48 protein-coding genes are annotated in these 53,406 nt (G+C 67.5%); 18 read left to right on the top strand and 30 right to left on the bottom strand.

Annotated features, from left to right (window positions below; translation table 11 throughout):
- Positions 1 to 36: 36 nt before the first annotated feature.
- Positions 37 to 390 (bottom strand): hypothetical protein, encoded by a 354-nt coding sequence (locus tag TVH25_RS05025; protein WP_169621882.1) that lies wholly within the window; start codon positions 388 to 390, stop codon positions 37 to 39.
- A gap of 22 nt (positions 391 to 412) precedes the next feature.
- On the opposite strand from TVH25_RS05025, the gene TVH25_RS05020 reads away from it, so the two are divergent.
- Positions 413 to 1,378, top strand: a complete 966-nt coding sequence (locus tag TVH25_RS05020) for a quinone oxidoreductase family protein (protein ID WP_422423494.1) — start codon at positions 413 to 415, stop codon at positions 1,376 to 1,378.
- Between the two features lie 73 nt (positions 1,379 to 1,451).
- On the opposite strand, the gene TVH25_RS05015 is transcribed toward TVH25_RS05020, so the two are convergent.
- Positions 1,452 to 2,429, bottom strand: coding sequence for a heme o synthase (locus TVH25_RS05015; RefSeq protein ID WP_169621880.1), 978 nt, complete (start codon positions 2,427 to 2,429; stop codon positions 1,452 to 1,454).
- 212 nt (positions 2,430 to 2,641) lie between these two features.
- Between TVH25_RS05015 and tkt the strand changes: the two genes are divergently transcribed.
- From tkt to pgl, 5 genes are read left to right on the top strand one after another with little or no spacing between them, the layout of a single operon-like run.
- The gene (gene tkt, locus TVH25_RS05010) at positions 2,642 to 4,744 is read left to right on the top strand and encodes a transketolase (protein ID WP_169621879.1); all 2,103 of its coding nucleotides are present in this window, start codon (positions 2,642 to 2,644) and stop codon (positions 4,742 to 4,744) included.
- 4 nt (positions 4,745 to 4,748) lie between these two features.
- Positions 4,749 to 5,894 (top strand): transaldolase, encoded by a 1,146-nt coding sequence (gene tal / locus TVH25_RS05005; RefSeq protein ID WP_169621878.1) that lies wholly within the window; start codon positions 4,749 to 4,751, stop codon positions 5,892 to 5,894.
- 2 nt (positions 5,895 to 5,896) lie between these two features.
- Positions 5,897 to 7,438, top strand: coding sequence for a glucose-6-phosphate dehydrogenase (gene zwf, locus TVH25_RS05000; protein WP_169621877.1), 1,542 nt, complete (start codon positions 5,897 to 5,899; stop codon positions 7,436 to 7,438).
- Positions 7,435 to 8,343 carry a glucose-6-phosphate dehydrogenase assembly protein OpcA gene (gene opcA / locus TVH25_RS04995; RefSeq protein WP_346765167.1) on the top strand — a complete coding sequence of 303 codons (909 nt, stop codon included), beginning with the start codon at positions 7,435 to 7,437 and terminating at the stop codon, positions 8,341 to 8,343. Before zwf ends, opcA begins: the two co-directional genes overlap by 4 nt.
- Positions 8,336 to 9,097 (top strand): 6-phosphogluconolactonase, encoded by a 762-nt coding sequence (gene pgl / locus TVH25_RS04990; RefSeq protein WP_422423492.1) that lies wholly within the window; start codon positions 8,336 to 8,338, stop codon positions 9,095 to 9,097. The genes opcA and pgl overlap by 8 nt, the downstream gene beginning before the upstream one ends.
- 325 nt (positions 9,098 to 9,422) lie before the next feature.
- On the opposite strand, the gene TVH25_RS04985 is transcribed toward pgl, so the two are convergent.
- On the bottom strand, positions 9,423 to 11,198 hold the full coding sequence (locus tag TVH25_RS04985; RefSeq protein ID WP_169621874.1) for a GMC family oxidoreductase N-terminal domain-containing protein: 1,776 nt from the start codon (positions 11,196 to 11,198) through the stop codon (positions 9,423 to 9,425).
- Positions 11,199 to 11,879, bottom strand: a complete 681-nt coding sequence (locus TVH25_RS04980) for a hypothetical protein (protein WP_169621873.1) — start codon at positions 11,877 to 11,879, stop codon at positions 11,199 to 11,201.
- 165 nt (positions 11,880 to 12,044) lie between these two features.
- On the opposite strand from TVH25_RS04980, the gene TVH25_RS04975 reads away from it, so the two are divergent.
- Complete coding sequence (locus TVH25_RS04975) at positions 12,045 to 12,533, top strand: SRPBCC domain-containing protein (RefSeq protein ID WP_296550755.1); 489 nt, start codon at positions 12,045 to 12,047, stop codon at positions 12,531 to 12,533.
- A gap of 19 nt (positions 12,534 to 12,552) precedes the next feature.
- On the opposite strand, the gene TVH25_RS04970 is transcribed toward TVH25_RS04975, so the two are convergent.
- The 20 genes from TVH25_RS04970 to TVH25_RS04875 form a co-directional block, all read right to left on the bottom strand.
- On the bottom strand, positions 12,553 to 13,269 hold the full coding sequence (locus TVH25_RS04970) for an SOS response-associated peptidase (RefSeq protein WP_296550756.1): 717 nt from the start codon (positions 13,267 to 13,269) through the stop codon (positions 12,553 to 12,555).
- A gap of 102 nt (positions 13,270 to 13,371) precedes the next feature.
- Positions 13,372 to 14,616 carry an RNA polymerase sigma factor gene (locus TVH25_RS04965; RefSeq protein WP_422423491.1) on the bottom strand — a complete coding sequence of 415 codons (1,245 nt, stop codon included), beginning with the start codon at positions 14,614 to 14,616 and terminating at the stop codon, positions 13,372 to 13,374.
- Positions 14,617 to 14,618: 2 nt separating this feature from the next.
- The gene (locus TVH25_RS04960; protein ID WP_296550758.1) at positions 14,619 to 14,957 is read right to left on the bottom strand and encodes a YciI family protein; all 339 of its coding nucleotides are present in this window, start codon (positions 14,955 to 14,957) and stop codon (positions 14,619 to 14,621) included.
- Positions 14,958 to 15,060: 103 nt separating this feature from the next.
- Positions 15,061 to 17,817 (bottom strand): phosphoenolpyruvate carboxylase, encoded by a 2,757-nt coding sequence (ppc, locus tag TVH25_RS04955; protein ID WP_296550759.1) that lies wholly within the window; start codon positions 17,815 to 17,817, stop codon positions 15,061 to 15,063.
- Between the two features lie 45 nt (positions 17,818 to 17,862).
- The gene (secG, locus tag TVH25_RS04950; protein ID WP_072698320.1) at positions 17,863 to 18,096 is read right to left on the bottom strand and encodes a preprotein translocase subunit SecG; all 234 of its coding nucleotides are present in this window, start codon (positions 18,094 to 18,096) and stop codon (positions 17,863 to 17,865) included.
- Positions 18,097 to 18,208: 112 nt separating this feature from the next.
- Positions 18,209 to 19,405: a CynX/NimT family MFS transporter gene (locus tag TVH25_RS04945; protein ID WP_169621863.1), complete on the bottom strand. Its 1,197-nt coding sequence runs from the start codon at positions 19,403 to 19,405 to the stop codon at positions 18,209 to 18,211.
- A gap of 130 nt (positions 19,406 to 19,535) precedes the next feature.
- On the bottom strand, positions 19,536 to 20,321 hold the full coding sequence (gene tpiA / locus TVH25_RS04940; RefSeq protein WP_169621862.1) for a triose-phosphate isomerase: 786 nt from the start codon (positions 20,319 to 20,321) through the stop codon (positions 19,536 to 19,538).
- Between the two features lie 5 nt (positions 20,322 to 20,326).
- Entirely contained in the window at positions 20,327 to 21,538 is a 1,212-nt protein-coding gene (locus tag TVH25_RS04935; protein ID WP_169621861.1) for a phosphoglycerate kinase, read from the bottom strand.
- 29 nt (positions 21,539 to 21,567) lie between these two features.
- A complete protein-coding gene (gene gap, locus TVH25_RS04930; RefSeq protein WP_169621860.1) occupies positions 21,568 to 22,584 on the bottom strand; it encodes a type I glyceraldehyde-3-phosphate dehydrogenase in 1,017 nt (338 codons plus the stop codon).
- Positions 22,585 to 22,713: 129 nt separating this feature from the next.
- Complete coding sequence (gene whiA, locus TVH25_RS04925; protein WP_296550762.1) at positions 22,714 to 23,697, bottom strand: DNA-binding protein WhiA; 984 nt, start codon at positions 23,695 to 23,697, stop codon at positions 22,714 to 22,716.
- Positions 23,688 to 24,728, bottom strand: coding sequence for a gluconeogenesis factor YvcK family protein (locus TVH25_RS04920; protein WP_422423490.1), 1,041 nt, complete (start codon positions 24,726 to 24,728; stop codon positions 23,688 to 23,690). The genes whiA and TVH25_RS04920 overlap by 10 nt, the downstream gene beginning before the upstream one ends.
- Complete coding sequence (gene rapZ, locus TVH25_RS04915; RefSeq protein ID WP_296550807.1) at positions 24,725 to 25,585, bottom strand: RNase adapter RapZ; 861 nt, start codon at positions 25,583 to 25,585, stop codon at positions 24,725 to 24,727. The genes TVH25_RS04920 and rapZ overlap by 4 nt, the downstream gene beginning before the upstream one ends.
- A gap of 77 nt (positions 25,586 to 25,662) precedes the next feature.
- Entirely contained in the window at positions 25,663 to 27,801 is a 2,139-nt protein-coding gene (gene uvrC / locus TVH25_RS04910) for an excinuclease ABC subunit UvrC (protein ID WP_169621854.1), read from the bottom strand.
- Positions 27,802 to 27,810: 9 nt separating this feature from the next.
- Entirely contained in the window at positions 27,811 to 28,281 is a 471-nt protein-coding gene (locus TVH25_RS04905; protein WP_422423489.1) for a PH domain-containing protein, read from the bottom strand.
- Positions 28,278 to 28,760, bottom strand: coding sequence for a 6,7-dimethyl-8-ribityllumazine synthase (gene ribH / locus TVH25_RS04900; RefSeq protein WP_169621852.1), 483 nt, complete (start codon positions 28,758 to 28,760; stop codon positions 28,278 to 28,280). Before ribH ends, TVH25_RS04905 begins: the two co-directional genes overlap by 4 nt.
- Positions 28,760 to 30,010 (bottom strand): bifunctional 3,4-dihydroxy-2-butanone-4-phosphate synthase/GTP cyclohydrolase II, encoded by a 1,251-nt coding sequence (locus TVH25_RS04895; protein ID WP_169621851.1) that lies wholly within the window; start codon positions 30,008 to 30,010, stop codon positions 28,760 to 28,762. The genes ribH and TVH25_RS04895 overlap by 1 nt, the downstream gene beginning before the upstream one ends.
- Positions 30,011 to 30,084: 74 nt before the next feature.
- A complete protein-coding gene (locus TVH25_RS04890) occupies positions 30,085 to 30,690 on the bottom strand; it encodes a riboflavin synthase (protein WP_169621850.1) in 606 nt (201 codons plus the stop codon).
- Positions 30,691 to 30,755: 65 nt separating this feature from the next.
- Positions 30,756 to 31,775: a bifunctional diaminohydroxyphosphoribosylaminopyrimidine deaminase/5-amino-6-(5-phosphoribosylamino)uracil reductase RibD gene (gene ribD, locus TVH25_RS04885; protein ID WP_422423488.1), complete on the bottom strand. Its 1,020-nt coding sequence runs from the start codon at positions 31,773 to 31,775 to the stop codon at positions 30,756 to 30,758.
- Positions 31,772 to 32,455 carry a ribulose-phosphate 3-epimerase gene (gene rpe, locus TVH25_RS04880; protein ID WP_169621848.1) on the bottom strand — a complete coding sequence of 228 codons (684 nt, stop codon included), beginning with the start codon at positions 32,453 to 32,455 and terminating at the stop codon, positions 31,772 to 31,774. The genes ribD and rpe overlap by 4 nt, the downstream gene beginning before the upstream one ends.
- A gap of 138 nt (positions 32,456 to 32,593) precedes the next feature.
- Positions 32,594 to 36,010, bottom strand: coding sequence for an FUSC family protein (locus TVH25_RS04875; RefSeq protein ID WP_422423487.1), 3,417 nt, complete (start codon positions 36,008 to 36,010; stop codon positions 32,594 to 32,596).
- Between the two features lie 393 nt (positions 36,011 to 36,403).
- Here TVH25_RS04875 and TVH25_RS04870 point away from each other — a divergent pair, with 393 nt between their 5' ends.
- From TVH25_RS04870 to glpX, 10 genes are all read left to right on the top strand, one after another.
- Positions 36,404 to 38,032 (top strand): ammonium transporter, encoded by a 1,629-nt coding sequence (locus TVH25_RS04870; RefSeq protein ID WP_296550767.1) that lies wholly within the window; start codon positions 36,404 to 36,406, stop codon positions 38,030 to 38,032.
- Between the two features lie 695 nt (positions 38,033 to 38,727).
- Positions 38,728 to 39,033, top strand: coding sequence for an urease subunit gamma (locus TVH25_RS04865; protein WP_169621845.1), 306 nt, complete (start codon positions 38,728 to 38,730; stop codon positions 39,031 to 39,033).
- 1 nt (position 39,034) lies between these two features.
- Positions 39,035 to 39,931 carry a sirohydrochlorin chelatase gene (locus TVH25_RS04860; RefSeq protein WP_422423485.1) on the top strand — a complete coding sequence of 299 codons (897 nt, stop codon included), beginning with the start codon at positions 39,035 to 39,037 and terminating at the stop codon, positions 39,929 to 39,931.
- Positions 39,932 to 39,992: 61 nt separating this feature from the next.
- A complete protein-coding gene (gene ureB / locus TVH25_RS04855) occupies positions 39,993 to 40,418 on the top strand; it encodes an urease subunit beta (RefSeq protein ID WP_296550769.1) in 426 nt (141 codons plus the stop codon).
- Positions 40,418 to 42,142, top strand: a complete 1,725-nt coding sequence (ureC, locus tag TVH25_RS04850) for an urease subunit alpha (protein WP_169621841.1) — start codon at positions 40,418 to 40,420, stop codon at positions 42,140 to 42,142. Before ureB ends, ureC begins: the two co-directional genes overlap by 1 nt.
- A gap of 9 nt (positions 42,143 to 42,151) precedes the next feature.
- Positions 42,152 to 42,844 (top strand): urease accessory protein UreF, encoded by a 693-nt coding sequence (locus tag TVH25_RS04845; protein WP_346765165.1) that lies wholly within the window; start codon positions 42,152 to 42,154, stop codon positions 42,842 to 42,844.
- A 66-nt stretch (positions 42,845 to 42,910) separates the two neighbouring features.
- The gene (ureG, locus tag TVH25_RS04840) at positions 42,911 to 43,543 is read left to right on the top strand and encodes an urease accessory protein UreG (RefSeq protein ID WP_169621839.1); all 633 of its coding nucleotides are present in this window, start codon (positions 42,911 to 42,913) and stop codon (positions 43,541 to 43,543) included.
- A 74-nt stretch (positions 43,544 to 43,617) separates the two neighbouring features.
- Positions 43,618 to 44,604, top strand: a complete 987-nt coding sequence (locus TVH25_RS04835; RefSeq protein ID WP_206037113.1) for an urease accessory protein UreD — start codon at positions 43,618 to 43,620, stop codon at positions 44,602 to 44,604.
- Positions 44,605 to 44,656: 52 nt separating this feature from the next.
- Positions 44,657 to 45,580, top strand: coding sequence for an urea transporter (locus TVH25_RS04830; RefSeq protein ID WP_169652147.1), 924 nt, complete (start codon positions 44,657 to 44,659; stop codon positions 45,578 to 45,580).
- A 44-nt stretch (positions 45,581 to 45,624) separates the two neighbouring features.
- On the top strand, positions 45,625 to 46,635 hold the full coding sequence (gene glpX, locus TVH25_RS04825; RefSeq protein WP_422423484.1) for a class II fructose-bisphosphatase: 1,011 nt from the start codon (positions 45,625 to 45,627) through the stop codon (positions 46,633 to 46,635).
- A 42-nt stretch (positions 46,636 to 46,677) separates the two neighbouring features.
- On the opposite strand, the gene crcB is transcribed toward glpX, so the two are convergent.
- From crcB to fmt, 5 genes are all read right to left on the bottom strand, one after another.
- Complete coding sequence (gene crcB / locus TVH25_RS04820) at positions 46,678 to 47,055, bottom strand: fluoride efflux transporter CrcB (protein WP_169621833.1); 378 nt, start codon at positions 47,053 to 47,055, stop codon at positions 46,678 to 46,680.
- Positions 47,052 to 47,501, bottom strand: a complete 450-nt coding sequence (locus TVH25_RS04815) for a fluoride efflux transporter FluC (protein WP_169652149.1) — start codon at positions 47,499 to 47,501, stop codon at positions 47,052 to 47,054. The genes crcB and TVH25_RS04815 overlap by 4 nt, the downstream gene beginning before the upstream one ends.
- 93 nt (positions 47,502 to 47,594) lie before the next feature.
- Positions 47,595 to 48,524, bottom strand: a complete 930-nt coding sequence (locus TVH25_RS04810; protein ID WP_422423482.1) for a 1-phosphofructokinase family hexose kinase — start codon at positions 48,522 to 48,524, stop codon at positions 47,595 to 47,597.
- A 77-nt stretch (positions 48,525 to 48,601) separates the two neighbouring features.
- A complete protein-coding gene (locus tag TVH25_RS04805) occupies positions 48,602 to 50,047 on the bottom strand; it encodes an RsmB/NOP family class I SAM-dependent RNA methyltransferase (RefSeq protein WP_422423481.1) in 1,446 nt (481 codons plus the stop codon).
- Positions 50,044 to 50,967, bottom strand: a complete 924-nt coding sequence (gene fmt / locus TVH25_RS04800; RefSeq protein WP_422423480.1) for a methionyl-tRNA formyltransferase — start codon at positions 50,965 to 50,967, stop codon at positions 50,044 to 50,046. Before fmt ends, TVH25_RS04805 begins: the two co-directional genes overlap by 4 nt.
- A gap of 167 nt (positions 50,968 to 51,134) precedes the next feature.
- Here fmt and TVH25_RS04795 point away from each other — a divergent pair, with 167 nt between their 5' ends.
- Positions 51,135 to 52,169, top strand: coding sequence for a DUF2804 domain-containing protein (locus TVH25_RS04795; RefSeq protein WP_422423479.1), 1,035 nt, complete (start codon positions 51,135 to 51,137; stop codon positions 52,167 to 52,169).
- A gap of 38 nt (positions 52,170 to 52,207) precedes the next feature.
- Here TVH25_RS04795 and TVH25_RS04790 read toward each other — a convergent pair whose 3' ends face one another.
- Positions 52,208 to 53,194, bottom strand: coding sequence for an esterase/lipase family protein (locus TVH25_RS04790; protein ID WP_169621825.1), 987 nt, complete (start codon positions 53,192 to 53,194; stop codon positions 52,208 to 52,210).
- Positions 53,195 to 53,406: the final 212 nt, after the last annotated feature.

Raw genomic sequence — 53,406 nt, 5'->3', positions numbered from 1 at the left:
GATGTGGACGGCCCCGAGGTCTGTGTCGGGCAGGTGTCAGGAGCGAATCGGGTGCTCGTTGCGTGCCTTCGGGAACCGCGCCTGACGGGCGACCCAGCCGGCCATCTTCTTCCAGTGCCCGGGCTGCGGATTGACGATGCTGGTCAGTTCCCGGTCCCACTCGGAGACGGTGACGTCCGGCAACGCGTCGATGACGGCGTGGGCGGTCGGCAAGTCCTTCGCGACTCGATCACCGAGCGTCCCGTCGGCGGCGACGACGGTGACCCGGACCCCGGACCGGCCGATCGGCTGCAGCACGGCCTTGCCGGAGCCGCCGTGCTCGGCGACGAAGGTGCGAATGGACGAGACGATGGCGGCCGGTGCGGCCGCGACCTCTGTTTCGGCGCTCATGAAAGCAGAATACTGTGACGGAATGCGCGCAATCGAAGTGGCACAGTTCGGAGGTCCCGACGTCCTCGTTCCGGTGGAACGTCCCGACCCGCAGCCCGGCCCCGGCGACCTGCTCGTCCGCACCGACGCCATCGGCGTGAACTACATCGACACCTATTTCCGCACCGGTATGTACCCCACCGACCTGCCGTACGTTCCGGGCTCGGAGGGCACCGGCACGGTCGTCGCAGTCGGCGAGGGCGTCGAGGACGGGCGGATCGGCACGCGGGTGTCGTGGTGCGCGGCCCCCGGCTCGTATGCGGAACTCGTCTGCGTCCCCGAGGCCGTGGCGGTACCGGTCCCGGACGGCGTGCCCACCGAGCAGGCGGCGTCTGCGCTGCTGCAGGGCATGACCGCGCACTACCTGATCGAGTCGGTGTATCCCGCCCGGGCCGGCGACACCGTGCTCGTGCACGCGGGTGCCGGCGGCGTGGGTCTGCTGCTCACCCAGTTGGCCGCAAAGAAGGGCGTACGGGTGATCACCACCGTCTCGTCCGATGCCAAGGAAGCCCTGTCCCGCGACGCCGGTGCGGCCGAAGTCCTGCGCTACGACGACGACATCGCAGCCCGGGTCCGGGAACTCACCGGCGGTGAGGGCGTCGCCGCGGCGTACGACGGGGTCGGTGCGGCAACGTTCGAGGCGTCCCTCGCCTCGGTCCGTATCCGCGGCATGGTCGCGTTGTTCGGTGCGGCGAGCGGCCCGGTTCCGCCGTTCGACCTGCAGCGCCTCAACCCCGCGGGTTCACTGTTCGTCACCCGGCCCACCCTCGCGCACTACACACGCACCCGCGAAGAGCTGCTCTGGCGGGCGGGGGACGTGTTCGCGGCGATCGCCGACGGATCCCTGCACGTCCGTGTCGGTGCGACCTACCCGCTGGCGGACGCCGCCCGGGCCCACACGGATCTCGCTGCCCGCCGGACGACCGGCTCCGTCGTCCTGATTCCCTGAGCAACGACCGCACAACGCAAAGCCCCCGCTCCGGTGTGGAGCGGGGGCTTCGTCGTGATCAGGGGATCCGGGATCAGAAGTAGGAGCCGATCGTCGGCAGGGCCAGCACCGAGTCGACCGCGAGGCCGAGGCATACCAGCGCCAGGTAATTGTTGGACTGCAGGAACAGCTTGAGCGGCTTGACCGACGCGCCGCCCCGCACGCTGCTGTAGAGCTGGTGCGCGACGAACAGGAACCACGCTCCGGCGAGGACGGCGAACACGGCGTAGATGATGCCCGCGGCGGGCACGATCACGAGGGTCGCGATCACGGTCGCCCAGGTGTACAGGAGGATCTGCTTGGTGACGTGCTGCTCTGTCGCGATCACGGGCAGCATCGGCACGCCGGCCGCCTTGTAGTCCTCCTTGTACCGCATCGCCAGCGCCCACGTGTGCGGCGGCGTCCAGAAGAAGATGACGAGGAACAATACGACCGGTTCCCAGCTGAGCGATCCGGTGACGGCGGCCCAGCCGACCATCACGGGCATGCATCCTGCCGCGCCGCCCCAGACGACGTTCTGCCAGGTACGACGCTTGAGCACCATCGTGTAGACGAGGACGTAGAACGCGATGGTCGCGACGACCAGCAGACCCGACAGCAGGTTCGCCCGCCACCACAACCACGCGAAGGAAGCCACACCCAGCAGGACGCCGAAGACGAACGCATTGCGGGTCGGCACGGTCTGACGTGCGAGGGGACGAAGCGCGGTCCGCTTCATCACCTTGTCGATGTCGGCGTCGACCACACAGTTGAGCGAATTGGCGCTCGCCGCACCCATCCAGCCACCGAACAGGGTGCTCAGGATCAGGACGATGTCGACGTGGCCCCGGTCGGCGAACAGCATCGCGGGGATGGTTGCGACCAGCAGCAGCTCGATGACACGCGGCTTCGTGAGCGCGATGTAGGCGAGCACGGTGCCCGAGAGACGTCCCCATGCGGTGTCGGGGCGGGGAGCGCCTGGCGCTTCGGGGGCGCCGAATCCGTGTCCCTTCGGCCGTTGCCCTGCCCGCACACTGTCTCCTTGCACCACGCGAATCCGCACTTTCGCTCGCCCGTTCACGGTCGCCCGGGTCCGGACGCTCCTTCTACTACAAACGATGGTAGACGGCGGACCCGCCCCGACCGAATCGACCCGCTCCGCGGCGCGCACTACTCTTAAGGAGCGCGCGGGCCAACTTCTACCCGCAGGCACCCCGTACACCCCATGTCAGGAGAACTCTGCTCGTGTCGATCACAGACGAGATCCGCACCCTCACTCAGCCGGCGCATCCGGCCGACTGGACCGACCTGGACACCAAGGCGGTCGACACGGCCCGCGTGCTCGCCGCCGATGCGGTGCAGAAGGTCGGCAACGGGCACCCCGGCACCGCGATGAGCCTCGCTCCGCTCGCCTACACCCTCTACCAGCGCGTGATGCGTCACGACCCGACCGATCCGAAGTGGGTCGGTCGCGACCGTTTCGTGCTGTCGTGCGGCCACTCGAGCCTGACCCTGTACATCCAGCTGTACCTGTCGGGATACGGCGTCGAACTCGCCGACCTCGAGGCGCTGCGCACGTGGGGCTCGCTGACCCCGGGACACCCCGAGTACGGGCACACCGCGGGCGTCGAGATGACCACCGGACCGCTCGGCCAGGGCCTCGCGTCCGCCGTCGGTATGGCCATGGCCGCCCGTCGCGAGCGCGGCCTGTTCGATCCGGACACCGCTCCGGGTGAGAGCCCGTTCGATCACTTCGTCTACGTGATCGCTTCCGACGGTGACATCGAAGAGGGCGTCACGTCCGAGGCTTCGTCGCTCGCCGGCGTGCAGGAACTCGGCAATCTGATCGTCTTCTACGACGCCAACAAGATCTCGATCGAGCACGACACCACGATCGCGCTCGGTGAGGACGTGGCGAAGCGGTACGAGGCGTACGGCTGGCACGTGCAGACCGTCGACGGCGGCGAGAACGTCACCGGGATCCTCGAGGCCGTCGAGGCCGCCAAGGCGGTCACCGATCGTCCGTCGCTCATTTCCGTGCGCACGATCATCGGCTATCCGGCTCCGACCAAGATGAACACCGGCGACGTGCACGGCGCTGCGCTCGGCACCGACGAGGTCGCCGCCGTGAAGAAGGTGCTCGGCTTCGATCCCGAGAAGAACTTCGACGTCGATCCGGCTGTGATCGAGCACGCCCGCGGCGTCATCGAGCGCAACGCCAAGGTGCGCGAGGCGTGGCAGGCCGACTTCGACGCGTGGGCCCGGCGCGAGCCGCAGCGCAAGGAACTGTTCGACCGTCTGTTCGCGGGTGAGTTCCCGGAGGGCTGGGTCGACGCCCTGCCGCTCTACGATCCGACCGACAGCGGTCCCGCGACCCGCAAGGCCTCGGGCAATGCGCTCGCGACGCTCGGCCCGATCCTGCCGGAACTGTGGGGCGGTTCCGCCGACCTCGCCGGCAGCAACAACACCACGATCCCCGGTTCCGACTCGTTCGGTCCCGAGTCGATCTCCACCGACGAGTGGACTGCCCAGCCCTACGGCCGGACCCTGCATTTCGGTATCCGCGAGCACGCGATGGGTTCGATCCTCAACGGCATCGCGCTGCACGGCCCGACCCGCGCCTACGGCGGCACCTTCCTCGTCTTCTCCGATTACATGCGGCCCGCGGTCCGTCTCGCCGCGCTCATGCAGACACCGGCGATCTACGTGTGGACCCACGACTCGATCGGACTCGGTGAGGACGGCCCGACGCACCAGCCGATCGAGCACCTCGCCGCGCTGCGCGCGATCCCCAACCTCGCGGTGATCCGTCCGGCCGATGCCAACGAGACGTCCTTCGCATGGAAGTCGGCTCTCGAGAACAAGACGGGCCCGACCGCGCTGGCACTCACCCGCCAGAACGTGCCGGTTCTCGAAGGAACCCGGGAGAAGGCCGCCGAGGGTGTCGCCCGCGGCGCATACGTGCTCGTCGAAGCGTCCACCGGAACCCCCGAGGTCGTGCTGCTCGCAACCGGTTCGGAGGTCGAACTGGCCGTGGCCGCGCGCGAGACCCTCGAGGCCGAGGGTGTGCCCACCCGCGTCGTCTCGGTGCCGGTGCTCGACTGGTTCCTCGAGCAGGATCAGGCATACCGCGACGAGGTGCTCCCGCCGTCGGTGCGTGCCCGTGTCTCCGTCGAGGCCGGTCTCGCGCTCCCGTGGTACCGGCTCATCGGCGACGCCGGCGAGGCCGTGTCGCTCGAGCACTTCGGCGCTTCCGCCGACTACAAGACCCTGTACCGCGAGTTCGGAATCACCGCAGAAGCCGTTGTCGACGCTGCGCACCGCTCGCTGACCACAGTGAAGGGATGATCGGATGACTTCGCAGACCACCGCGCAGAACGAGGTACTCGCCGCCCTCTCCGCCCAGGGCGTTTCGGTGTGGCTGGACGACCTGTCGCGTGAGCGGATCGAGTCCGGCAATCTCGCCGAACTGATCGCCACCCGGAGTGTCGTCGGTGTCACCACCAATCCGTCGATCTTCCAGGCGGCGTTGTCCAAGGGACACGCGTACGACGCGCAGGTTCGTGAGCTGGCAGCGGGCGGTGCGGACGTCGAGGAAACCATCCTCGCCGTCACCACCGACGACGTCCGCTCGGCGTGCGACGTGCTCGCTCCCGTGTACGAGGCGACCGGCGGGCTCGACGGCCGCGTGTCGATCGAGGTCGATCCGCGCCTCGCTCACGCCACCGACGAGACCGTCGCGCAGGCGCTGGAGTTGTGGCGCGTCGTCGATCGCCCCAACCTCTTCATCAAGATCCCCGCGACCATGGCCGGGCTGCCGGCGATCGCACGCGTGATCGGCGAGGGCATCAGTGTGAACGTCACGCTGATCTTCTCCGTCGAGCGATACGAGCGGGTCATCGAGTCGTACCTGGACGGGCTGACCGCGGCCAAGGCCGCCGGCCACGATCTCTCGAAGATCCATTCGGTGGCATCGTTCTTCGTCTCCCGGGTCGACACCGAGATCGATGCGCGTCTCGAGGAGATCGGCACCGACGCGGCCCTGGCGCTGCGCGGCAAGGCGGGCGTCGCGAACGCCCGGCTGGCGTACGGCTCGTACCGCAAGGCCTTCGAGTCCGGTGCACGTTTCGAGCAGCTCGCAGAGGCGGGCGCGCTCCCGCAGCGTGCCCTGTGGGCGTCGACCGGGGTGAAGAACCCGGAGTACTCCGACACGATGTACGTCACCGAGTTGGTTGCTCCGAACACCGTGAACACGATGCCGGAGAAGACCCTCGAAGCGGTCGCCGACCACGGGGAGATCACCGGCGACACGGTCACCGGCAACATCGCCGCAGCGCAGCAGGTGTTCGACGCGCTCGCTTCCGCGGGGATCGACCTTCCGGACGTGTTCCGCAAGCTCGAAGAAGAAGGTCTCGAGAAGTTCGAAGCGTCCTGGAACGAGCTGCTGACGGCCACGTCGGAGCAGCTCACCGCCCACGCACCCGGCGCGGAGGGCTGAACGTGAGCGAATCCGGGACGGCGGAGTGGGTGAACCCGCTGCGGGACAGCAGGGATCGCCGGCTACCCCGTATCGCGGGTCCGTGCGCTCTCGTCATCTTCGGCGTCACGGGCGATCTCGCCCGGCGCAAGCTGATGCCGGCGGTGTACGACCTGGCCAACCGCGGGCTCCTGCCGCCCGGATTCGCTCTTGTCGGATTCGCCCGCCGGGAGTGGGACGACGCCGAGTTCGGTGAAGTGGTGCATGACGCGGTGCGCAACAATTCGCGCACCCCGTTCCGCGAAGAGGTCTGGCAGCGGCTCGCCGAAGGCATCCGCTTCGTCCAGGGCTCGTTCGACGACGACGCGGCGTTCGCCGAGCTCGCCGAGACCCTGCACAAGCTCGATCAGGAGCGGGGTACCGGCGGAAATCACGCCTTCTACCTGTCGGTTCCGCCCGACGCGTTCCCGGTGGTGTGCGGGCAACTGGCACGCTCGGGTCTCGCGGCGGCGCACGACGACTCGTGGAGCCGGGTGGTGATCGAGAAACCGTTCGGCCACAACCTCGAGAGTGCGCGTGAACTCAACGCGGTCGTCGGCGAAGTGTTCTCCGAGGATTCGGTGTTCCGCATCGACCACTATCTCGGCAAGGAGACGGTTCAAAACATCCTGGCGCTGCGGTTCGCGAACCAGTTGTTCGATCCGATCTGGAACGCGCACTACGTCGACCATGTCCAGATCACCATGGCCGAGGACATCGGTCTCGGCGGACGAGCGGGATATTACGACGGGATCGGGGCCGCGCGCGACGTCATCCAGAACCATCTGCTGCAGTTGCTGGCGTTCACGGCGATGGAAGAGCCGATCAGCTTCGCGCCGTCCGAACTGCGCGCCGAGAAGATCAAGGTGCTGTCCGCGACCCGGCTTGCCGAACCCCTCGACGAGACCACCGCACGCGGTCAGTACACCGGTGGCTGGCAGGGCGGCGAACGTGTCGTCGGGCTGCTCGAGGAAAAGGGCTTCGCGGCGGATTCGACGACCGAGACGTATGCGGCGATCACCCTCGAGGTGGACACCCGGCGGTGGGCCGGGGTCCCGTTCTACCTGCGGACCGGAAAACGGCTGGGCCGCCGGGTCACCGAGATCGCCGTCGTGTTCAAGCGTGCGCCCCACCTGCCGTTCGACACGACGATGACCTCCGACCTCGGCCAGAACGCACTCGTGATCCGGGTGCAGCCCGACGAAGGTGTCACGATGCGCTTCGGGTCGAAGGTGCCCGGCTCCGAGATGGAGGTGCGCGACGTGAGCATGGACTTCAGTTACGGTCAGGCGTTCACGGTGTCCTCCCCGGAGGCGTACGAACGACTGTTGCTCGACGTGCTGCTCGGAGAACCGTCCCTGTTCCCCGTGGACGAAGAGGTCGAGTTGTCCTGGAAGATCCTCGATCCGGTTCTCGACCATTGGGCCACGAAGGGCCGGCCCGAACCGTACGAGGCGGGAAGCTGGGGCACGGCGTCGTCCGACGAGATGCTGCGCCGCTCCGGCCGGGAATGGAGACGGCCGTGAGACTGCAATTGCGCAACACCTCCGCGGTGGACGTCAGCAAGAAGCTGGTCGAACTTCGCAGGACCGGCGGAATCGTCACTCAGGGCAGGGTTCTCACACTCGTCGTGTGCGCCGGCGAAGCCCGGGGAATCGAGGCGGCGATTTCTGCCGCCACCGATGCCGCCCGCGAGCATCCCTGCCGCGTCATCGTCGTCGGGCGGGGGCGGGCCGAAGGCCCCTCGCGCCTCGACGCGGAGATCCGCGTCGGTGGTGAGGCCGGCGCGTCCGAGGTGCTGATCCTCGCGCTCCACGGCGAACTCGCCGAGCACCAGGAGTCGGTCGTGGTGCCCTTCCTGCTGCCCGACACGCCTGTCGTGGCGTGGTGGCCCGGCCAGGCGCCGCCGGTTCCCGCACACGACCCCGTGGGCAGGTTGGCGGTGCGCCGGCTCACCGACACCACGAACGCCCTCGATCCGCGCGCCGATCTGTTCTCGCGGTTGTCCGGATACACCCCGGGTGACACCGACCTGGCATGGGCCCGGATCACCTACTGGCGCGCGCTGCTGGTCTCCGCGCTCGAACAACCGCCGTACGAGCAGGTCGTGTCAGCCCATGTCTCGGGCCTGCAGACCGAACCGGCCATCGACCTTCTTGCGGGATGGCTCGCGAGCCGCATCGACTGCCCGGTGCAGCGCGCGACCGGCGACCTGCGCGTCGAACTGCGCACCACCACGCAGACGATCGTGCTCGGCCGTCCGCAGGAGGGGCGTGTCGCGACGCTCGAACGAACCGACAAACCTGCGTCCTTGATCACGCTGGCACGGCGGGACTCCGCGGAGTGCCTCGCCGAAGAACTGCGCCGGCTCGACCCCGATGTCATCTACGAGGCCGCGCTGTCGGCCCTGCCGAAGGTGGAATATGTCTGATCCCGCCAGGACCCCGACCGAGGTATTGACCTTCGCCGACTCCGATGCCGTCGCACGCGCCGCGGCAAAGGCTTTCGTCGATGCGGTGGTGGCAGCACAAACCGAACGGCTCCAGGCCCACGTGGTGCTCACCGGCGGCGGAACGGGCATCGCCGTGCTCGAACACGTCGGGCGTGAGCAGGGCGGGATCGACTGGTCGGCCGTCAACGTGTACTTCGGCGACGAGCGGTTCCTGCCCCCGGGCGACCCCGAGCGCAACGAAGTACAGGCGCGGGCTGCTTTGCTCGACCACGTGCCGATCGACGAGGCGCGCATCCACACCATGCCTGCTCTCGGTGAGGACGGATGCACCACGCCGGCGGAGTCCGCCGAGCGCTATGCCCGACTCCTCGCGGCACAGTCCGCAGACGGGTCCGTGCCCGACTTCGACGTGCACCTGCTCGGCATGGGTGGCGAGGGGCACATCAACTCCCTCTTCCCGCACACCGCTGCGGTGCGCGAAACGGAGCGATTCGTCGTCGGAGTGGACGATTCACCGAAGCCGCCGCCGGCGCGGGTGACCTTGACGCTGCCCGCTGTACAACGCGCCCGTCAGGTGTGGTTGCTGGTCGCCGGTGAGAACAAGGCCGACGCCGTAGCCGCGTCGGTCGGCGGAGCGGACCCGGAGGACATTCCCGCCGCCGGAGCGCACGGGCGCGAGCGCACCGTGTGGTTCGTCGACCCGGCTGCGGCCGCGAAACTTCCCACATCCTGATCGGCGGCGGTTCCGCGCCGCCGAGTTATCGAGGGTCGCTGTCGAAGTCCGGATCGTCGGCCGGGATCTGCGGTGCGGTGTCGTCGGTGCCCTCCCTGACGCAGCGAAACTTTATGGACGAGCGGGGTCCGCGCGTCGCGCGTGAGGCAGCGAGCCGAGAGCGTCCGGGAACACATCGCGTCGTTCGTGGATCCATGCGGGTGGGCTCCTCCTGTGGTGGGCCGCCGTCGTTGTCGGCCCTTGTCACGTTCGACGCACCACCGGACCCTGCGGTTCCCACGCCGCAGGAAGAACCGGCGCTCCCCAAGCTCGGTCTCGCTGTCCCTTACAGCCCTCGCTCGATCACCGCGGCGGTGACCCGGTCGTCGATCGACGAGACCGGATTCTCACGCCCCACCCACACCTCACCGCCGAAGTACTTCTCGATGATCTTCTCCGCCGTCCGGGTGGCGACAGCCTGCGTGGTCAGCGTGGGGTTGGGGCCGCCGAGGCTGTTGGCGAGCGCCGAGTTGTCGGTGATGAACAGGCGCTTGACCCAACGTGATTCCGCATCGGCGTCGAGTACCGAGTTGTGTTCTTCGAGGCCCATCCGCATGCTCGACTGCGAATGCAGAATCAACGGCGGCCAGTCGCATCGGTGCACCGACTTGGCGCCCGCCGCGCGCATCAGTTCGACAGCCTTCCGGGTCGAGTATTCGCGATTGCGCTTCGTGCGCGCCGATCGATTTCTGTGGGCCATGGTCACTTTCGGCGCGAGCCCGCCTTCGCTCGGAAGCAGCACCGGCGACAACGTCACCCGGTTCTCCGGTTCGACGTCGTCGTCGGTGATGACGAGTGCCGCGAGCACCCGGTCGGTGTCGGCCATCGTATTCAGCAGATCGCGGCCCACGAGCCTTCCCATGGTGTCCGCTCCCGCGGAGTCGACCACGCCCCCCGCTCTTCCGTATCCGTGGATCCCGGAATCGCTGAAGTTCAGTGCGTACGCGATGAGCGCCGGTGGCAGACCGAGTTGCTCGACCCCGCCGTAGCCGGGAAGGTCGACGCGTGCATTCGAGCCGGGGCCTCTGGTCTGGCCCGTGTACTCGTCGAAGACCCCGAATACGCCGTCCATGTGGTGATCGGTCAAGCCACGGCCGACCCATCCGTTCGGGTTGGGGAGACCGGAACCGAGCCACAGTCGCGGCGACTCGACACATCCTGCGGCGAGAACGACGACGGGAGCCGTGGCCTCGTGCTCCGCGCCGTCGGCGGTGGTCGTGAACCGCACCCCACGCGCGGTGGTCTCCCCGTGGACCTCCTCGAAGAGGATCTTCGTGACGACGGCGTCGGAGACGAGTGTGACGGCACGGCCGTGGGGCGACCACGCGTCGGCGGTGAGCATCATCGGAACGTACGAATTATCGGTCGAGCGCTTGGCTTTCAGATTTCGTGGCGCTCCGAGCGGCAGGTAGCAACCCTGATAGCAGTGCCCACACATGGTGCATCCGCGTGCGTCGGGGTAGTGCAGCAGCGCGGGGTCGCGGGTGCGTCCGGCGGTTCCGCCGGGCTGCAGGATCGCGTTCTGCTGCGCACGGTACGACGGTCCTGTCGTGTCGAGCGTGGTCTGGTGTGTCAGGCCGAGGGCGGCGGCGCCACGGAGGAACACCTGCTCCTTGGCGCCCATCGGCGCCGTCTGCACCGGGAGTGTCGCCTCGACCCATTCGTAGTAGCGCCGCAACTCGTCGTAACCGAACGGGAACAGATGCGCGGTGTCGTACATGTCCCGGTCGGGACCGTCGTATCCGGCGAATGCACCTGCTGCCGCCCGAGGCGAATTACCGAAGAAGTGCAGGGTGGTGCCCCCGACGCCGGCGACCTGCCACACATACGATTGCTGAGGAACGTCGCGCAGCCACGGCGTCCGGGATCGATCACCGGGTCCTTGCCGCAGAAATCCTGTGATCGGGTTGTTGGCGTCGTCCTCGAAATGCGTCCACTCGTTCTCCGGGTCGGCGAAGCGTGGCCCGGCTTCGAGGACGAGGACATCGAGCCCGCGGGCGGCGAGTTCCTTCGCGACCACGGGGCCGCCCCCGCCCGACCCGATCACGATTACGTCGGTCATCTACGCCTCCACCTTGTCGATCCCGCGGTAGTACCCGATCACTTCGTCCCACCCATCGCTCGGCCCGGCGTAGTTGCTGAGGTCCCAGCCGACGGGACGGCCGGTCGTCTTCCGTTCGACCGGATCGAACGCCGACACCTCCGAGAACGCGGCGAACGCGGCGAGGGTGGGCAGCGCGTTGACCACGAACCTGATGATGAAATTCTCGAAGCGTGGGTCGGTGTCGAGCCACTCGAACACCAGCGCCTTCTTCGCAAAGTCCAGGTTGGCGAACGGCGCCGCGAACGGCCCGTTCGAAGCGCCCGGATCGGCGGTGGCAGCAAAGATGTTGAGCAGCACCGCAACTCCGGCTGCGCCCGGAAGGGGAACTCCCACTCCTCCGAACAGCGGAATCGCGAGCGCTCGGTCGAGGGTGCGCTCGAGTGACGCTGCCGTGCCCGGAGTCACCCCACCCGGCCGGTCCGTCGCCACCCCCTGATGATGCGAATAGGGGTCGTTTCCGGGAACCACGAACGAGAGCACACCGTTGATGGTGTCCCGGATCGGTGGTGCCGGGGCCGCGGGTTGAGCCCCCGCCGCGGGCGCGCCCACCACGCCCAGCGCGGCCAGTGCGGCACCACCGCCGATCAAGCCGGTCAGAAACTGCCGTCGGTTCCATGAACCGTCGTGTTCGCAGGCCACGCCGCCCCCCTCCGTCGGTGCAATTACAACTTATGGGAGTGTACGGACGAACCGGTCGGAATTCGGGAGATGGGGCGATCGGCGGGCCTGCCGGCCGCGCCGGTTCGGTCACCCGTCGGCGGTCCGGTGGACCACACTGGGAGGGTCTACGAGAGGGAGAATCCGATGGGCACGCCGACCACGGTGATGGGGGAAGTACGGCCGGAAAGCGACTGTCCCGACGACGCGTCGCTGGTCGGACTGGTCTACCGTCGCAGTTTCGCGTTGCCCGCAAGCGAGATCTGGACAGCACTCACCGAACCCCGCGAATTGTCCCGCTGGTACGGCACATACACCGGAGATCCCTCCACCGGGCGGGTGCGGTTGACGATGGTGGACGAGCACGATTCGGCCACCGTCGACGTGCGCATCGTCGAATGCACTCCCCCGTCCCGTTTCTCCGTCGACGTCGACGGATGGTTGCTCGCCGTCGCGCTGCACACCGTAGGCCGCGTCACCACCCTCGACTTCACGCACTCACACGTCCCACGATCGGAAGCCGGTGAGATCGGTCCGGTCTGGCAGTACTACCTCGATCGCCTGGACGCCGCCTTGACCGGAGGCCGGCCGCCTCGGTGGAGCGACTACTTGTCGCTGGTCGACGAATATCGGTGAGACCTCTCCTCCGGGCCGGTCAATGATGGACGGGCCGTAGCAGATCCGGCGTGTTGTTCCGGGGCGAGTTGACGGCGGTACCGACCTCGTACGGCTCGAGATGAGGTTCCGGGATCGAGTTGAGCAGCGCCTCCACGTCGTCACGGTCGGTCAGCGCCGCGTCCAGCCACGGGTCGACGAACGTCTCCGGAAGCACCACTGGTGAGCGGTCGTGGATATGCCCGGCCGCATCGGTGGCCGGGCGTGTCAGCACCGTGCACGTCCACAACCAGCGATCCGGATCATCCTCGGGCCGTTCCGGATCGGGCCACAACTCGTAGAGCCCGGCCATCGAGATCGGCGCGTCGGCGTGCAGGAAGAAGGGAATCTTCTTGCCCTCCTCGTTCTTCATCCACTCGTAGTAGCCGTCCGCCGGCAGGATGCATCGCCGCCGGGACGCAGCAGCCTTGAACGCCGGTTTCTGCGTGATCGTCTCCGAACGGGCGTTGATCATGCGCGAGCCGATCTTCGGGTCCTTCGCCCACGACGGCACCAGACCCCAACTGACCCGGGACGACACCATGCGCACCGGATCACCGCCGGGCGTGTCCCGTGGGACGCGCTCGAGCACCACGTTGACCCGCTGGGTGGGGGCGACGTTGTAGGACGGTGGCAACTCCTCACCGACCGCCGTCACGGCATCGTAGGCCGCAAGCAGGTCGTCCCGGGTACTCGTGCTTGCATATCGTCCGCACACGACATCGGCCTCTCTGGTTGCGACGCTCCGTTTGTTTCACATCTTCCCACCGCGATACGGCCGCACCCGGCACTCTCCGGCAACGGACGCAGCCCGGGACGTTCACCCCGGTCGATCCCCGAGCGAGGCCAGTCGGGAACGCACTCGGCGACGTTCCGGTTCGGTGCCGGTGAGGTCGAGCGCCTGCCGGAACGCGGACTCGGCCTCGGCATCACGGCCGAGGCGGACGAGAAGATCGGCCCTGGCCGTGTGGTACGGGTGATGCTCGCGCAGGACCGGTTCGCCGGCCAGGCCGTCGAGCAGTGCCAGGCCGGACTCCGGGCCGTCGCACATCGCCACGGCGACCGCGCGGTTCGCGGCAACCAGCGGCGACGGCATGAGTGCGAGCAGCACTCCGTACAGCGCAACGATCTGTCGCCAGTCGGTGGACTCGGCGTCGGGCGCCTCGTCGTGCAGCGCGGCGATCGCCGCCTGCACCGCGTACGGGCCGGGGGGCCCACCGGTCAGCCCGGTCACCACCAGCGCACGACCCTCGTCGATCATCGCCGTGTCCCACCGGGTCCGGTCCTGGGCGTCGAGGAGCACGATCTCACCGTCGGAATCGGTGCGGGCGTGGCGACGGGCATGGACGAGCAGTTCCAGCGCGAGCAACCCGGCCACCTCACGTTGCGAAGGCATGAGCCCGTGCAGGATCCGCACCAGCCGAAGCGATTCGTCTGCCAGATCGGGCCGTTGCAGATCGGTGCCACTACTGGCCGCATACCCTTCGGTGAAGATCGAATACAGGGCACCGAGAACCACCGGGAGCCGTTCGTCGAGTTCGTCCGGACGAGGAACCCGGAACGGGATTCGCGCGCCTCGGATCTTGTTCTTGGCCCGCACGATCCGCTGCGCCATCGTGGCGTGCGGAACGAGGAACGCGCGCGCGACCTCGCCGGTGGTCAGACCTCCGAGACAACGAAGGATCAGCGCGACACGGTCGTCGGGAGCCAGTGCCGGGTGGGCACACGTGAAGAACAGTTCGAGTCGTTCGTCGGGCAATTCGTCGCCGCGCGGATCCGAGGAGCCGCGCCGCTCGATGTCGATCGCGAGTTCGGCCAGACGTTGCGTGTAGACGCGGTCGCGGCGTACCCGGTCGAGTGCCCGGCGACGGGCGGTGGTGAGCAGCCACGCGCCCGGCCGATCGGGCACCCCGCCGACCGGCCAGTGCACGAGTGCCGCCTCGAGGGCGTCCGATGCGGCTTCCTCGGCCAGGTCCAGATCGCCGAAACGGTGCACCAGCGCCGCGAGAAGCCGCCCGTGCTCCTCGCGGAACACCGCTTCGGCCGAGACACCCGCATCGGGCACGGCTAGTCGCCGAACTCGGCGATCGGGCGCACCACCACGGTGCCGCCGTCCCGGGCGCCCGGACACCGGGACGCCCACTCGATCGCGACGTCGAGGTCCGGTACATCGATGACGTCGTAGCCGCCCAGTACCTCCCGGGTCTCCGCATACGGGCCGTCGGTGACCGTGCGACGACCGTCCGCCGCCACCTGTACGGCGGTCGCGGTGGTGAGGTCCTGGAGTGCGTGGCCGGTGACGAGCACCCCCGCGTCCCGCATCGCCTTTTCGTAGTCCTGCCAGTCCTCGACCGTGCAGGTGCTCTCGTCGGCGGCCGATGTGTAGATCAACAGCATGTACTTCATGATCGTCTCCTCGTGGTTCGGTACGACGATTCGCCGTACACCATGACGACGAACTCTCCCTACCGAAATCGACACGCGCGCGAGATTTTCTTTCGGCGGCCGGTCAGCCGCTGTTCCGGAGCGCGGTGGCGAGTCCGTTCATCGTCAGCTGGATTCCCCGGCGAACCTGTTCGGTGTCCTCGCCCGCCCGGAATCTGCGCAGGAACTCGACTTGCAGGTGGTTGAGCGGTTCGAGGTACGGGAATCGGTTGTGCAGTGACCGTTCCAATGCAGGATTGTCGGCGACGAGCGAGTCGTAGCCCGTGATCCGCTGGTAGGCGTCGACGGTCCGGGCGTGTTCCTCCACGATCCGGCCGAACACCCGTTCCCTCAGATCGGTGTCCTCGACCAACTCCGAGTAGCGCGCGGCGATTCCGAGATCGGATTTGGCCATCACCTGCGCCATGTTCGAGAGCACCGTGCGGAAGAACGGCCAGCGCCGATACAGGGTTCGCAAGGACTCGAGCTTCTCGGGATCGTCGCCGACCCACTCGGCCACCGCGCTGCCCGTGCCGTACCAGCCCGGCAACATCACCCGGCTCTGTGTCCACGCGAGCACCCACGGGATCGCACGCAGGTCGGCGATGGCCGCGGTCGGTTTGCGCGACGCCGGCCGGCTGCCGATGTTGAGCGCTCCGATCTCCGCGACGGGCGTCGAGGTCGTGAAGTACTCGACGAATCCGGGCGTCTCGTGAACCAGACGCCGGTAGGCGTTTCGGGCCAGGTCCGCGAGTTCGTCGAAGATCCGGTAGGCAGCCGACGCATCCGCGCCGAGCCCTTCGACGTCGAGCAGTGTGGATTCCAGAGTCGCGGCGACGAGCGCCTCGAGGTTGCGACGGGCGAGCACGGGTTCGCGGTATTTGGCGGCGATCACCTCTCCCTGTTCGGTCACCCGGAGCGAGCCCCGCACCGCACCGGGCGGCTGGGCGAGGATGGCGTCGTAACTGGGACCGCCGCCGCGGCCGACGGTTCCCCCACGGCCGTGGAACAGACGCAGGCGAACACCCGCGGCGCGGGACGCCTCGACGAGGTCGAGTTCTGCTCGGTACAACGCCCAGTTGGCGGCGAGATATCCGCCGTCCTTGTTGGAGTCGGAGTAGCCGAGCATGACCTCTTGCAGCCCGTCGTGCGCATCGACCAGGCTCCGGAATTCCGGTACGGCGAGGGCCGCTGTCAGCGTCGACGCGCCGCTGCGCAGATCTTCGATGGTTTCGAACAGCGGAATCACCTGCACGCTGCTCCGCGGATATCCGGAGTCGAGGTCGAGCAACCCGACTTCCTTGAGGAGGACTTCCACCTCGAGCAGATCCGAGACCGAGGTACACATGCTGATGATGTAGTGCTCGATCGCGGCGGGCCCGATGCGGCGCACGACGCTCGCTGCGGCGCGCAAGATGCCGAGTTCCTTGGCCGTTTCGTCCGACAACTGCGCGTCGGGGGTGGTCAGGGGCCGCCGGATGCGTAGTTCGGAGGTGAGCAACGCGACCTTGTCATCCTCCGGCAGCGTTGCGTAGCGGTCTGTCACACCCGCCCAGGAGAGCAGTTCGGCTACCACGCGCTCGTGGACGTCGGCGTTCTGCCGCAGGTCCAGTGGAGCGAGGTGGAACCCGAAGACCTCGACTGCGCCGCGCAGTCGGGCGAGACGATCGTCGGCGATGACCGCTCCCCCGCCGGCGCGCAGCGACGCGTCGACGACCGACAGATCGGCGAGCAGTTGCGCGGGGGTGCGGTACGGCTCGCGCGACGGCTCGACGGTGTGTGGGAGGTCGACGTCCGGGAGCAGTCGGGCGCCGGTCGCGGTGAGGCGCCCGCGGATTCCCCGCACGGCCCGCCGGTACGGCTCGTCGCTGTGCGCGGGGTTCTCGTCACCGGAGATGTCGGCGAGTTCCTGCAGCCGGGCGGTGATGGTCGTGGTGCGCACCGACATCGACAACTCTCGTTCGAGCACGGCGAGTTCGGCCAGGTGGTGGCGCAGGGAGGTCGCGCACGCGCGGTCGGCGGCCGTGGTGACGACCGCCGCGTCGACGTTGGGGTTTCCGTCACGGTCGCCGCCGATCCACGTGCCGGGACGCACGAGGGGCCGGGTGAGCACTGCGGCATCGGGCCACCGCTCCCGGAGCGCACGGCGCACCTCGGCGTTGAGGGTGGGCACGACCTCGAAGAACGCCAGATCGTAGTAGCGCAGACCGTTGTCGATTTCGTCGCTGATGCGAAGCCGCGCCAGCCGGATCAGTGCGGTCTGCCAGAGGGTGAGGATGTGCCGGTACAGGGCACGGTCGATGCTGTCCCGCTCGTAGGGGTCGACGGTGCGGTCGCGGCGCCGCATCAGGTCGGTGACGGCGGTTTGCACGTCGAATACGGTGCGGCGGCGGGTTTCGGTCGGGTGCGCGGTGATCACCGGTGCGACGAGTGCGTCCGCGAGCGCATCGGCGACCCCGTCCGCATCGAGCGGGACCGCATCGAGCTTGGCGTAGGTGGCGGCGAGAGCGCTGTCCTGCGGGGGATCACCGGCCTCGAGATGGACAGCGCGCCGGCGTTCGCGATGAAGGTCCTCGGCGAGGTTGGCGAGCAGCCCGAAGTGACTGAACGCACGGGCGACCGGCAGCAGATCTGCGGTCTCGACGGCAGCGAAACGCTCGGCGAGATCGGCGCGGTCCATCTCGGACCGCCGGATCCGGAAACTCGCGACCCGCGCGGCTTCGACGAGTTCGAACACCTCGTCGCCGGCCTGATCGCGGACGACATCACCGAGGATGCCGCCCAGCAGGCGGATGTCGTCACGCAGGGGTTCGGTGGCCGAAGCCGGCACGGTATCCGTCATTCGGCCAGTATCGGCGCCCCGGGGCCGATATGCGACCGCTGCCGATCAGCTGAACTTGATCTGCAATCCGATACCGAGAATGGCGATGACCCACACGATGCCGGTGAACACGGTGAGCCGGTCGAGGTTCTTCTCGGCTACCGACGAACCGGACAGGTTGGATTGGACCCCGCCGCCGAACAGGCTCGACAGACCGCCGCCCTTGCCGCGGTGCAGCAGCACCAGCAGGATGAGCAGCAGGCTCGTGACGATCAGCAGAATGTCCAGGAACAGTTCCATGTCGGCGTTCGGTGTCCTTCGATGGTGGGTGACGTCGGCCGTCAGCTTACCCGGTCCCGGCGAATCCCAGAATTGCCGCACCCGGTTCGCCGTCCTCGCGGATCGTGGGCCTTCAGGGCTCGTCGTGGGTATACCGGTCGCGACCCGCGAACGCCCCGACCACAGCTTGCCCGGCCCCGCACACCGCGACCAGCAGCAGGACCGTGGTCCAGGTGCCGGTGAGGTCGAAGATCGCGCCGGCGAGCACCGGCCCGCACGCCGCGAGCAGGTAGCCGAGGCATTGCGCCATGCCCGAGAGTTGCGCGGTCTGGGCGACTGTGCGGGTGCGGAGACCGAACAGCGACACCGCGATGATGAACGTCGCGCCACTGCTCATCCCCGCGACCAGGACCCACAACAGGACGAGGTGCGGCGCCCACAGCACACCGATCATCGCGACGACGAGGGCCGAACCGGCGACAGCGGTGAGCCGACTCTGGTCGGTGCGGCGTCCCATCAGAGCGGTGGCGCCCAGACCCGCCACGATGCCGACCACCTGATAGACCGACAGGTGCCATCCGGCGGCCGCGCGGTCGACACCCAGACCGGTCTCGATGGACGGCAGCCACGTCACCAGCAGATAGAACGTGGTGGACTGCAGACCCATGAACGCGGTGACCTGCCACGCGGTGGCGGAACGCCACATGGACACGCCGGGTGTCGTGTCCGGGGCGGCCGGCAGCGGTGTCGGCAGGACCCGTCCGCGCACGACCCACACGGCCGCCGCGACCAGCGACACCACGGCCCACAACGCGAGCGCGCCACGCCAGTTGCCTGTCAGGGCGACGAAGGGCACCGCCAAACCGGAGCCCAGTCCGGCGGCGCCGGTCGTCACCGACGAGTACACGCCGGTCACCGTCGAGATGCGCGTGGGATGGTCGCGTTTGACGACTGCCGGCAACAGCACGTTGCCGATGCCGATTCCCACACCGATCGCGATCGTGCCGCCCCACAGCCACAGCGCGCCGGGAATCGACCGCAGCAGGATTCCGGCCGTCAGGACCAGCATCGCGACGAGCACCATGCGCTGCGTCCCGTAACGGATCGCGGGGCGGTGAATCCACGGGGAGACCGCCGCGAAGCACAACAGCGGCACGGCGCCGAGCACGCCGAGCGCCGTGTTGCCGAGCCCGGTGTCGGCGCCGATGTCCTCGAGCAGCGGCCCGATCGCGGTGATGGCCGGGCGCAGGCAAGCGGCGACGAGCAGCACCGCTGCCAACCCGAACACCACGCTGCGGGTGCTCGGGCCGGTGTCGGCGGGGGCGGTCATACGCGTGATGCCTTTCGGTTCGGGTGCACACTCGGAACCGCGGGGGGGGGGGGGGGGGGGGGGGGGGGCCCCCCCCCCCCCCCCCCCCCCCCCCCACGATCGAGTGAGCCGTACTGCTGCTCGGGCCGGCCTACAGGAGCGGGCCGCCCGCCGCGATTGCGGAGAGCTGAGCGAACTCGTCGGCCTTGAGCGAGGCGCCTCCGACGAGGCCACCGTCGACATCGGTCTGCGCGATGAGCTCGCCGATGTTCTTGGCGTTCACCGATCCGCCGTAGAGGACACGGACCGACGATGCCACCTCGGGCGAGGCGAGTTCGGCGAGGGTGGAGCGCACCGCCGCACAGACTTCCTGGGCGTCGGCGGCCGAGGCCACCTTGCCCGTGCCGATCGCCCACACCGGCTCGTACGCGACGACGATCTTGGCGATGTCGTCGGCGGACAGCCCGGCGAGCGAGCCCTTCAGCTGGGCGACGTTGTATGCGACGTGGTCGCCGGCCTCACGGATGTCGAGGCCCTCGCCGATGCACACGATCGGAGTCAGGCCGTGCTTGAGCGCGGCCTTCGTCTTGTCGCGCACGATCTCGTCGGTTTCGGCGTGCATCGTGCGTCGCTCGGAGTGCCCGACCACGACGTAGGTGCAGCCGAGCTTGGCGAGCATCGCACCGGAGATCTCCCCGGTGTACGCACCGGAATCATGGGCGGAGACATCCTGCGCACCATAGGTGAGCTTGATCTTGTCGCCGTCGATCAGCGTCTGTACCGAACGGATGTCGGTGAACGGCGGGATGACCGTGACATCGACCTTCTCGAGGTACTTGTCGGGCAGCGTGAACGCGATCTTCTGCACCAGCGCGATGGCCTCGAGGTGGTTCAGATTCATTTTCCAGTTGCCCGCGATCAGCGGTGTGCGTGCCATCGCGCTCAGGCCTCCAGAACCGAGATGCCGGGCAGTTCCTTGCCCTCGAGGTATTCGAGGGAGGCACCGCCGCCGGTGGAGATGTGTGAGAACCCGTCGTCCGGCAGGCCCAGCTGGCGCACTGCCGCAGCGGAATCGCCACCGCCGACGACGCTGAACGCACCCTTGCCGGTGGCGTCGACGATGGCCTCGGCGACACCCTTGGTGCCCGCCGCGAACTTCGGGAACTCGAACACGCCCATCGGGCCGTTCCAGAACACGGTCTTGGCCGCCGAGAGCAACGACGCGAACCGCTGCACCGACTCCGGTCCGATGTCCAGACCCATCCAGCCGTCCGGAATCTCCGTGACCGGGACGGTCTTCGCTTCGGCGTCGGCCGAGAAGCTGTCGGCGATCACGACATCCTGCGGGATGTGCAGGACATCGGCGTAGCGGTCCAGCAGTCCCTTGCAGGTCTCGATCATCGACTCTTCGAGCAAGGAATTGCCGACCGAAATGCCCTGTGCCGCAAGGAATGTGAAGCACATTCCGCCACCGATGACCAGCGTGTCGACCTTCGGCGCGAGCGCCTCGATCACTGCGAGCTTGTCGGAGACCTTCGATCCGCCGAGCACGACCGCGTAGGGACGCTCGGTGTCGGTGGTGAGCTTCTCGAGCACTGCCACCTCGGCAGCGACGAGGCCACCGGCGTAGTGCGGGAGCAGCTTCGCCACGTCGTACACCGACGCCTGCTTGCGGTGCACGACACCGAAACCGTCGGAGACGAAAGCACCGTCGTCGCCGACGAGCTCGACGAGATCGCGGGCGAGCGCCTGACGCTGCGACTCGTCCTTGCTGGTCTCCCGCGGATCGAAGCGGATGTTCTCCAGCAGGAGGATGTCGCCGTCGGTCAGGCCCTCGGAGCGAGCCAGAGCGTCCTGCCCGACGACGTCGCCGGCGAGCTGGACGTTGCGGCCGAGCACCTCACCGAGCTTCGCCGCGACGGGCGCGAGCGAGAACTTCGGATCCGGCTCGCCCTTGGGCCGGCCGAGGTGCGCCACGACCACGACCTTGGCGCCGGCTTCCGCCAGTGCTTCGATCGTCGGGGCGGACGCGATGATGCGGCCGGGATCGGTGATCGTCGCGCCGTCCAAGGGGACGTTGAGGTCGGAGCGCACCAGCACACCGCGCCCCTCCACCCCGGCGTCGAGCAGATCCTTCAGGGTCTGAACTGCCACTGTTCGGGTGTCCTGTCCGGTTCGGGGTCTCAGAGCGACTTGCCGACGAGGCCGATGAGGTCGACGACGCGGTTCGAGTAGCCCCACTCGTTGTCGTACCAGGCCACAACCTTGACCTGATCGTCGATGACCTTGGTCAGCGGCGCGTCGAAGATCGAGGAGTGCGGGTCGGTGACGATGTCCGAGGAGACGATCGGATCGGTGTTGTACTTCAGGATGCCCTTGAGCGGTCCCTCTGCTGCGGCCTGCATCGCGGCGTTGATCTCCTCGATCGACGCCTTGGTGCGGAGGTTGGCGGTGAGGTCGGTGACCGAGCCGGTCGGGATCGGCACGCGCAGCGCGTAGCCGTCGAGCTTGCCGAGCAGCTGCGGAAGAACCAGGCCGATGGCCTTGGCGGCACCCGTGCCGGTGGGAACGACGTTCAGGGCTGCGGCGCGGGCGCGACGCAGATCCTTGTGCGGGCCGTCCTGGAGGTTCTGGTCCTGCGTGTAGGCGTGGATCGTGGTCATGAGACCGCGCTCGATGCCGAAGCTGTCATCGAGGACCTTGGCGATCGGTCCGAGGCAGTTGGTGGTGCACGAGGCGTTGGAGATGATGTTCTGGCTGCCGTCGTACTTGTCGTCGTTGACGCCCATCACGATGGTGATGTCCTCACCCTTGGCGGGCGCGGAGATGATGACCTTCTTGGCACCTGCGTCGAGGTGCCCCTTGGCCTTGGCGGCGTCGGTGAAGATACCGGTGGACTCGACGACGACGTCGACACCCAGGTCGCCCCACGGAAGCGCGGCCGGGCCTTCCTTGATTTCGAGCGCCTTGATCTTCTGCTCGCCGACGATGATGAAGTCGCCTTCGACACGCACATCCTTGTCGAGGCGACCCAGGATCGAGTCGTACTTCAGGAGCGTTGCGAGAGTGTCGTTGTCGGTCAGGTCGTTGACGGCGACGATCTCGATGTCAGTGGTGCCGAGCGCTTTCTGCGCTTCGACTGCGCGGAAGAAGTTGCGCCCGATACGTCCGAACCCGTTCACGCCTACGCGGACAGTCACAGTGGAGCTCCTTTGCCCAGATCTCGATAATTGTGCTGATGATTGTGCCGTTGTGACCCCTACCCTAATGCGCCGGGGCCACCGTGTGAGATCCGCCCTGTGTGACGAACTCCCCACAAGCGTGCGCCTCTACGCGTCGTCCAGCAACTCCGCGGTCACCGCCGACTCGGTATCGGGAATCCCGAGGTCCTTTGCTCGGCGGTCGGCCATCGACAACAGACGCCGGATGCGTCCGGCGACCGCGTCCTTGGTCATCGGCGGGTCCGCGAGCTGCCCGAGCTCCTCGAGGGAAGCTTGGCGATGCTCGACCCGGAGCGTGCCGGCAGCGGCCAGATGATCGGGAACGTCGTCGCCCAGAATGTTGAGAGCACGCTCGACGCGGGCCGCAGCCGCGACTGCCGCGCGCGCGGATCGGCGCAGGTTGGCGTCGTCGAAATTCGCGAGCCGATTCGCGGTCGCCCGCACTTCCCGGCGCATCCGGCGCTCCTCCCAGGTCAACCGGGTGTCCTGGGCTCCCATCTGGGTGAGGAGCGCTCCGATGGCTTCACCGTCGCGGATCACCACGCGGTCGGCTCCGCGTACCTCCCGCGCTTTGGCCGTGACGCCGAGGCGGCGCGCCGCACCGACGAGGGCGAGCGCGGCTTCGGGTCCGGGGCAGCTGATCTCCAGCGCCGACGACCGTCCGGGCTCGGTGAGCGAGCCGTGTGCGAGGAAGGCTCCCCGCCATGCCGCGGCTACGTCGGACACGCTGCCACCGACCACCTGGGCGGGCAGTCCTCGCACCGGGCGTCCGCGGCCGTCGAGCAGTCCGGTCTGGCGCGCGAGGGCCTCGCCGTCCTTTCCGACCCGCACCACGTACCGCGAACTCTTGCGCAGGCCACCCGCGCCGAGCACGTGGACGTCGGCGGCATAGCCGTAGAGCTCGAAGATCTCGCGGCGCAGCCGACGCGCGATCGAACCGAGGTCGACCTCGGCTTCGACGACCACGCGGCCGGCGACGATGTGCAGCCCGCCGGCGAAGCGCAGAAGGGAGGACACTTCGGCCTTGCGATTGCTGGTACGGGTGACCGACAGCCTGCTCAGCTCGTCCTTGACCTCCGCTGTCATTGCCACGAGATGATCTCCCTCCGGTCGCCGATTCCGGCGCGGGCGCTGCCGCGAATCGGTGACAGATACGTTTCCAGTGCGACCGCCAGCTTGGCGGGGTCGTGTCGTTGGGTTCCGTCTTCGGACACGTCGGCATACGAGACGTCCGCGCCCAGGTGCGAAGCCGCGCGACTCAGGTGGTCCCGTTCCCGTCCCGGAGTCACCGAGGCCGCATCGACGACGATGTGGTCGACCCGGAAGTCCGGGGCGTGCTGCGCGAGGACGTGCAGGTGCCGTTCCGCGGAGAAGCCGGCGGTCTCTCCCGGCTCGGCGGCGAGGTTGAGCACGAGGACCTTCGTCGCCGAGGTGTGCGTCAGGGCCTCGTGGAGTTCCGGGACGAGCACGTGCGGGATCACGCTCGAAAACCACGAACCCGGTCCGAGCACCACCATGTCCGCTTCGCACACGGCGTCGACCGCGAGCGGGCACGCCGGTGGATCGGCGGGGATCAGCCGGACCCGCCGTACCTTGCCGGGGGTGGTCGCGACCGCGACCTGCCCGCGGATGCACCGGCTCACCCGGGGGTCCGTTTCGAGGCCCGAGACGTCGGCTTCGATGTCGAGTGCGATCGGCGACATCGGAAGCACCCGTCCCCGCAGTCCGAGGACCTTGGCGAGCATGTCCAGTGCCTCCACCGGATCGCCCACCACCTCGGTGAGCCCCGCGAGGATCATGTTGCCCACCGAGTGCCCCGCGAGGGCGCCGGTGCCGCCGAAGCGGTGCTGCACGACCTCGGTCCACACACGAATGTCCGGGGTGTCGGCGGCCAGCGCCGCGAGGGCCATCCGCAGGTCTCCGGGCGGGATCACACCGAGTTCGGCGCGGAGCCGGCCGGACGATCCGCCGTCGTCGGCGACCGTCACCACGGCGGTGACGCGATCGGTGAGCCGCCGGACCGCGCTCAACGTGGCATACAGTCCGTGCCCCCCGCCGAGGGCGGTGATCGCGGGCCCGGAGCGAGCGTCGCCGGGCGGTGGAGTCGGAGGGTGCGCGGTCACTCGCGCCCCAGATCCCGGTGCACGACGTGCACCGCGAGCCCGGGCTCCCGCTCGAGGCGCGCGGCGAGTGCTTCTGCCATCGCCACGCTTCGGTGTTTGCCGCCGGTGCATCCCACCGCGATCGTCATATAGCGCTTCCCCTCCCGACGGTAACCGGCCGTGGTCAATTCCAGGAGCCGGTGATAGGTGCGCAAGTAGTCTTCGGCACCGTCGCGGGACAGTACATAATCGCGGACCGAGGGGTCCTGCCCGGTATACGGGCGGAGTTCCGCGATCCAATGGGGATTCGGGAGGAACCGCACGTCGCACACGAGATCCGAATCCATGGGGAGTCCGTACTTGAAGCCGAACGACTCCACCGTGACCCTGATCGTGTCGGACGCCGCGTCGCCGAAGGCCGCTTCGATCTTGCGGCGCAGTTCGGGCCCGGACAGCGTGGAGGTGTCGATGACGAGATCGGCGGCGCCCTTCACCGGAGCGAGCTGAGCCCGTTCGGCGGCGATGCCGTCGGAGAGGGTCCGGTCGGCGGTGTCCTCCTGCAGCGGATGACTGCGCCGGACCTGCTCGAACCGGCGGATCAGGACGGCATCGGTGGCGTCGAGGAACAGCACGCGGGTGCTCACCGGCCTCGCGGCGAGATCGGTCACAACCCGCCCGAGATCGCCCGTGAACAAGCGACTGCGCACGTCCATGACCACCGCGAGCCGTTCGAGGGGAGGCTCGGCGTGCACCGCGAGATCGACCATCGAGATCACGAGCTGGGGCGGCAGATTGTCGGCGACGTACCAGCCGAGGTCCTCGAGCGCGGTCGCAGCGGTGCTCAGTCCCGCACCGGACAGTCCGGTCACGAGGATCACCTCTGCACGCGCTTCCTTCTCCCCTGCCGGACTCGTCCCGTGCTCGTCCCGCTCCCGGGACCTACGATCCACTTCCGTCACTGTTCAGCCTCCGCTCGCGACGCCGACACGCCGACCGGGTCATCATCGCCCACGGACGGGACCGGCGCACCCGGGTCGGCGTCCTTGCTGGAACCCGGCGGGGTGCGCTCGGCGTGCAGCGCATCGAGAACCGCCTGTGCGGTGGTCTTGCCGATACCCGGCACAGCGGTGATCTCCTCGACGTCCGCCTCGCGCAACCGCGCGACCGAGCCGAAGTGGGTGACGAGCGCCTTGCGACGGGTCTCCCCGAGGCCTTTGACCCCGTCGAGCGCCGAGGCGGTCATACGGCGGGAACGCTTGCTGCGGTGGAAGGTGATCGCGAAGCGGTGCGCTTCGTCGCGGATGCGCTGCAGCAGGTAGAGCGACTCGCTGGTGCGCGGCAGGATCACCGGGTCTTCCTCCCCCGGTACCCACACCTCCTCGAGTCGCTTGGCGAGGCCGATCACGGCGACGTCGGTGATCCCCAGTTCGTCGAGGACCTCTGCGGCCGCCGCCACCTGCGGGGCACCGCCGTCGACGACGTAGAGGTTCGGCGGATAGGCGAATCGGCGGGGGCGGCCGGTCGCGGGATCCAGCGCGGCTTCGGGCGCGAAATCGCCGCCGTTGCCGGCATCGGCCGGTGTCGTGTCGCGTTGGTGACGCAGGAACCGGCGGCGCGTGACCTCCGCGATGGACGCGACGTCGTCGGAGTGCCCGTCGCCGGCGGCATGCTTGATGCCGTAGTGCCGGTAGTCGGACTTGCGGGGCAGTCCGTCTTCGAACACCACCAGCGACGCGACCACATCGGTGCCCTGCACGTGGCTGATGTCGACGCACTCGATGCGGAGCGGCGCCGAATCGAGGTCGAGTGCTTCCTGGATTCCCTGCAATGCCGCCGAGCGCGCGGTGAAATCACCGGCGCGTCGCAGCTTGTGTTGCGCCAGCGCCTCCTTCGCATTGCGCTGCACCGTGTCGGCAAGGGCCTTCTTGTCGCCGCGCTGCGGCACCCGCAGGCGCACCGGGCCACCGCGCAGACCGCCGAGCCAGCGAGTCATCTCCTCCGGTTCCGGGGGCAGTGCGGGCACCAGGACCTCCCGCGGCACCGCACCGCCTTCGTGTGTCTCCTCGTCGGCCGGCGCACCGGATACGAGTGCGGCTTCCTCGCCGTAGAACTGCGTGAGGAACTGTTCGACGAGCAAGGAGACCTCTTCCACGTCGCCGACGTGCTCGGTCGCTTCGCCGGGGGTGTTCCTGTCGTCGGGGCGGTCGAGCACGTCGCCGGATTTCTCGACGACCCAGCCACGTTGGCCTCGGACCCGTCCGCCGCGCACATGGAACACCTGCACGGCGACCTCGAGGTCGTCGTCGGCGAACGCGACGATGTCGGCGTCGGTCCCGTCACCGAGCACGACCGCCTGCTTCTCGAGCGCCTTGCGAAGCGCTCCGAGATCGTCGCGGAGCCTGGCTGCGGTCTCGAAGTCGAGTTCGTCGGCGGCCGCCTGCATCTTCAGTTCGACTTCGCGAACCATCTTGTCGGTACGGCCGGCGAGGAAGTCGCAGAACGCTTCGACGATGCGGCGGTGTTCGTCGGCGTCGACCCTGCCGACACACGGGGCCGAGCACTTGTCGATGTAGCCGAGCAGGCAGGGACGACCGATCTGGGTGTGTCGTTTGAACACCCCGGCGGAACATGTGCGGGCGGGAAAGACGCGGAGCAGCAGGTCGAGGGTTTCGCGGATCGCCCACGCGTGGGAATAGGGCCCGAAGTACCGGACGCCCTTGCGGCGGGGTCCCCGGTACACGAAGAGGCGGGGGTATTCCTCGTTGAGAGTCACCGCCAGCATGGGGTACGTCTTGTCGTCGCGATAGCGGACGTTGAACCGAGGATCGAACTCCTTGATCCAGTTGTACTCGAGTTGCAGCGCCTCGACCTCGGTGCGCACCACGGTCCACTCGACGCTGCCGGCGGTGGTGACCATCTGCCGGGTACGCGGATGCAGGGATGCCACGTCGGCGAAATACGAGTTCAGACGCGAGCGGAGGTTCTTCGCCTTACCGACGTAGACGACCCGGCCGTGCGGGTCTCGGAACTTGTAGACCCCCGGTTCCGTCGGGATGGTGCCGGGAGCCGGGCGGTATGTGGAGGGGTCGGGCACGAGTCCAGGTTAGTCGTCGCCGACGACACCCCGGCTGTACCGGGCTTCGAGTTCCCGGAACAGATCCAGGGCGTCGACCGCACTCTGGCCGTCCCTCGCCTGCACCGCGACCACGGGCACGTATTCGTCGTACGGCAGTTCGAGACGCGCCCACGGCGCGCCCTCGGGGAACGACAGACCGCGAACCTCGTCCCACGGGACGTGTCTCTCGGCCACGACGTTGCGCACCGCGACGCCGTCCGCGCCGGCACGGAACCGGGGCCGGGTGAACAGCAGCAGGGCGCCCGACAACGCGATCCCGATCGTGAGAATGGCGATCTGGTCCGCCAGTCGCAGATGCACGCCCGAATCGCCGCCGCCGCGCAGGACCAGCGCGGCGCCGATATGTACGGCGAGGACGAAGACGGCACCGAGGATCACCCACAGGCGCATCTTCGCCGGTCGGACCTCGAGTTCCCATCGGGTGTCGGCAGAGGTCATGTCCGGGCCTCCCGCAGCCGGCGCAACGTCACGGCGGTGTCGAGTGCGGCCGCGCATGCCTGCTCGCCCTTGTCCTCGGCCGAGCCGGGCAGTCCCGCGCGGTCACGCGCCTGCTCCTCGGTGTCGGTGGTGAGCACCCCGTTGCCCACGGGTGTGCTCTCGTCGAGAGCAACCCGCGTCAGTCCGTAGGTGACCGCGTCGCACACGTACTCGAAATGCGGAGTTCCGCCGCGGATGACCACGCCCAGTGCGACCACGGCATCGTGGGTTCGTGCCAGTTGCTGTGCGACGACGGGAAGTTCTACAGCCCCCGCGACCCGCTCGACCGTGACGTCGGTGATGCCGGCGCGATCGGCGACGCGCAGGGCGCCGGCGATCAGGGCACCGGAGATCTCGGCGTGCCAGCTGCCTGCGACGACGGCGAGGCGGAGATCCGCGGCGTCACCGAGTTGCAGGTCGGGCAGACCTTCCCCGCTCATCAGGCGTCCCCGGCTTCGAACTCGTCGAGTCCGACGAGGTCGTGGCCCATGCGGTCGCGCTTGGTCCGCAGGTAGGTGAGGTTCTCGCGGTTGGCGCGCAGCGGCATCGGGACCCGATCGGTGATCTGCAGACCGTAGCCGTCGAGGCCGACGCGCTTGGCCGGGTTGTTGGTCAGCAGGCGCATCGAGGAGATACCCAGGTCGACGAGGATCTGCGCGCCGATGCCGTAGTCGCGGGCGTCGGCGGGCAAGCCGAGCTGGAGGTTCGCGTCGACGGTGTCCGAGCCGGCGTCCTGAAGCTGGTAGGCCTGGAGCTTGTGCATCAGGCCGATTCCCCGGCCCTCGTGACCGCGCATGTAGAGCACGACGCCGCGGCCTTCCTGCGCGACCATCTCGAGAGCCGCATCGAGCTGCGGTCCGCAGTCGCACCGCAGTGAACCGAAGACGTCGCCGGTGAGGCACTCGGAGTGCACCCGCACCAGGACGTCTGCCCCGTCGCCGTCCGGTCCGGCGATATCTCCCATCACCAGCGCGACGTGCTCGACCTCGTCGTAGATGCTCTGGTATCCGACGGCCGTGAAGCTCCCGTGCCGGGTGGGGATTCTCGCCTCTGCGACCCGCACGACGTGCTTCTCGTGCCTGCGGCGCCACGCGATGAGGTCGGCGATCGAGATCAGTGCGAGTTCGTGCTCGTCCGCGAAGACACGCAGTTCGTCGGTGCGGGCCATTTCGCCCTCGTCCTTCTGCGAGACGATCTCGCAGATGACACCGGCGGGACGGAGATCGGCCATGCGGGCGAGATCGACGGCGGCTTCGGTATGCCCGGGGCGGCGCAGGACACCGCCCTCCTTGGCACGCAGCGGCACGACGTGGCCGGGCCGGGTGAAGTCGTCGGCGCGCGAGTCCGCATCGGCGAGCAGGCGCATGGTCGCCGCACGGTCGGACGCGGAGATGCCGGTGCCGATGCCTTCCTTCGCATCGACGGTGACCGTGTAGGCGGTGCCGTGCTTGTCCTGGTTGGTCGAGTACATCGGAGGCAGCCCGAGCCGGTCGCAGTCGTCGCCGTCGAGCGGGACGCACAGGTACCCGGAGGTGTATCGCACCATGAAGGCGACGAGTTCGGGTGTGGCTTTCTCCGCCGCAAAGATGAGGTCACCCTCGTTTTCACGGTCTTCGTCGTCGACCACGACTACCGCTTTACCGGCGGCGATATCGGCGACCGCGCGCTCGATGGTGTCGAACCTCGTCACTTGCCTGGGCTCCAAATCTCGTATCCGGACGACTCGTGCTTCGCGTCCACTTGTCGTGTCCACCCTACGACTACCTAACGGGCGTTCTGCAGTCGCTCCACGTACTTGGCGATCACATCGACCTCGAGGTTGACCAGCGTGCCGGGCTCGGCTGAACCGAGAGTGGTCAGCGACAAGGTGGTGGGGATCAGCGAGATCTCGAACCACTCGTCACCCGGATCGCCACCGAGCGCGGAGACGGTGAGGGACACTCCGTCCACGGTGATCGATCCCTTTTCGACCACGTATCGAGAGATGCTGTCCGGCAGCGAAATTCGCACCACCGTCCAGTTCTCGGACGGCGCCCGGGAGATCACGGTGCCGGTGCCGTCGACGTGTCCCTGCACGAGGTGCCCGCCCAGTCGGCTGTTCAGCGCGGCAGCACGCTCGAGGTTGACCCGGCTTCCCGCGGCGAGCCGCGCCAGCGAAGACCGGTTCAGTGTCTCCTGCATCACATCGGCCGTGAAGGAGTCGCCGGCCTGCACGTCCACCACCGTCAGGCACACGCCGTTGACGGCGATCGAGTCGCCGTGTTTCGCGTCGGAGGTCACCACCGGGCCGAGCACGGTGAAGCGCGCTGCGTCCGCGAGATCCTCTCGCGCCACGATCTCACCCAGTTCCTCGACGATGCCGGTGAACACGTTCGGGCTCCTTCACTCCCGGCCGAGGCCGGGTTCGGTTCACAGATCCCGTTCCGGGACCGGTCTCACAGATCCCGTTCCGGGACCAGGGTCAACAACACGTCCGCGCCGACGGTGTCGACGCGCTCCCGACGAAACCGTAGCGCCTCGGTGATGCTGTGTACGCCGGCGTCCTGCACAGCGGGCGTTCCCGCACCCAGGAACATCGGCGCGAGGTAGGCCTGTATCCGGTCGACACTGCGCGCGGCGAGGAACGCCCCGGCAAGTCGCGGCCCGCCCTCGAGCAGCACGTCCGGGTGGTCGGTGAGGGCGTCGAGGACGTCCCCGATGTCGCGGGTACGCAGCACGAGGGTCGGCGCCGCGTCGTCGAGCACACGCGCCGAGGTCGGGATCTCCCGCATCCCCACGACCACGCGCAGCGGTTGATGCGGCGCGAGATCACCGTCGGGCAGCCGGGCGGTCAGCCACGGATCGTCGGCCAGCACCGTCCCGGTGCCGACGACGATCGCGTCGAGCCGGCTGCGCTCGTCGTGCACTCTGGCACGCGCTTCCGGTCCGGAAATCCACTGGCTGGTTCCGTCCTGCGCGGCGCTCCGGCCGTCGAGCGTCGCCGCGTACTTCCACGTCACATGGGGCCGGCCGGTGCGTGCCCGGTGAAGCCAGGCCCGCAACGGGCCGTGGATGACGGCGTCGGCCCCGAGTCCCGGATGCACCGTGATCCCCGCGGCACGCAGGGTCTCTGCTCCTCCCCCTGCCACCGGACCGGGGTCCGGGACGGAGTAGTACACCGTCGCGATTCCGGCGTCGATGAGCGCGCGGGCGCAGGGTCCGGTGCGTCCGGTGTGGTTGCACGGCTCGAGGGTGACCACGGCGGTGCCGCCGCGTGCCCGGTCGCCGGCCGCAGCCAGTGCCCGCACTTCCGCGTGCGGACCGCCCGGAGGCGCTGTGGCACCTACCCCGGCGACCTGCCCGTTCGCGTCGAGGATCACGGCGCCGACCGGCGGGTTCGGGCTGGTGGTTCCCCGCACGGCCTCCGACGCATCCAGCGCGAACTGAAATGCCTCGGTGACTTCGGGGGGCGTCACGTCGCGAGTGTCAGGTGCGGCGAGGCGGCTGCCGCCTGTGCGCGCAGCTTGCGCACCGCCTCGGCCGGATCCTCGGCACCGTAGACGGCGGAACCGGCCACGAAGCAGTCCACGCCGGCCTCCGCCGCCGCTTCGATGGTGTCCGCGTTGATTCCGCCGTCGATCTCCACCAGGAGGCGCAGTTCGCCGGAGTCCACCAGTCTCCGCACCGCGCGCGCCTTGTCGAGCACGTCGGGAATGAACGCCTGGCCGCCGAAACCGGGTTCGACGCTCATGACGAGCAGCGTGTCGAACTCCCGGAGGATCTCCAGGTAGGGCTCGATGGGGGTGCCCGGTTTGACGGACAGTCCGGCCTTACCGCCTGCGGCGCGGATATCGCGGGCCACGGCCACCGGATCGTCCGTCGCCTCGGCGTGGAACGTCACGTTGTGTGCGCCGGCTTCGGCATAGGGTGGGGCCCACCGGCCCGGGTTCTCGATCATCAGATGGCAGTCGAGCGGGATGTCCGTCGCCTTCAGCAACGACTGCACGATGGGCAGACCGAGAGTCAGGTTCGGCACGAAATGGGCGTCCATCACGTCGACGTGGAGCCAGTCGGCACCGGCGACGGCCTGCGCCTCGTCGGCGAGACGAGCGAAATCGGCGGACAGAATCGAGGGGGCAATCATCGGGTGGGCCACATCGATCGAGTCTAGACGAGCGCGTCGCACGTGCCGGTCACCAGCACGGACGCTCCGCCCGGCGGCGTCGCCGCGGATCGAGACGAAACAGAAACGACTGCCCGGCAGTGTATTCGGACAGTCTCCCGAGATTCGGGTTCAGACCCGGCGGAACGACGACGTGAACCGCGACAGTCGCCCTTCACTCGGCAACACCTCTTCGACCATGAAGGTCACGGTCTGATCGATTCGTTCGAGAGACTGGAGCACACGGGACAACGTGCTGTCGTGCGGGATGTCGTACTCGTCGGTGGCCTGCATGTCCTCCTGCACCGCGGAGGGCGTCTCCCCTGCCAGCGCTTTCAGCAGGGCCTCGAAGTTGTCCTCACCGATATCCTGGATCGCGCCCCACTGCGAGTCGGTCAGGACGTTCTCGTCGGCCGAGAGACGCTCGGTGGCGGACACCAGATGCCGCGTGTAGAACAACAGAGCCCACAGTGCGGTGAGCCGCCCTTCGATCCCCCGGACATCGAGCGCCCCGGAAGAACGGCGCAGCGGGACGGCGGTGGCCTCGACCTTCTGGACCAGCGTGGTCAGCGCGAGTTCCCGGCGTGCGAGTTCCTGCCTGTCCAGGGTCCCCGTGGATCCGGACCGCAGGTGTGCGAGACAGATGCCGGTGACGTCCTGGACGGTCCGCACCAACTGAGACGTGTCCGACGACAAACGGGTGCGGGTACGGGTGGGCAGAACGACCGCGGCGACCACCAGCGCGAGCCCCGCTCCGATCACCGTCTCCACGACACGCAGTTCGATGGTTTCGGTATCCAGTCTTCCCAGCAGGTCGTAGAGCAACGCGACGAACGCCGTGATCCAGAGCGCCGACAGGACGGACGACACAGGACGGAAGTACGTCGACGCCAAGATGCACAGGGCCAGCAGCGGGAGGACCACGGGAGTGTCGGTCCCGACCACGATCGCGAAGCCGAACCCGATCGCGGCTCCGGCCACGGTTCCGACGATGCGCTGCATCCCCTTGAGAAACGTCTCCCCGTCCGTCTCACCCAGTACGAAGAACGCCGGCAGCGCGGCCCAATACTGGTAGGTCTCCGATACGGACCCTCCGATCCAGAGGGCCAGCCCGGTCGCGAGTGCGGCCTGCACCGCGCGTCGGATCGGCCCGGCGTTCGTGCCGGCCGGCGCGCGTCCTCCGCTCGGCGCGGAGGACGATTCCTGCTCACCCGCAGCAGATCCCGCTCCGACCGCGGAAGTCGAGCCTGCGCCATCGGTGTCGCCCGGGCTGCCGATGAGGTCTTCGGGGCGGGCGGTATGCAACGCGTCCACAGCAAACCGGAGTTCGCGCACGGCATGATGCAACCGCTGCGCCGGCAGAGGCCAGTCGATGGGATCGGGCACGTCGTCGGGTGGACGGATCGCGTCGTTCTCGTCTCCGGAATCGCCCATCCACGCCGGAAGGTCCGGATAACTACGAATGTGGAGCTGGAGCTGTTCGAGTTCGCCGGCAAGCCGAGCCCGGACCGGGATGGGCATGCCCGACCCGGTCGCATCCCGAGCCGCCGCAGACAGATTGACCGTTGCGAGCTCGACATCGAAGAGACGTATTCGGAGGTTGTTCTGCTGCTCTGCGGAGAAGTGCAGGGCCGGGTCCTGTTTGGTGAGCTGACCTCCCAGAAAGGACGCAGTGTGGTGGAGTTGGTCGAGTCCGCTGTGCATACGTTTGCGCAGATCCGGATCCCACCGGGCTGCCGACACCGTATCGACGAGGGGATCGATGCTGTGCGCAACACTGTTCTCGAACGCCCGGACGCCGCTCCGTACGAGCCCGACGTGTCCGTGACCGAGCGGAATGAACTGAACGAGTACCGACGCGGTGACGCTCACCAGCCCCGTCAGTGCGTACAGCCAGAAATCGTCAGGGCTCAGCCGAAGCAGCAGGCTGAAGTAGAACGTCATGAACAACACGCGGCCGAGCCCGGCTCCTTGTGGTCCGAACCGGGACAGCAACACACCCACGAACGCGAGGGCGGCGACGGCGAGCACCGACGGCAACCGTTCGCGTGGAACCAGGGTGATCAAACCGACCGCGACGACCACGGGGACGAGCGTCAGCATCCCGCCGAACTTGGCGAGTCCCGGGCGCGCACCGCTTTGCGCCGCAACCCCGCCCGCGAACATCGCGATCATTCCGCCGAAGATGGCCGTGGGCATCGGGGCTTTCCCTGCGAGTTCGAGGCCGATCGCCACCACCGCCACCGAGACCACCGCCGCGATGAGCACGCGCAAGGACCCGAATAGCCGGATGTAGCCGGGATCGATGAGCGTGAACCGGTTGGCGAAGAAGGCTCGTACGCCGCCGGTGGCGGGCTTCCGGGTTCCCGGAGCAGTGGTTTCCGGAACATCCGCCCAGCCGGGCGCGTACACCGGCTGATAATCGAGGTCCCGGCCGACCGCATCGGTGAACTGTTGCGCCCGGTACGCGAACGGCAGCCACTCGACGTACCGTTCGTAGGCCTCGTCGAGATCGGTGAGTGGTTCGAGGTGAACGAGTTCGCCCATCTTCCGATTCAACCGGGCGAACCGGGCAACCCACGGATCCTCGCTCTCGACAGGAGGCGCCGAGCGATGTCCGTCCGTCCGGTGCAGCTCGATGTCCTCCTCGATCAGCCGGCGGAACTCCCCACGCGACCTCGTCTCGGGAACATCGGTGCTCGTCCACCCGAGCAGAGGATGCATGTAGTCCGCGAACTTCAGGAACTGGTCGGTGAGCGGAAGCAGCATCGGCTCGACAGTCACCGGGTGGGATCTGGGCAACCCCCACCGAAGTGCCCCGACGACCCCGCTCAGCATCCGGATCGAATACGGCAGCGAGAACGTGTCGCGGCCGCTCTGGAAGTAGTAGGCGGAGTGGTGCAGCCGGACACCGTCGGTGTAGCTGCTGAAACTGTCGGCGATGGACGAGAGTTTGGAGTCGAGGTCGCGCGATTCGCCGCCCGGGAAGTACGGCTTCAGGCTCGCGACCGGGTCGCCGACGCTGTTTCCGGGATTGTAGAACTGCGCGGACAGACCGCGCAGGGCGCTGATCACTCCGTAGACCCCGAGAAGAAACGTGAGAATCAGGAAGACGAGCACGACACCGGTGAGAGTCTCCAGGACCGAGATGATCCGGGATACATCGGTGTCGGGAACGACTTGGGACGTGCCCACCGTGGAGAGCTGGGCTGTACTGAAATAGATTGCGCCGAAGGCATCGTCGGTGCCGCCGTTGTACAGGAAGTCTTGCTCCCTCATCATGCCGACGTAGATGAAGGCGTATCCCAGGATCGTGCCGCCCACCCACATGCCCACCGTGACGATGAGCTGAATGCCCGTGACCTGACGGAGTACGGCGGGTCGCCGTCCGCGTGACATCTTTCGCGTCACTCGTCTGATGACACGCCAGACCCACGACGTCACAGCGCGCGTGAGAAAGCCTGCGTCGTCGTAATTGAGGGCGGTGAGGAATACATCCAGCAGCGTCAACCCAAGGATGATGATCCCGAGCCACTGGACAGCGTCCACGGCGCAAGTCTAGGGCTACACGACCGTACGGGTACGGGATAACGGGATCGACAGCGAAGAACGGACTATCCGGGCGATCGCGAGGTGTACCGCGAGAACCTGTTCATGAGCGGCCCGTTCGAGTTGACGCGATTGACCCGCGTGACACAAACACGGTGTATATGCTCGCGTCGGACTGCAAGTCTCGTCCTTCCGGCGACAGTGCGCCGGCGTGCCGAGAAAAGCGTGACTGACCGGTGCAAGGATCGGAGGTCGCTCGATGCATACCGCTCGACACCATGCAGGGCGAAGCCCGCAGGCCCCATCTCCAGGTCGGCAGAAGTCCGAAATGCCTTGTTCAGCAGAGCCGTTCGCGACTGATCACACACCTCGCCCGAAAGCGCAGGCCCGTCGATGACCTCTACGACCTTGTCCCAAGACGTGATCAACACCGGTGACACCGCGTGGGTGCTGGTGTGCGCAGCCCTTGTGCTGTTCATGACACCGGGCCTGGCGTTCTTCTATGCCGGCATGGTGAGCAAGCGCAACACCCTCGTGATGTTGCAGCAGAATCTGATCGGGCTCGGCATCATCTCGCTCACCTGGTTCGCCTTCGGGTACAGCATCGCGTTCGGTAACGACCGAGGCAACGGGATCGTCGCCGATCTCGGATTCGTCGCACTCACCAACATCGACGACGCCCCCAAGCCGGACCTCCACGTGGTGACCGAAACCGTGGCGATCCCGACGCTGGCGTTCTTCGCGTATCAGTTGATGTTCGCGATCATCACCCCGGCGCTGGCCACCGGCGCAGTGGCCAATCGCCTCAAGGCCTTCGGGTGGGCAGTGTTCATCGCCATCTGGTCGGTGATCGTGTACGCACCCGTCGCGCACTGGTTGTGGGCCCCCACGGGATGGTTGACCAAGATGGGAGCGCAGGACTGGGCAGGTGGAATGGTTGTCCACGCGTCGGCGGGGGCTGCCGCACTCGGTCTGTTGATCGTCCTCGGGCGGCGCAAGGTGCGGCCCAACCGGGCACCCCTGCCGCACTCGGTCCCGTTGGTGATCGTGGGAGCGGGAATACTCTGGTTCGGCTGGTTCGGCTTCAACGCCGGTGACGGACTGCAGGCCAACGGAGTTGCCGCGCAGGCGCTGGTCAACACCCAGTTGGCGGGTGCCACTGCGATGCTTGTCTGGCTGGTGTTCGAGCGGTACCGGGAAGGCCATTCGACCGTGCTCGGAGCCGTGACCGGCGCGGTCGCCGGATTGGCGACCATCACTCCCGCCGCGGGTTATGTCAGCAGCTGGGCCGCGGTGGTCATCGGCGCCCTCGCCGGAGTGGTGTGCTACCTGGCACTCGGCCTGAAAAGGCTTCTGCACGTGGACGATGCGCTCGACGTGCTGGCGGTCCACTTCATCGGCGGCGTGTTCGGCACCCTGTGCGTCGGGTTCTTCGGGGAAGAAGCCATCAACTCGATCGGCCGAGACGGTCTGTTCCACGGTGGTGGATTGACACTGCTGGGTTATCAGGTCGTCGCACTGGCCTCGGTGATCGCCTACGCGCTGGTGCTCACCTTGGTGATCGCCTTCGCGATCGAGAAGACGATCGGACTTCGCGTCAGTGCCGAGGAAGAAGAACATCTCGACCTCAGCCAGCAGGGGATGAGCGCCTACCAGGAGGGCCCCACTCCCCCCGATCCCACGGCCGACGGGGCAACGGTTTCCGCGGCTCCGAAGCCGTTGGAGCCCGGGAACACGCTGTACCTGGTCACCGCGGTTCTCGACTCGGGTGGGGCCGCGGGCGTGGAACGGGAAGTGCTCGCCGCAGGTGCCCGCCGCGCGATGTTGTCCGAGGTATTCGTCACGACGGCTTCGTCGGTCGACCAGATGGTCCGAGGACAGAAACGAACCATGGATGTCACCCCACGGGTCCGCGCGGAAATCCTGACCCCTGCGGAGTCGCTGACCAGCGTGCGAAGCGCCCTGTCGGCGTTGGGCGACGACCTCGTCGAAATGACCGTCGTGCCGGTCGAGAGCGGATAGCACACCCGAGCGGTCGAGGGGCGTGCGGCGACTGTGCGCCGCACGCCTTATCGATGTCACGACCGGATTCGGCGATGATGTGTCCGCCGTCGAAGAACCACGACGCTGGTACGGAAATCCGGTCGGCCGTAATTCTGGACCTCGTGAAATACGTCCGGGCTTGCCGTTACCCGATACGGCGACCCGACCGCCGGCGGTCCACGCGCAATTCACCGACTCTCGCTCGGCTCCGAAACTGAACGCACGACAAAGAATTGCGATCCGTCCGTTTCGGTCTTTGTTCCGTCCGGAAATTGTGCAGCCGATTCGCACCACCGAGTCGACCATTCTTCGGATCCGCCGAAATGCAGTCTTCCACGGATCCGGCACACGAAGCCTTTCGTTCCCCGGTGGAGGGTCGGAGCAGCAGACGCGCGTCACTACAGCGTCGGGCGCCACGCATGCAGGCTGAACGACTGCACATATGAATAGATATTCAGTTCACGGACGACGACAACGACCGCTGTTCCTAATATCTGGAGGTTCGCCGGGTGTCGCCGCGCTTATCGGTCTCGGCGTCGGCGCTGCCGCGTCCGATGAAAAAACCAAAGGCCGAACTTCATTGCGGCTCCGGCGTATCGTCCGAGACAGCGAGCTCCGGCTCGTCGCCGGGAGATGCTCATCGAATCGGAACCTACGGCATTGCGGGAGCAGAAATGGATTTGACTCCACGAGAAATCGAAAAGCTTTACGTGTACCAGGTTGCAGAACTTGCACGCCGACGACGCGAACGGGGCACGAAGCTCAACGCCAGCGAGGCGACTGCGCTCATCAGCGAGGCGATCCTGGAAGGCGCTCGCGACGGACGCTCCGTTGCGGAAGTCATGGAGCTGGGAAGAACGATCGTCGCGGAGAAGGACTGCATGGGAGGCGTGCGGGAACGCCTGCCGCTCTTGCAGGTCGAAGCGACGTTCGTCGACGGGAGCAAGCTGGTCTCCTGCCACGACCCGATCGGGAACTGACGTGGCCGAACCCGCCGGGAAAGACGCCACCACGATTCTGGTCGCGGGCCACGAAAGCGCCGAAGGCGCGGACGTGCGGTACCTCGAACAGGCTCGCAACCGGTGGTTCGTCACCCCGATCGGCCGGCCGCTCCACAATCTGCTCACCCGCCATCTGGCGTCCGGAGACGGCCCGATCGTGGTCGTTCCCATGACGATGGGGCGTAATCCGACCTTGGTGGCCGACACCGCCAAGACGGTGCGGTGGCTGGCAGCGAGCGCACCGGAACGTCTCGCGCTGGCGGCGCCGTTCGGCAGCCCCGACCATCTGATCTCGTGGCTGCGCCTGGCGGCCACGGGTATTCGGAGCCGCTCGTCCGACGCCGCGATGGTGATCCAGGCCCCTTCCTCCGACCCTTTCGACGAGGCGGAACTGCACCGCGTCGCGCACCTGGTGCGCACCCACGGAGCAGGCAACGTAGTGGAGGTTGCCACGACACACACCGACGACGATCTTGCCGACGTTCTGCAACGGCTGCGACGGCTCGGCCACCCACACGCCGTAGTCGTTCCGGCAGGCTTTCGCCGGGAGTCCCCTGTTCCTTTGGACGACAGCAGGTTTACCGGCTGTGAGTTCTACGGACCGTTGATGAGCGAACAGGCAGCGATCCGCATCATCGATGCGCGCATCCGCGACGCAGTGCACGAACTCGCCCACGGCCGTACCGGAGTCGAGTCCGGCCTGATGGCGGACCACGGCCACGGCTACGCCCATTCGCACGCTTTCGACGACTCGCCGGACAGCGCGCACGGCCACGGACACGGACACGGACACGAGCACGCAGATCGGAGCCGTCCCGGCGACGATCCCGGCACCGAACACAGCCACCGACACCCCGCTACCGCGTCTTCACACTGACCGGCAGATCGACCCGACGGCGCGCTGCAGCACGCAACCGCTCCGCGAGGAAGGAATCATCATGGTAGCCAAGCCCACATACGACCACAGCGAAGACGACATCGAGATCAACGCGGGGCGCCGCAGCGTCACCCTGCAGGTGAGCAACACCGGAGATCGTGCAATCCAGATCGGGTCCCATTTCCATTTCTTCGAGGTCAACAAGGCGCTGCTGTTCGATCGTGAACTCGCCTACGGAATGCACCTGGATCTGCCCTCCGGGCTGGGGGTGCGCGTCGAGGCCGGCGACACCCGCGAGGTGACCCTCGTCGCGTACGCCGGCAACCGCCACGTCATCGGCTTCAACAACCTCGTCGACGGCGGTCTGGACTCCGAGGGCACAAAGATCCGTGCCATGGCGCTCATGAAGGAACTCGAGTACCAGGACGGCACACCCCAGGCGCGAGAGAGCAAGAGCACCTCGAAGAAGAAGAAGGGCGCAAAGTAATGGCAATCATCTCGCGCAAGCAATACACGGACCTCTTCGGACCCACGACGGGTGACCGAGTCACCCTCGCCGACACGAACCTCGTCATCGAGATCGAAAAAGACTTCAACGAGGGCAACTACGGCGACGAGATCGTCTACGGCGGCGGCAAGACGGCGCGCGACGGAATGGGCGCCGACCCCCAGGGAACCGATGCCCAGGGAGTGCTGGACCTCGTCATCACGAACGCGATCATCCTCGATCCGGTGCTCGGCGTCCTCAAGGGCGATATCGGAGTACGGGACGGAAAGATCGCCGGTGTCGGCAAATCCGGCAACCCGCATCTTCAGAAGGGCGTCGATCCCCGACTCGTCGTCGGGCCGGGTACCGAACTCCTCGCCGGTGAACATTGCATCGCGACGGCGGGCGGCTTCGACTCCCACGTGCACTACATTTCCCCGCAGCAGGGCGTGACGGCCCTGGCGAACGGAATCACCACCTTGTTCGGTGGCGGCACCGGACCGACGGACGGGACCAACGGTGTCACCACCACCCCCGGCGTCTGGAACCTCCACCGGATGCTCGAATCCGCTGAAGCGATGCCGGTCAACATGGGCTTCCTCGGAAAGGGGAACGGATCCCTGCCGGAGGCACTCTGTGAGCAGATCGAAGCAGGCGCGGCAGGTCTGAAGGTGCACGAGGACTACGGCGCCACACCCGCCGCGATCAGCAACGCACTCGACGTCGCCGACCGCTACGACATCCAGATCTCCGTACACACCGACACCCTCAACGAGTCGGGCTTCGTCGAGAACACTCTGGACGCGATCGACGGCCGGACGATCCACACGTTCCACAGCGAGGGCGCCGGCGGCGGACACGCACCCGACCTCATCAAGGTCACGGGTCACCCGAACGTGCTGCCGTCCTCCACCAACCCGACGCTCCCCTACACGGCCAATTCGGTGGATGAACTGCTCGACATGGTGATGGTGTGCCACCACCTGTCGCACGACATCCCGGAAGACGTCGCATTTGCGGACTCTCGCGTGCGTGCCGAGACGATCTCCGCCGAAACGGTGTTCCACGACGAAGGCATCATCTCGATGGTGTCCTCCGATTCACAGGCCATGGGCCGTATCGGCGAGTCCTTCATGCGTGCGTTCCAGATCGCACACCACTGCAAGGACAAGCGCGGCAAGCTGCCGGAGGACTCACCGGACAACGACAACTTCCGCGTGCTGCGCTACCTGGCGAAAATCACCATCAACCCCGCGATCACCCAGGGCGTCTCGGACTACATCGGGTCGCTCGAAGAAGGGAAGATGGCCGACATCGTGCTGTGGCCGACGACGTCGTTCGCCGCCAAGCCCAAGGTGATCGTCAAAGGCGGCCTGATCAACTGGGGTCTGATGGGTGAACCGAACGCGTCGCTGCCCACGCCGCAGCCGGTGTACTACCGCCCGATGTTCGGTGCGCAGGGCAGGGCATTGCAGTCCACGAGAGCCACGTTCATGTCGAAGGCGGCGATCGCGAACGGTGTGCCCGAAAAGCTGGGGCTGGAGAGTCAGGTGCTGCCGGTGAAGAGGTGCCGCAACATCGGAAAGCAGCACATGGTGCGCAACACCGCCACCCCGGTCGTCGAAGTCGATCCCGAGACCTACGACGTCACGTACGACGGAAAACCGGCGGCGATCGATCCTGCGCAGACCCTCCCGCTCACGCAGATGTTCTTCCTGGCCTGAGGTGACACGGTGACGTCCGATATTCGCCAGTTGCTGACGAGTCTGCAGTTCTCGGACTCGGCGTTCCCGAGCGGCTTCTACACCATGTCGCACGGACTGGAGGGTTACAGTCAGGCCCGCCTCGTCGACCCCGGTGAGGTGCAGGACCTGTTGTGTTCGTTGCTCGTCCACACGGTCGGGCCCGGGGACGCGACAGCCCTCGCCGCCGCACATCGGGCGGCGGGGGCGGGTGACTGGGAGCTCGTCGAGGAAATCGATCACCGCCTGTTCGCGTCCAAGTTGAATGCCGAGATGCGACGGGCGTCCGTACGCAGCGGTCACCAGCTCGCGGACCTTGCCGACGTGGTGCTCGGCAGCGACGCGCTGGACGAGTACCAACGGCGAGTGAAGGCGCGGGCCACGCCGGGATGCCAGCCGGTGGTGTCCGCTCTCATCTACTCGGCGACCGGCGTCGGAACGGGCATCGCGGTGGCCTCCGATCTCTCCGCATTCGCGGTGAGTTTCGTGGGCGCCGCGCTGCGCCTCCGGCTGGCCGATCACCGGCAGGCGCAGGTGATTCTGCACGCCGTCGGCCCGGTGATCGAGCAGGTGGCACACGACGCCGCCGAACGTGACGTGCACGATCTCGGAGGCTTCGCACCGATGGCCGACATCATGTCCGCACAGCACGAACGGGCCGAGGCGCGCCTGTTCGCCAGTTGACCGCGCATACCGAAGAGCGGCCGGCCGAAGCGCCGGCCCCGTGAAGATCCGAGGGGAACGAAAACTATGGGTGACAACGCATTGAGGATCGGTATCGGGGGACCGGTGGGATCGGGGAAGACGGCACTGACCGAAGCGCTTGTGCCCCTGCTCATCGCAGCCGGACGCACTCCGGGTGTCATCACGAACGACATCTATACCCAGGAGGACGCGCAGCACGTCCGGCGCGAACTCGACGGGGTGCTCGACCCCGAACGGGTGGTGGGCGTCGAGACCGGCGCGTGCCCGCACACGGCCGTGCGCGACGACCCGACGATGAATCTCGCCGTCGGAGAGGAATTGCTGCAGCGATTCCCGGATATCGACACGCTGATCTACGAATCCGGTGGGGACAATCTCACTCTCACGTTCTCGCCCTCGCTGGCCGACGTCTTCGTGTTCGTCCTCGACACGGCGGAAGGCGAGAAGATGCCGCGTAAGCGGGGTCCGGGCATCACCGACAGCGACATCCTGGTGATCAACAAGATCGACATCGCACAGTATGTCCGGACGGATCTCGGCGTGATGGAGAGTGACGCCATCCGGGTACGCGATGGCGCCCCCGTCGTCCTCACCAACTCGCTCACCGGCGAAGGCCTGGACGTGCTCCTCGACCAGATCTTGTCGTTGTGGAACGGCGCACGGACCGAACTCGTCTGATGACGGCCGACATCTCGACGGGCAGGGCCCTCGATCCCGGGGCGGATCCGAACGCGCCCCGGGGCTTGGCACCCGTGAGCCCATTACCCGTCCGCCCGGTGCACCCCGGTGGATATCGGCTCCAGCCGGACTACTTCGAGCCCGTCCGGGTGCCGGCCGAGGTACTCCGGTATGCGGGCGGTGACTCGCCTCTCCCGGTCGGGAGCCCGGGCAAGGTCGGTATCCTCCAACTCGGTTTCGAGCACAACCAGGACCGGGACCGCACCGAACTCGTGCAGCACTATCAGAAGTCACCGCTGCAGATCATGCGCCCGCTGTACTTCGATCCGTTGCGCCCCGATGTTCCGTACACGTACGTGATGTCCTCGGGCGGCGGCATTCTCCAGGCGGACCGGTTGCGCACCGATCTCACATTCGGGACAGGCACCTCGGCACATGTGACGACGCAGGCGCAAACCAGGGTGTATCGGATGGACTACGACTACGCGTCGTCCGTCACGAACATCTCGGTGGGGGCCGGTGCGTACACCGAGTACCTGCCCGAACCCGTGGTTCCGTTCGCCGGATCGCGCTTCTACCAGCACACCTCGGTGACGCTCGACGAATCGGCCACGCTCCTTCTCGGGGAGACCGTGTATGCCGGACGGCTCGCCCGCGACGAGCGCCACAGGTACGAGGTCTACGCGTCCGACGTCGAAGTCCGGCGGCCCGGCGGTCGTCTCGTGGCACTCGACCGGGTCCGGCTGTGTCCCGGCGAGGATCACGATTCCGCCGCAGCACCGAGTCTCGGCGTCCTGGCCGACCACGACATCCTCGCGATGTTGTACGTGTTCACTCCGCTGGTGCCGGTCGCCGTGCTCGCGGATCTGCTCCACGACGCGCTGGCCGCCACTCTGCCGGACGGCTTGTTCGGTGTGAGTGCGCTGCCGAACGACGCCGGCGTCTGGATGCGCTTGGTCGCCAACGATCCTGTCACGGTGGCCCGCGCCACTCACGCGGCGGCGGGAGCGGCTCACGAAGCACTCACGGGGTTCGCCGCTCCGGCGATCCGCAAGATGTAGGGGCGCTCGACGGTCACCGATCCATACCGGATGCACGGCGAAGGAGCTGGACATGACTACGGGAACTGCACCGCAGGATTCCATGGCCTCACCGCGCTCCTGGCTGGTGGGGTTCGGCCACGGTCCGTCACAGATCTATTTCCAGGCGAACATCTACACCTCGCTGCTCATCATGGTGGCCTTCGTCGTCGCCAGCTGGCAGATGGCAGTGCTGGTGGCGATCGGCTGTGTGGCACAGACCTTTACCGGGTGGGTCATCCGTACGAAAGCGTCCGACCTGATCTTCGGTATGCAAGGTTTCTCCGGGGCCCTGGTCGGCGCTGCGACCTTTGCCACCCTCGGCAGCCAGTGGTTCTCGTACCCCATCGCACTCGTCGGCGGGGCGCTTGCCGCACCGGTCACGTGGCTGGTCAATGCACTGTTCATGCGGACACCGCTGAAGATCTACGGACTCCCGTCGACGACGGCACCGTTCTGCATCGTGGCGACGATCATCCATTTCGGTTTCGAACGCTGGTGGGTCGAATCGTCGTCGATGACCATCGACTCGACCACGGTGGCGTTCTTCCGGTCGTTGCTGACCAACGTCTCGGAAGTGGTTCTGGTCGACAATGTCTGGGCCGGTGCCCTCATCCTCATCGGCCTGTTCATTGCGAATTGGAAGGTCGGTCTGGCGGGTTTGCTCGGTAGTGTCGTCGGCACGCTGTGTGCCCTCGCACTGGGCGAGAGCCTCACCGAGACAGGAAACGGTCTGAGCGGGTATTCCGGTGTGCTCACCGCGATCGCGCTCTCCGTGACCTTCTTGAAGGAGAGTGTTGTCTCCTGGGTCCTCGCGCTGATCGGCACCGTCGTCACCGCAGTCGTCACCCTGTGGATGCACGACCTCGGGGTTCCCACCTACACGTGGCCGTACATTCTCACCACGTGGGTGTTCCTGGTGATCGCGCACTACATTCCCTCTGCCGAGCGTCCCTGACGACAGCACGCGCAACGAACCGCGTTCGGAGGAGCATCCACGACATGAGCGCCACCGGAGAAGCGGGACCCCTGTTCCCGGACCGCAATCTCGCCTTGGAACTGGTCCGCGTGACGGAAGCCGGCGCACTGGCATCCGGCCGGTGGGTCGGACGCGGCGACAAAGAAGGCGGGGACGGTGCGGCGGTCGACGCGATGCGCATCATGCTGTCGACCGTGACCATGAGGGGCGTCGTCGTGATCGGCGAAGGCGAGAAGGACGAAGCACCGATGCTGTTCAACGGCGAGTTGGTCGGCGACGGCACCGGACCGGAGTGCGATTTCGCGGTCGACCCGGTAGAGGGCACCACACTGATGGCCGCCGGCGCGCCGAATTCGCTGAGCGTCGTGGCGGTAGCCGAGCGCGGGGCCATGTTCGACCCCTCGTCGGTGTTCTACATGAACAAGATCGCGGTGGGCCCGGACGCGGCAGACGCCGTGGACATCACCGCTCCGGTGTCCGAGAACATCTCGCGCGTCGCCGCCGCGCTCGGCACGTCGGTCGCGGACCTGACCGTGGCCGTGCTCGACCGGCCGCGTCACACCGAACTGGTCGACCGGATCCGCCGGGCCGGCGCGCGGGTGCGGTTGCTGCCGGAGGGGGCCGTCCCGGCGGCAATTCCCGCTGCGCGCCCCACCTCCGGTATCGATATGGCGATGGGCATAGGCGGCACACCGGAAGGCATCCTCGCGGCAGCGGCGGTGCGGTGCCTGGGAGGAACGATTCAAGCGCAACTGACTCCCCGGGACGCCGGCGAACGCGGGCAGATTCAGGCCGCGGGGCACGATACCGATCGGGTCCTCCACACGACGGACCTGGTCGGCGGCGCGAACGTGTTCTTCGCCGCCACGGGAGTCACCGACGGGCCGCTGTTGCGTGGCGTGCGGTACTTCGGCGGAAACCGCGCGGGCACTCAATCGATCGTGATGCGCAGCAAGTCCGGCACCGTCCGGATCATCGAGGCCGAGCACCGACTGGATTTTCCCGGTCCCCACAGCGAGGCCGCACGGACGTGAACCGGAGCAACGGACCGGGGCGCTCCCCCGGCGAACTCGGATTCAGATCGACGTGCCGATCCACAACCCGATTCCTGCGGCGGCGAGGGCCAGCACCAGCATCACCACACCGCTGATGAACGAATCCCCGTATCGGCGCTCCTTGATCAGTTGCACCGTCTCGTAACTCGCCGTACTGAATGTGGTGTATCCACCGAGGAATCCGGTTCCGATGACATAGCTGGCGTCGGTGGAGACGAGATGCTCGACCGTGAGTCCCGTGAGGAATCCCAGGACGAGCGATCCCGACACGTTGATGATGGTCGTCGCCCACGCGAACTTCGTCTTCATGTGTGCACGGATGAAACCGTCCAGGACGAAGCGCACGACTGCTCCGACCCCACCCGCGATACTCAGCGTGATGAAGATGAGCGGCGTCACGATGTCATCCCTCCCCCGGCGGGCGGCGTCATGCGCGCGTTGACGCTACTGGCAACCGCAATTCCCGCCCAGGTGGCGCACGCACCGACGATCAGTGTCCCGACCACGTACACCACGCCCTGCCAGATGTATCCGTCCCGGAAGAGCACCGCCGTGTCGGTCGCAAGCGAACTGTAAGTGGTGAAACCGCCGCAGAATCCGGTTCCCAGAAGGAGCTTCAGATTCTTCCCCGTGGGCTTCGCGCTGTCGATCCGGGTGACGGCTTCGTACAGATAGCCGAGGAGAAATGCACCGACGATGTTCACGACGGCGATCGCGATCGGGACTTCGCCGAGTTTCGGGATAGCCAGCGAAACGCCTTCGCGGCTGCCGGCCCCGAACAGGCCTCCGATCGCTACCAGTCCGATCGAGGCCCATTGCAGATAGGCGGGCCGCCCGTTACTCATTCCCGCGCTCCCGCATGTCGGGTGCGCGAGGACTTCGGCCGAAGATCCATCCTCCCAGGCTAACCGAGCGAGCCGGGTACCACGGCGCTTTGCCTACGTGCTCCGGGCGACCGCGTCGAACCGATCGATGTCCTCACGACGGCATACGCGGCTTCCGGCGGTCAACAGCGCTGCGGTGCCGCACGCGACACCCAGCGCCAGCGCGTCGCGCAGCGTGCGTTCCTGCAGTAGTCCGACGACGAGTCCGGCGACCATGCTGTCACCGGCACCCACGGCGCTCCGTACCTCCACCTCCAGCGCGGGCACCTCGACGGCGTCGTCGGCGGTGACCATGATGGCGCCGTCGGGGCCGAGCGACACCACCACGATCTCCGCGACTCCGCGCTCGACCAGTTCGCGCGAGGCCTCGATCCGGTCGTCCGTGCCGGGCAGGTCCCGGCCGACCCACTCGCACAGTTCGCCCAGCGACGGCTTGACGAGGAACACCCCGGACTCGATGCTCGCCAGAGCCTCTCCCGACGAGTCGAGCACGAAGCGCGCCCCGGCGGCGTGGGCGACTTCCGCGACCCGGTGGACGAACGCCCCGGAGACGCCGGGCGGGAAGCTGCCGCTGGCCACGAGATACTGTGCGCCTCGGGCTGCTTCGGTGAGCACCGCCAGGCAACGCTCCTGTTCGTCGCGAGTCAGGTCCGGCCCCGGTGTGACGAACCGGTATTCGTGCCCGGTCTTGCGGTCGATCGCGGTGAAGCATTCGCGGGTGTCGTCGACGATGGGCACGACATACGCGTCGACGTGGTCGTCGTCGAGCAGCCCGCTCATCTGCCGGCCCCGTGCGCCACCTACCGGGAACACCGCTCCCGCCGACGCACCGAGCACACGCGCGACCTTGGCGACGTTGATGCCTCCACCCCCCGCGTCGTAGAACGGCTCCTCGCACCGGAGCTTGCGGGTGGGTACGACTTCCTCGGCGAAGGTGGTGACATCGAGGGCCGGATTCATGGTCAGGGTGACGATATCGGGCATACCGAAACCCTAGCCGTGCGACAGGACACCCGACGAGTCCGGCAGAGTCCTCGTACGTGTTGTCCCGTCGGGATGTCTCAGTCGCGCGGTTTGCGCAGAGCCGCCATGAACATCGCGTCCGTGCCGTGCCGGTGCGTCCACAACTGCACACCCGGTCCGTCACCGAGTTTCGGCACACCCGGGAGGAGTTCCCTCGTGTCGAGTTGTTCGACCCCGTACCGGCGGACCGCGTCGGACACCACCCCGACGGTCTCCGAGACGTGCGGCGAGCAGGTGGAATACAACACCACGCCACCGGGACGCAGCAGACCGATCGCCGCGCCGAGAAGCTCTTTCTGCAGTTTGACGAGGTCGGCCACATCTTCGGGCCTACGGCGCCAGCGCGACTCGGGCCGGCGGCGCAGCGACCCGAGCCCGGTGCAGGGTGCATCGACCAGGATCCGGTCGTACCCGGGCTCGAGACCCGAGTCGCGGCCGTCCGCGACATGCACGACCACCGGGAGATCACGCGCGGTCTTGCGGACCAGGTCGGCACGGTGCTCGACGGGTTCGACCGCATCCACCGAGAATCCGTCCAGCGCGGCGAGAGCGCCGAGCAGGGCCGCCTTGCCACCGGGTCCGGCGCACAGATCGAGCCAGCGCCCCGTGTCCTCGCCGAGCAGCGGAGCCAGCGTGAGCGCTCGCGCGACGAGCTGGCTGCCTTCGTCCTGCACCGCGGCCATGCCCTCGCGGACCGGCTCGAGCCGACCGGGATCGCCGTGTTCGATGTGCACCGCGTACGGCGACCACGGACCGATCTCGCCGCCGGTCACGAGTGCAAGCTCCTCAGCGGTGATCACACCGGGCCGGGCGACAAGATGCACGATCGGACGGGCGTCGTCGGCCGCGAGCACGTCGGCGAGTTCCCCTGCGTCGGCACCGAGGGAATGCACGAATGCCTGGGCGATCCACAGCGGGTGCGCGTACCGGAACGCCAGGTGCCCCACCGGGTCGCGCTCGGGGTCGGGTGCGAGCAGGTCGATCCACTCGTCCTCGGTTCGTTCCCCCACTCGCCTCAGCACGGCATTGACGAATCCTGCTCGTCCCGAACCGAATTCGGTGCGGACGAGGTCGACGCTGGTCGCCACGGCGGCGTGCGGGGCGACCCTGGTCCGTAACAACTGATAGGTGCCCAGCCGCAGCACGTCGAGCAGCGCGCCGTCGATCTCGTCGACGGGACGGTTGGCGGCATCGGCGATGACGGCGTCGAGCAGTCCCTGCGCGCGTGCCGCCCCGTAGGTGAGTTCGGTGGCCAGCGCCGCGTCACGAGAGTCCAGTTTGCGTTCGCGAAGGAGGGCCGGCAGCACCAGATTGGCGTAGGCATCGCGCTCGCGGACCGCGCGCAGCACGTCCCGGGCCGCGGTGCGGGCCGGATCCACCGCCGACTGGGTGGGACGGCGAGTCTGCCGCGGGGCGGTGTTGCGCCCGGTATGTCCGCCCGGCTTCTGCCCTGAACGCCGGGCCGGTTTGCGAGCTTCACTCATTGCGCACGTACTTTCGAGTCGAGTCGGGCGCCGCGCGCCCAATCTGCTGCTGCCATCGGTTTCTTGCCGGGGGGCTGCACGGTGCCGAGCCGCACCGCGGTGGACCCTGTCCCGACGAGCAGACCGTTCTTGAGGACCGCGAGTTCGCCGGGTTCGAGCGTCTCGTCGACGGGGGTCACCGGCCCGAGCTTGACTCGCAGGTCGCCGATCATGGTCCACGCGCCCGGCGCCGGGGTGACCGCGCGGACGTGGCGGTCGACCACGTGCGCAGGCCGCGTCCAGTCGACCCGTGCGGCGTCCACGGTGACCTTCGGGGCGTGGGAAACACCCTCGGCGGGTTGCGGCGCGGGAACGAGGATGCCGTCCTCGAGACCGTCGAGCGTCGATTCGAGCAGCGTTGCACCGGCCTCCGCGAGACGACCCAGCAGATCACCGGCGGTGTCGGTGGGCCGGATCATCTCGGTCACCACGCCGTACACCGGGCCCGTGTCGAGACCGGCTTCGAGCCGGAACGTGCTGGCTCCGGTGATCTCGTCACCCGCGGCGATCGCGGCTTGCACCGGTGCTGCTCCGCGCCATGCGGGGAGCAGAGAGAAGTGCAGGTTCACCCAGCCGTACCGGGGGATCTCCAGCACGGCGGGCGGGATCAACGCTCCGTATGCGACGACGGGGCAGCAATCGGGCTGGAGTTCGGTGAGACGGGCGATGAATTCGGGGTCGCGAGGTGCCTGCGGAGCAAGCACCTCGATACCGTGCTCGTCGGCGACCTGCCCCACTTCGGATCGGACCGCCTTCCGGCCGCGACCGGCGGTGGTGTCGGGCCGCGTCACGACCGCGACGACCTCGTGGCGGGGCGAGGCGATGAGCCGCCGCAGCGCCGGCACCGCGGGGCCGGGAGTACCTGCGAACACCACCCGCATGTCAGAGCACCGCCGGTGCGGGTGGGCGCACTGCGATGCGGAAGCTAACCGGCGGGTGTGTCACGAATACTGCTCCAGGGTTCGGCGACGATGGCTCCCCCATTCTAGGGAGTCGGTCGCCCACACCGACACGGTGTCGCCACCACGGCCCAGTAGTCTCGCCGGGTATGCAGCAACGACGCCTCACCACCGGCCCTCTCCTCGACGACAGCGGAACGCTCATCGAGACCGGATGGAGCGCGAGCGAGGAACGTCGGTACGACCGCCGGAAGGTCTCGGCGTCCGGTCTGCGCGTCAAGGAATGGGACTACTACTGCGTCCTGTCCGACGGCGATTCCGGCCCCTACGGCATCGCTCTGACCGTGGCCGACAACGGCTACATGGGTCTGCTCGGCGTCAGTTGGCTCGACCTCGCCGGGCCGGCAGACGTCACGGAGAACACGATGATCCCCTTTCCGCGCGGCCGAATGGGCTTGCCCGCGAGCGCCGACTCGGGCGATGTGGTGGTTCGCCGCGGCGACGTGCACATCGAGTATCGGAACGAGGGACAGGCACGACGGCTGATCGTCGACCATCCCGGGTTCGGCGGAGGCCGCGGGCTGTCGGGTGAGCTGGTGCTGACTCAGCCGCCGATGGACCGGATGGTGATCGCCACCCCGTTCCCGTCCAGCCCGAAGGCCTTCTACTACAACCAGAAGATCAACTGCCTGCCCGCCCGGGGCAGCGTGACGGTCGACGGCCGCGAGCACCTGTTCGACCCCGCGACAGCGTTCGGCGTGTTCGACTGGGGCCGGGGAGTCTGGACCTACGACAACACCTGGTACTGGGGTTCGGCGTCCGGCCTGCACGACGGACTGCCCTTCGGCTTCAACATCGGCTACGGGTTCGGGGACACCGGCGCGGCGAGCGAGAACGTGGTCTTCCATGACGATGTCGCCCACAAACTCGACCGCGTGCAGTTCCACCTGCCGGTCGGCACGCACGACGGTGCGCCGTGGCGATTCACCAGCAACGACCACCGTTTCGAGATGGAGTTCGTGCCGATTCACGATCGGGCCGCGGACGTGAACGCTCTCGTTCTCCGTTCGACCCAGCATCAGGTGTTCGGCCGCTATACCGGCTTCGTCGTCCTCGACGACGGTAGCCGGCTCGAGATCGAGAACCTCCTCGGTTTCGCGGAAAAGGTGCGCAACCGCTGGTGACCGGTCGATGCCGACCGTTTCCGCGGTGACCGGTGCGCTCAGAAGTTGGCCTGGCGGACGACCTCCGGGATTCCGGTTCCCAGCGCAACCCGGGTGCACGTGCCCAATGCGACTCGATCGGGATCGAGGGCATGCCGGATCAGTTGCAACGTGAATTCGTCGTAGACCATGTTGAAGTGGCCGGTCCGATTCTGTGGACACAGATCCTGGACGACGAGATTGACCGCACCTTCTCCGCGCAACGCAACGTTGTCGGCGGGTTGGATCACTTCGTCGAATCGGGTTCCGATGGTGGTGTACTGCACGCCGGGAACGGTGTCGCTCGGCGCGTTCAATTCGGTGAGCAGTACCGAACCTTGGAGTTGCTCCGCAAGCGCCACCGAGAATTCGCCCTCGAGGAAGTCGGTTGCGCCGGGTAACGCGGCGATCGCGGTCGCGAGACCGTAGAAGGTGCCGCCGTAGCTGGGAGACGCCACCCCGACCCAGCGGTCGACCACGTGGGCGCCTCCGAGTTTGTTGATGTAATAGCGGGTGACGACCGCGCCTTGCGAATACCCGACGACGTCGACTTCGGTAGCTCCGGTCTCGGCCCGGACCCGCTCCACGAACTCGCCGAATTGTGCTGCGGACACCCGGATCTCACCCGTGCCGTACGACTCGGCCCCGGCCGCCAAACCGTAGTTCACCGCGAAGACGCACCGCCCGGATGCAGCGAGAAGGGGTGTGAGTGCGGCGAAGTCGGAGTAGCTGTTGGAGTCGGTCCCGTGCGCAAGCACCACCGGCCGGGGGTTCTCCGGCGAGAGCACACACGAGAAGTCGTTCGTCTGCGGCGGCACCGCGCCGGGATTGTTCTCCGCGTATTCGGCAGCCTCCGCGTGGGTTACCGCCGGCGGCCCCGGCACCACGGGCACAGAGGATGAGGACCCCGTCACCCCGACGAGCGGTTGCGCACCCGCCACTCCCGCCGTGAACGCGGCAACGCACAGAGCCGCGAGCCCGGCCGACCACACTCGTCGGACCACCATGTGACGCCTCCTGTCGCAACGCGGTCGTGCCACGTCATCGAAACAAGGGTTCGATCACAAACGACTGCAACTGTATCTGTTAAAGATACTAAGCCCACCGATGATCATCGCGCTGTCACTTGAACGAGGGACAGTTTCCCGAGCCGGAACACGAGCGAACGAGCACAACAGAACCGGCCCCGCCCCCGCCCCCGCACGGGCCGGGGCGCGCC

Origin of the sequence: Rhodococcus sp. 7Tela_A2 (genome assembly GCF_049311045.1) — a bacterium.
Taxonomy (GTDB): domain Bacteria; phylum Actinomycetota; class Actinomycetes; order Mycobacteriales; family Mycobacteriaceae; genus Rhodococcus.
This window is presented reverse-complemented; position numbering and strand designations above follow the sequence as displayed.

What these genes read in the sequence shown, in the direction of transcription:
- TVH25_RS05025 (WP_169621882.1), bottom strand. Translation starts at nt 390, where the DNA reads ATGAGCGCCGAAACAGAGGTCGCGGCCGCACCGGCCGCCATCGTCTCG.
- TVH25_RS05020 (WP_422423494.1), top strand. Translation starts at nt 413, where the DNA reads ATGCGCGCAATCGAAGTGGCACAGTTCGGAGGTCCCGACGTCCTCGTT.
- tal (WP_169621878.1), top strand. Translation starts at nt 4,749, where the DNA reads ATGACTTCGCAGACCACCGCGCAGAACGAGGTACTCGCCGCCCTCTCC.
- pgl (WP_422423492.1), top strand. Translation starts at nt 8,336, where the DNA reads ATGTCTGATCCCGCCAGGACCCCGACCGAGGTATTGACCTTCGCCGAC.
- TVH25_RS04985 (WP_169621874.1), bottom strand. Translation starts at nt 11,198, where the DNA reads ATGACCGACGTAATCGTGATCGGGTCGGGCGGGGGCGGCCCCGTGGTC.
- TVH25_RS04975 (WP_296550755.1), top strand. Translation starts at nt 12,045, where the DNA reads ATGGGCACGCCGACCACGGTGATGGGGGAAGTACGGCCGGAAAGCGAC.
- TVH25_RS04960 (WP_296550758.1), bottom strand. Translation starts at nt 14,957, where the DNA reads ATGAAGTACATGCTGTTGATCTACACATCGGCCGCCGACGAGAGCACC.
- ppc (WP_296550759.1), bottom strand. Translation starts at nt 17,817, where the DNA reads ATGACGGATACCGTGCCGGCTTCGGCCACCGAACCCCTGCGTGACGAC.
- secG (WP_072698320.1), bottom strand. Translation starts at nt 18,096, where the DNA reads ATGGAACTGTTCCTGGACATTCTGCTGATCGTCACGAGCCTGCTGCTC.
- TVH25_RS04945 (WP_169621863.1), bottom strand. Translation starts at nt 19,405, where the DNA reads ATGACCGCCCCCGCCGACACCGGCCCGAGCACCCGCAGCGTGGTGTTC.
- tpiA (WP_169621862.1), bottom strand. Translation starts at nt 20,321, where the DNA reads ATGGCACGCACACCGCTGATCGCGGGCAACTGGAAAATGAATCTGAAC.
- TVH25_RS04905 (WP_422423489.1), bottom strand. Translation starts at nt 28,281, where the DNA reads ATGACCTCTGCCGACACCCGATGGGAACTCGAGGTCCGACCGGCGAAG.
- ribH (WP_169621852.1), bottom strand. Translation starts at nt 28,760, where the DNA reads ATGAGCGGGGAAGGTCTGCCCGACCTGCAACTCGGTGACGCCGCGGAT.
- TVH25_RS04870 (WP_296550767.1), top strand. Translation starts at nt 36,404, where the DNA reads ATGACCTCTACGACCTTGTCCCAAGACGTGATCAACACCGGTGACACC.
- TVH25_RS04865 (WP_169621845.1), top strand. Translation starts at nt 38,728, where the DNA reads ATGGATTTGACTCCACGAGAAATCGAAAAGCTTTACGTGTACCAGGTT.
- ureB (WP_296550769.1), top strand. Translation starts at nt 39,993, where the DNA reads ATGGTAGCCAAGCCCACATACGACCACAGCGAAGACGACATCGAGATC.
- ureC (WP_169621841.1), top strand. Translation starts at nt 40,418, where the DNA reads ATGGCAATCATCTCGCGCAAGCAATACACGGACCTCTTCGGACCCACG.
- ureG (WP_169621839.1), top strand. Translation starts at nt 42,911, where the DNA reads ATGGGTGACAACGCATTGAGGATCGGTATCGGGGGACCGGTGGGATCG.
- TVH25_RS04830 (WP_169652147.1), top strand. Translation starts at nt 44,657, where the DNA reads ATGACTACGGGAACTGCACCGCAGGATTCCATGGCCTCACCGCGCTCC.
- glpX (WP_422423484.1), top strand. Translation starts at nt 45,625, where the DNA reads ATGAGCGCCACCGGAGAAGCGGGACCCCTGTTCCCGGACCGCAATCTC.
- TVH25_RS04815 (WP_169652149.1), bottom strand. Translation starts at nt 47,501, where the DNA reads ATGAGTAACGGGCGGCCCGCCTATCTGCAATGGGCCTCGATCGGACTG.
- TVH25_RS04810 (WP_422423482.1), bottom strand. Translation starts at nt 48,524, where the DNA reads ATGCCCGATATCGTCACCCTGACCATGAATCCGGCCCTCGATGTCACC.
- TVH25_RS04805 (WP_422423481.1), bottom strand. Translation starts at nt 50,047, where the DNA reads ATGAGTGAAGCTCGCAAACCGGCCCGGCGTTCAGGGCAGAAGCCGGGC.
- fmt (WP_422423480.1), bottom strand. Translation starts at nt 50,967, where the DNA reads ATGCGGGTGGTGTTCGCAGGTACTCCCGGCCCCGCGGTGCCGGCGCTG.
- TVH25_RS04795 (WP_422423479.1), top strand. Translation starts at nt 51,135, where the DNA reads ATGCAGCAACGACGCCTCACCACCGGCCCTCTCCTCGACGACAGCGGA.
- TVH25_RS04790 (WP_169621825.1), bottom strand. Translation starts at nt 53,194, where the DNA reads ATGGTGGTCCGACGAGTGTGGTCGGCCGGGCTCGCGGCTCTGTGCGTT.